Consider the following 56,603-nt stretch of genomic DNA (forward strand, 5'->3'; position numbering starts at 1 on the left):
GGGTGGGGGGGGGGGGGGGGGGGGGGGGGGGGGGGGGCGCGCGGGTGGGCGGTGGGTGCGTGGGCCCGGGGGGGGGGGGCGGGGGGGGGGGGGGCCCCCCCCCCCCACGGCGGGGACTGGGGTGAGGGATGAGATGAGGGCGGTGCGGAGGCGTCAGCCGACGGACGGGTTGACCTCCGCGGTGTCGAGCGCGGCGTCGCCGCTGCCCCACGCGCCGAGGATCTCGACGAGCTGGCCGCTGTCCATGAGCGACTGGAGCGCCGCCTGGATCGCCGCGGCGAGCTCGGTGTCGTCCTTCGCGACGACGACGCCCTGGGGTGCGCTGTCGAACACGTCGCCGAGCTGCTCGAGCTGGCCGCCGGTCTGCTCGACCGCGTAGCCGATGACCGGCGAGTCCGCGTAGAGGACCTGCGCCTTGCCGCCCGCGACGTTCGTCGTGGCGTCGGACTGCGACTCGTACTGGAGGATGTCGATCTTCTCCTCGCCGGCGTCGGTGCACGCCTGGCTCTGCACGGCGATGTCCTCGTCCTGGATGGTGCCCGTCTGGACGGCGACGGTGAGCCCGCACAGGCTCGCGGGGTCGACGTCGTCCGGGTTGCCCGACGCGACCGCGTAGGCGGAGCCCGCGTTGAGGAAGGAGATCATGTTGGCCTCCTGCATGCGCTCCTCGGTGATCGTGAACGAGGAGATCCCGGCGTCGTACTTGGTGCCGAGCGCAGGGATGATCGCCGGGAAGTCGGCCGACTGGACCTCGACCTCGAGGCCGAGCGTCGCGCCGACCGCCTTGATGACGTCGATGTCGAAGCCGATCGGGGTCGTGCCGTCCGCGTCGATGAACTCGGCGGGCGCGTACTCCGTGTTGGAGCCGACGACGAGCGTGCCGGCGGACGCGACGTCCTCCGGCAGCAGCGCGGCGGCCGCGTCGTCGACCTCGATCGTCGAGGGGTCGAACGACGGCGCGGACGACGTCTCGTCGGATCCTGCGGTGCCGCCGTCGGTCCCGGTCTGGGACGCGTCGGTGCACGCGGTGAGCAGGAGGGCGCTCGTCGCGGTGAGCGCGACGAGGCCGAGGGGAAGCTTGCGTAGGGTCGTACGCATGGTGTTCTCCGATCGGGTGGGGGCCGGGCAGGGGCAGCGTAGACACCGATCGTCTCCGTCGTGTTACGTCAGCACCCGGCCCGGAGGCCGAGGAACGTACGGGGAACAGAGGACCCGGCGGTGCGCAGCACCTGCGCACGAGTGTGAGGCCGCAGCGCCCCGCTCACCAAACCGGCGGGGACATCGACGCCGAACCGTGACGAACCACCTCGCCGAACACGACCTGAGGGCCGCTCGTCGCCGGCTGACGACCCTCAGGCCGTGCTCGGCGGCGGGCGGGGTCGTGCTCGGTCAGCCCGCGAGGAGGCGGCCGACGTAGCCGCCGAGGAAGCGGCCGTCGGGGTCGTACCGCTGCACGAGCTCGCCGAAGTCGTCGAAGCGCGGGTAGAGCGTCGCGACCGAGCCCGGGTCGTGGACGAGCGCGTGCGAGAGCTTGCCCCAGTGCGGGCGCGCGCCCAGCGGGAGCAGCGCGGCCTCGACCTCGGGCAGGACCCGCGCGACGTCGTCGGGCAGGGGCTTCCACGTGAGGTGGACACCGACGGCCGGGCCGTCGAACGGGCTGAGCCACAGCGGCGCGGCGTCGGCCGCGACGGTCCGGATCTCCCCCACCTGGAGCAGCGGGGTCACGCGCGGGCCGAGGTCGCGCATCGCCGCGAACGCCTCCTGCGCCCGCGCACGCGGCACGAGGTACTCCGACTGGAGCTCGGCGCCGTTGCTCGGCGTGAAGTCGAGCCGGAAGTGCGGCAGCCGCTCGTTCCACGGGCCGGGCTCGCCGAGCTGGGGCGTGCAGTGCACGGGGTCGATGCCGGGCAGGGGGTGCAGCATCGTCGCGGCGGGCGTCGCCCCGAAGAGCTCCGCGCGCGCGGTCCCGGTCTCCCCCGGCTCGAGGCGAGACTTGCGCCAGACCTGCTGCACGCCGTCGGGCCCCCAGTCGGTGAAGAGGCTCACCGAGTACGCCGACGCCGTGAGCTCGTCGTAGTGCGCGGTCACGGCGTCCCACGACAGCCCGACGTGCACGTCCTGGCGCACGTCGAACGTCGGGACGGTCTCGAGCTCCACGCGCGTGACGATTCCCAGCGCCCCGAGCGCGACCACCGCGCCGGGGAAGTCCGCGTCCCCGCGCCGCAGGAGGCGCCGCTCGCCGTCGCCCGTGACGAGCTCCAGCCCGACGACGGCGCTCGCCAGCGAGCCGACCTCGTCGCCCGAGCCGTGGGTCGCCGTCGCGACGGACCCCGCGACGGAGATGTGCGGGAGCGACGCGAGGTTCGCGAGCGCGCGGCCCGCGGCGTGCACGTGCCGCGTCACGTCGCCGTACCGCAGCCCCGCCGCGACGGATGCCACGCCCGTGGCGGGGTCGACCACGACGGGCGGGCGGCCGTCGTCGTACCGGTCGAGCACGACGTGCGTGCCGGACGTGTCCGCGACGTCCCCGAACGAGTGCCGCGACCCGAGCGCCTTGACGTGCGGCGACCGCCGCACGACGTCGACCAGCGCGTCGGGCGTCGCGGGGTGCACGACCTCCGCCGCGGAGTAGGTGAGATTGCCGGCCCAGTTGGCCGGTCGGGGTACGTCGGGCGTCGTCGTCACGCCCCCACCCTGCCACTCCGCTCGCCGCCGAACACCGCGGTGGGGTTGTCCCTACCCCCGTGCGGGGGCGGCCCGGGCTCCCTGGAACGGGACGAAGCGGTGAGATCGAGACATGACGACCAGCGCACGTCCTCTCCCTGCTGCCTCACGGTCCCGGCGCGTCTCACCCGCCTCGTCTCCCGAGGACCTCGCGCTGTCCCCGGACGGCTCCGAGCAGCCCCTGCGCGGCGGGCTCGCGGCGTTCTGGGCGCTCGCGTTCGGGCTGTCCTGGGCTCCGTGGGGCGGCGCCTGGCTGCTCGGCGGCGACCTCGCCGACCCCGTCGCGTTCGCGCTCTACGCGCTCGGCGGCTTCGGCCCGACGCTGGCCGCGCTCGTGCTGCGCGCGGGAGGCCGCCGGAGCCCGCGGGCCGCGCGCTGGGGCGCGGCCGGGCGGTGGCTCCCGGCCGCGATCGGGGTCGGCTCCGCGCCCGCGGTCGTGACGGCGCTGCTCGTCCCCGGCCTCGGCGGCGCACCGGCCGACCTGTCGGCCGGGGCGGCGGCCGTCGTCGCGGCAGGCGGTCCGGTCCTGTTCGCCCTCGTCTCGCTGTGGGCGGGGCCGCTGTCGGAGGAGTTCGGGTGGCGCGGCTACGCGCAGCCACGCCTGCGCCGTCGGCGCTCGCCGCTCGCGACGTCGGTCGTGCTCGGCGCGGTGTGGGCGGTCTGGCACCTGCCGCTGTTCGCGCTCACCGGGACGTGGCAGTCGTCGCTCGGCCTCGCGAGCGTCGAGGCGGCGCTGTTCCTGCTCGCGATGATCCCGCTCTCGAGCGCGTACTGGCTGGTCAGCGAGCGCCTGCGGGGTGGCGTGCCCGGAGCGGTGGCGCTGCACCTGGTCGGCAACGCCGCCCTGACGTTCCTCGCCGTCACGTCCCCGCTCGCGATGGCGGTCTACGTCGGGGTGATCGTGGTGACGTCGGTGCTGATCCACCTCGTCACGCGCCCCGGCGCACCCCGTCCCTGAGCCGGGCAACGTCAGGGCGTCACGAGGTCCACGGGGTGCTCGGCCAGGACCTCGCCCGTCTCCGCGTCGAGCACGACGACGGTCGACGGTGGCAGGGCGGACAGGTCCGGCGCCGTCCAGCCCTCGACGCCGGTGCACGTGCGGCGGTCGAACGACTCCAGGACGGTGCCGGTCGTCGTCTCGACGGTGACCGTGGCCGGGTGGTCGAGCACCTGACGAGGCCACCTCTCGACGTCGAGCCAGCCCCCGGAGCCGCTCGCCGGCGTGCTGTTCCACCAGCCCTCGAGCCCGCCGAGCGCTTCCGGCTCGCCGTCGTCTCCCCGGACCTGGATCGGCGTCCCCGCGGAGCCGGCGAAGCCGCCGCACGCCTGCACACCGTTCGTCTCGACGGGCGCTTGTCCCGGCGTCTCGGCGGCGAGCGCCGGGTCGTCCGCCGGTGCCTCCGCCGCCGGTGCACCGCCGACGGCGTCGCTCGGCTCGGTCCCTGCCGCGCGGCCGGTCAGCGCAGCGGCGATCCCGACCCCGAGGACGGCGACGACGAGCGCTCCCCCCACGAGCAGGGCCCGCGTGCGCGGACCGCGCCCTGGGCCGACGTCGTCCCCCGACCCCTCGGTGGGCATCCCGTCCCCGGGCGTGGCGTCGTGCATGGTCGTCCCCCTGTCCCCCGCGCGACCCGCCGCTCTGCGGGTGTGCCCGCACCCTACCGGCGCGGCGGGACGGTGTCAGCGGCGCACGCCCCGGGTGCGCAGCGCGTGCGCGACCGCCGCCGCGCGCGTCTCCACGCCGAGCTTGGCGTAGACGTGCGCCAGGTGGGTCTTCACGGTCGCCTCGCTGATGTGCAGCCGTCGGCCCAGCTCGCGGTTGGACAGCCCGTCGGCGAGGAGCGTGAGGAGCTCGGCCTCGCGCGGGGTGAGCGCGGTGCCGGGGTGCTGCATCGAGTGCATGAGCCGCGACGCCACGGGCGGCGACAGGACGCTGCGGCCCGCGGCGGCCGCGCGGACGGCGGCGAAGATCTCGTGCGGCTGCGCGTCCTTGAGCAGGTACCCGGTCGCGCCGGCGTCGATCACGCGCACGATGTCGGCGTCCGTGTCGTACGTGGTGAACACCAGCACCGGGACCTGCGGGTGCGCGCCGCGCAGGCGCCGGGTCGCGTCGATCCCGTCCATGCCGTCGCCCAGCTCGAGGTCCATCATGACGACGTCGGGCGCGGCGCCCTCGACCAGCGCGAGCCCCTCCTCGCCGGACCCGGCCTCGGCGACGACCCGCAGGTCGGGCTGCGACTCCAGGAGCGCGCGCAGCCCGGCGCGCACGACCGGCTGGTCGTCGACGAGCAGCACGGCGACGGGTGCGGGGTCGGTCATCGGGAGCCCTCCTCGGGGCCGGTCGCCAGGGAGTCCGTCATGGTTGCGTCGTCGTGGGTCGGGACCTGCGCCGCGACGACCGTCCCCTCGCCGGGCGCGCTCTCCACCGTGACCGTCCCGCCGAGCTGCGCGACCCGGCGGCGCATCGCGCGCAGGCCGTACCCGCCGGTGCTCGACGGCGCGGCGACGGCATCGGGGTCGAAGCCGACGCCGTCGTCGTACACGTCGAGCGCCACCGCGCCGGGCAGGTACGTGAGCGTCACGTCGAGGCGCTCGGCGGCGGCGTGCTGCGCGACGTTCGCCGCGGCGCTCTGCGTGACCCGCAGCAGCGCGTGCGCGACCTCGGGCGCGACGGCGCGCGCGTCGCCCCACGTCGTGAGCGACGCGCCGGGTACCTGGCCCTGCGCGGCGGCGAGCAGGGACGCGTGGAACCCGTCCGGGTCCACGCGCGCGGACGCGAGGTCGTGGACGAGGTTGCGCGTGTCCGCGAGGCTCGCGCGCACGGCGACCGCCGCGCGGCGCACGGCCGAGCGCGCGTCGTCGGGAGCGGTTTCCCACGTCTGGTCCGCCGCCTCCAGCAGCAGGACACCGCTCGCGAGGCCCTGCGTCACGGTGTCGTGGATCTCGCGCGCGAGTCGCTCGCGCTCGGCCACGATCCCCGCCTCGCGCTCCGACCGGGCGAGGCGGGCCTGCGCCTGCGCGATCTGCTCCTGGAGCTGGACGCGCGCCGCGGCGTCACGCTCCACACGGTCGGTGACGAGCGTGAGGAGCACCGCGACGCACGGCGGGCCGACGAGCGCAGCCCAGTCGGTCCCGTCCGAGAGCCGCAGCAGCGCGACCGACGTCACGACGGCGACCTCGCCGACGAGCACGTGCGACCACGGCGGGCGGAACGCGAGGCGGCACACGAAGAAGAGCGGGAGCGCGCACCACGCGAAGCTCGGGGCGAGGAGCGCCAGCACCGACCACGTCGCGAGGAGCACGAGGGTCGCCGCCCGCGCGGGGACCGATCGCGACGACGCGCGGCGCGACGTCACGAGGAGCGCCCCGTACGCGACGACCGTCACCGCGGCCAGCAGCACCACGAGCTGCCAGCGGTCGTCCGCGCCGTGCCGCACCACGTACCGCGTCGTGGACGTCGCGACGAGCGCGAGGAACGTCGCGTGCACCCCGACGTCGAGCGCGCGCCCGGCGGCGGGACGAGCCTCTCCGGGAGGCGCGGGCAGGTCGGCGGGCATCGACCCACGGTAGGTGCCCCGCGTGCGCCGCACATCAGCCGATCGGACGAGAGCCACCGCGACGAAGGGGGCACCGAGCCGGCCCCGATCCGCCGACGCGGCGGCGAGGGCTCGCCGCGAAGACTGGTCACGACCCCGGACGTCCGCGTCCTACCACCCCGAGAAAGGCACCGCCATGGCCGCCTCGCGCCTCCGCCCGCTGTCCCTCACCGCCGTCGCGCTCGCGACCGCCCTCACGCTCACCGCCTGCACGTCCGGTGCGTCCGGGAGCGACGACGCGGCAGCCGACCAGCCTGCGCAGCCCGCCGCCGTCGCGGTCGCCGACGTCACGACGGACGAGGTCGTGCAGGTCGGCCGGCTCAGCGTCGCGGCGGCGCAGGAGGCCGCGAGCGCGGCGCTGGCCGCGTGCCAGGCCGAGGACCTGGGCTTCGTCAGCGTCGCCGTCGTCGACCGCGCGGGCCAGGTCCAGGCGCTCGTGCGTGGCGACGGCGCCGCCGTGCACACGCTCGAGGCCGCCCAGGCCAAGGCGTACACGTCGGCGGCGTTCGGCGCCGCGACGAGCGAGCTCGCGCCGCGCGCGGTCGGCGACGGCGCGACGGTCGCCGACCTGCCCGGCACGCTGTTCCTCCCGGGCGCCGTCCCGGTGAAGATCGACGGCGCGACGATCGCGGGCATCGGCGTCGGCGGGGCTCCGGACGGCATGGCCGACGAGGCGTGCGCCGCGGCGGGCCTCGAGGCGCTCACCGGCCCCGCCGAGGGCTGACGCGCCCGGGGCGGCGGCTCGGGGCGACGCGACTCAGGTGCGCGCGGTCCGCCCCCAGTGCGTGGAGACGGCGGCGACCTGCTCGTCGAACGCCGCCGCCTCCGCGGCCGTGGGCGCGCGGCGCCACTGCGGCTCGACGACGACGTCGCGCGCCCCGACGACCCAGCGCCACCGCCCGACCACCACGCCGTCGACCGCGAGCCCGTGGATGAACGACCCGAGCCGGTCGCCCAGGTCGACGCCCTCCGCGACGACGAGCGCGCGGGTCTCGCCGTAGGACATGAAGAGCTCGTCGTAGCTCTGGAGCAGGTCGACGACCGGCCGGTCCGGGTCGCCGTCGGGCGCGAGTGCGCCGACGAACGGCCCCGGGTCGAGCACGCGGGTGTCGGCGTCGGCGAGCCGCCACAGGGTCGCGCCCTCCAGCGCGCCCGCGCCGGGCACGGCCACGACCTCCTCCCCGAGCAGGCCGAGCGCGTGCCGCACGTCGGTGAGCGTGAAGCCAGACCATTGCGCGACGTCCTTGACCGTCGCGTACGCGCGGCTCGCGAGGTAACGGCGCAGGAGCTCGACGAGCGCGGCGTCGCGGTCGAACCGCTCGCCGAGCGGCCCGTAGCCCGTGGGGACGCGGTCGTCGAACGCGGCGTACGTCTGCTGCTTGCCGTCGAGCGGGCCGCTGACCAGGAGCCGGTCGAGCTCGGCCTGCATGAGCACGTAGCCGAGGGCGATGCCCTCGAGCGGGCGGCCGTGGGCGGCGAGCAGGCCCGCGAGCTCACGACGGGTCCGGGGCCGCTCCTGCACGGCCGCGACGACGAGGTCGGTCTCGGCGACGTGCCCCGCCGTCCCGACCTGCCGGTACATCGTCCCGTTGGCCTGGTGCACCCGCGGCGCGCTGAGCTCGACGAGCCAGCGGGCGTCGTCGGACCGGACGAGGTGCCACGTGGGGCGCAGCACGTGCGTCCGCACCACCTCCCCGCGGTCGCAGGCCGCGACAGCCCCGGCCGCGCCTGGCCGTGCGTCGGGTCGCAAGCGCCGCGTGAGGCCCCACAGCGCGGGGTGGAACTCCTGGCCCTGCACCGCGACGAGGTGCCCGACGGCGGTCGGCACGTCGGGCAGGTCGGGCGACCGCAGCCGGTGGGCGGCGAGGCGCGCGGCGAGCACGTGGCCCTCGTCCACGAGCTCCCCGCTCACCGCGGCACCCACTGCCCGGCCGCGACGGTCACGACGCCACCAGGTCCTCGGCGACGACGTCGGTCCCGGTCACCGTGACGCGCACCCCGCCGTCGACGACGGACACGGCGTCGAGCGCGACGCCGTCGGGCAGGTCGAGCGGGACCCGCAGGTCGGACAGCGCGCGGGAGATCCCCGACGGGAGGTCGTCGACCGAGACGGTCCCGAGGCCCGTGCGGACCGCGACGACGTCGACGGCGAGCTCTGCCGGCCCGGAGACGCGCGGGGTCACGTCGACCGTGATCGTCGCGCCCAGCAGGTCGAAGGCCAGGGACAGCACGTCGCCGGAGGCGGTGATGCCGACGTCCAGACCGCTCTGCTCGGCCACGATCTGCTGGAGCGACTCGGCCGCGATGACTCCCGACGCGGTCCCCGACGCGATCCGGTACGGCTCCGACGTGCTCACGCCGTCGGCCTCGACCTGGAGGTCGGAGATCGCGTAGCCGCCGAAGGACGCGGAGTCCGCCGAGCCGGTGACGTGCGTCAGCTCGCCGCGCGCGAGCTGCGTGAGGAACGGGAACCCCGTGATGTCGAGCTCCGCCCCGGTGACGTCGTCGGCCTGCTGCTCGAAGGCCGTCACCGCGCCGCGCTCCGCAGCGCCGACCGCGACCCGGTCCGCCACGACGGCGACCGCCACGAGCACCACGAGCGTCACGAGCAGGCCCACCAGTCGCTTCATGCGCCCACCCTAGGTCCGCCGAGCACGACCCTGCTGTCGTTCTGAGGCTCGTGGCGACGGCAAGGTCGTGCTCGACGCGGGGTGCCGACGCTCTCGACCCGGACGTAGATTGCCCGACATGACCTCATCCCGGCACCCCTACCGCATCGGCGTCCAGCTCCAGCCGCAGCACGCCGACTACGCCCAGGTCCGCGACGCCGTGCTGCGCGCGGAGGACCTCGGCGTCGACGTCATCTTCAACTGGGACCACTTCTTCCCCCTGACCGGCGACCCCGACGGCAAGCACTTCGAGTGCTGGACGATGCTCGGCGCGTGGGCCGAGCAGACGGAGCGCGTCGAGATCGGCGCGCTCGTCACCTGCAACAGCTACCGCAACCCCGACCTCCTGGCCGACATGGCGCGGACGGTCGACCACATCAGCGGCGGGCGCCTGATCCTCGGGATCGGGGCGGGCTGGTTCGAGAAGGACTACGACCGGTTCGGCTACGAGTTCGGCACCGCGGGCGCGCGCATCGCCGACCTCGCCGAGGCGCTGCCGCGCATCAAGGCACGCTGGGCGGCGTCGAACCCCACGCCCACGCGCGACGTCCCCGTGCTCGTCGGTGGCGGCGGCGAGCGCAAGACCCTGCGCGTCGTGGCCGAGCACGCGGACGTGTGGCACTCGTTCGGCGACGCGGAGACGCTCGCCCGCAAGAGCGCGATCCTCGACGAGCACGGCGAGGCCGTCGGCCGCGACACCGCCGCGCTCGTCGAGCGCTCGGTCGGCGTGTCGCGGCCGCCGGCGGAGTCCGCGGACGCGCTCGTCTCCGCGGGAGCGACGCTGTTCACGGTCGGCACGAGCGGGCCGGACTACGACCTGTCGCTCGTGCGGGAGTGGGTCGCCTGGCGCGACGCCCAGGGCTGATCGACGCGCCGAGCACGAGGTCGCCGTCGTTCCGACGCCCGGACGACGGCCACCTCGTGCTCGACGGCGCGGTGCCGTCAGAGCAGCGCCCGCGCCAGGTTCGACAGCGCCGCGTGGACCTCGGACCGCAGGCCGTCGTCGGCCAGCACCACGGCTGCGCCCACCCCGATCACGACGAGCAGGACCCCCGCGCGCCACCACCAGGGCGACCGCACGCTCAGTACGCCAGCGTCCGCCACGGCGACGACTCGGTGTCGAGCAGTCGGCGCACCGCGCGCTTGAAGTCGGGCAGGTCCTGGTCGATCGGGGTGCGGTTGCCCGCCGACCAGAACGCGCGCCCGGCGAGGAACCCGTCGCCGAACTGCTCCCACGACGCGTACGCGGGGCGCGACATCACGACGGCCTCCTCGATCGCCGCCCATGCCCGCTCCGGCGTGACGAACCCGGCGTCGACCGCGAGGCGGCTGACGTGCACGACCCGCGCCGCGTCCCACGCCGCGATCGACGGCGGCAGCGGGTCCGCGAGCTCGCCGTGCCCGCCCACCTGCGCCGACGCGCTCCACCCCTGGTAGAACGCGACCGCGCGCTCGGGGTCGAGCCCGCGCGCCGTCGCCTCCTGCCGCACCTGCGCGGCGTGCTGCTCGGCCGCGCCCTTCGCGTCCCGGCGGCTCAGCCGGCCCGAGTACAGCTCCTCGACCTTGGGCATCGCGATCGCGTAGTAGCCGCGGTGCCCCTGGGTCAGCAGGAGCTCGTACGTGCGCTCGACGTCGTCCGTGCCCCGCACGTCCCACCCCGCCGCGAGCGGCTTCGCGGCCGTGCGCGCGTCCGCCTCCACGGTCAGCGCGTTGATCGGCAGCACGCCCTCGACCGCGTAGACCGCGCCGAGCGCGAGCCCGCGCTGCTGCGTCGGCGTGAGCGCCGGGGCGTCCTCCTTCGCGTACAGGTCCGCGGTCCCCGAGAACATGTCCTTGAGCTTGTCGAACAGGCCCACCGTCGCTCCTCCGTCTCCCCGCGCCACGGGCGCGGTCCGTCGCGCCGCGGTCGTCGCGGCCTTCGAGGAGACTGACGGCAGGACCACCGCCACCGCACGCGTCCCGAACGATCCCGAACGACGCGGACGCCAGGGGTGGGCCGGCGGCTCAGTCGACCGCGGCCGAGGACGGGCTCGCAGCGGCGGGAGAGGACGGCGTGGGGACCCCGTCGTCCGCCCAGGTCCGGGCGCGGCGGCGGTAGAGCACGAACGCGACCGCGGTCGCGGTGACGATCATGACGACGGCGGGCAGGCTCCCCTCGGTCCCGAACGTCCCGCCGGTGAGCCAGTCGGGCGACCCGTCCGCCGGTCGCAGGTACACCAGGGACTCGTCCTTCGGGGCGAGCCCGCTCACCGGGATGCCCCACACGTTGCCCAGCGCCCAGTTCCAGCCGGCGTGGATGCCGCCGATGAGCCACAGCGATCCCTGCTGGAGCGCGACGAACGAGGCGAAGACCGCGTACAGCAGGATCGTCGCGAACGCGAGGGGCAACGACAGCACGCCGTGCAGGACGGTGAAGATGAAGGCCGGGAGCCCGATCGCGACCCATCCGGGGAGCTGCAGCCCGGAGTTCTGCAGGAGGAAGCCCCGCGTGAGGACCTCCTCCTGACCACCTTGGAACACGAACAGCAGCACGAGCGCCAGGACCAGCGGGAGCGCCGCCCAGCCCCCTCCGGAGCTCGACGCCGCCGGAGCGTCCACGCGCTCGTAGGCGCCGGTCGCCCAGAGGAACAGGATCGGGAGCGAGATCATCGCCAGCCCCACGAGGATCCCCGCGAGCAGGAGCAGCACCCCGCGGCCCGGACGACGGAACCCGACGGTGCGGACGTGGCGTCGCTCGTACCAGCCGACCCAGGCGAAGACCACGAGGATCGACACGGCGCACGCGATCGCCTCCTGGACCTGGGCCGCGGGCGAGCCCGCGGAGACCTTCCACGCCTGACCCAGCGCACCCAGGACGCCGAACTGCACGACGAAGACCGCTCCGACGAACACCACGAGGTAGGCGACCCACCAGCGCGTGACGCGCCTCCCCGCCGCTGCGTCCCGGACCAGCGGAGCGTTCCGCACCGACATCTGCCACCTGCTCTCGTCGAGGGGGTCGTCGTCGTCCGCCACGTTAGGGCCCGCGCCAGCACTCGACATCTCGAGACCAGCGCCGGTCCCCACGGACGCCCGGGTCTGAGCCGCAGAGCGCACCGGCCAGGTTCGCCGCGCGCGATGGCCGCGCTGTCGTTAGCGTCGGCGCATCGGACCACACCGGTGTGACTCGATCGGGTCACCCCTCCGGCGGGAGACCCGGGTCCACCACACCGACGGAACGAGGTCAGATGCCCTTCCCAGCGACGTCCCCGGCCACGGACCGTGTCCCTCCCGCGGCGGCGGGCCGCGGGTGAGCGCCGACGCGCCGGGCGCGGGACCGGTTCGTCCTGAGGGATGGGTCCCCGTCGAGCGTCGCCTCCTCGGCCTGGACCGCTCGACGATCGCCCCGGCTCTCGCCGTCCTCGCCCTCCTGCTGGTGGCGGTCGTCGTCCTGCCGACTCTGAACGAGCGCATCGCGCGCGACAACCCGGCTCGGCCGGGCGACGTCATCCGGCTCGGCGACGCCGTCTCGTTCTCCCCCACGCCTGGCTGGAACATCCTGTCCGGTCAGCGCGAGGACGAGCCCGGACCCGCCGACCGGTTCGCGACCTCCGCGACCGTGTCCGGCGACGGCGTGGTGCTCAACATCCAGACGGACACCTACGACGGCACCCCGGAGGAGCTGCTCGACCAGCTCCGGAAGACCGGCACGGGCCTGCGCGGCGAGGCGGGTTACCGGATCGCCGGCGACCCCGTCACCGTCACGACCGACGACGGCCTGAGCGGCGTCGCCGCACGGTTCACCGGCACGTCCGGGAGCGGGCTGGTCGCCACGTTCGTCGTCGACGACCAGGGCATCGAGGTGGTCGCCCTGGGGCCGGACACGACGGACCCGGCCACCACGGCGGACGTGGCGGCCATGATCCAGTCGATCACCCCCGTCGAGGAAGGGGCCACGTCATGAGCGACGTCGACCGCGCGGACGCGCTCGCCCTGCGGCGGCAGTCGCTCGAGACCAGCGGGTGGGGAAACCGGGTCCGCTGGTGGCAGCCCCGCAACGCGTGCTGGTGGCTCTTCGTGCTCGTCCTCGCCTACGGGCTGTACCGGATGCTCGACATCCTCGACACCACCGTGCGAGCGTTCGGCTCGACGCTGGGGCTGTCCGCGCTGATCTTCGGCGCCTACGGGCTGCTCTTCTGGTGGTTCACGACCGTCATCGACCGGTACTCGCCCCAGCCCGTGTCGCTGCGTGTCGCGGCCTTCGCCTGGGGCGGCATCGCCGCCACGTGGGTCATCGCGGTCAGCGCGAACGACGCGCTGCGCGGCCTCTACCTCAAGCTCCTGGGGCAGCAGGCCGCCGACGTCTGGTGGGCTCCGTTGTCCGCACCGTTCACCGAGGAGCTGGGCAAGGGGGCCGGCGTGCTCCTGCTGCTGTTCATCGCCCCCACCGTGGTCCGCACGGCGTACGACGGGTTCGTCCTGGGCGCCTTCGCGGGGCTCGGGTTCCAGATCTTCGAGGACGTGCTCTACGCCCTCAACTCCGCCCAGACCCAGTTCGGGTCCGACCCGATCGGCAACAGCCTCGGCACCGTCGGGCTGCGCGTCGCGAGCGGCTTCACCTCGCACATCCTGTACTCGGCCGTCTTCGGAGCCGGGCTCGTCTACCTCGTCGGGACCCGCGCCCAGCGGCGGCGGGTCGGGCTCGGCCTCGGGCTCTGCGCGGCCGCCATGGCCCTGCACTTCCTGTGGGACGCCGTCGGAGCGCTGAGCGGCGGCAACGGCCCCCTCTCGCTGGTCCTCATCGTCGTGATCGCCGCCGTCGCGATCGCGACCGTGGTCGGCGTCTTCCACCTCACGGTCCGCGACGAGCGACGCACCATGCGCACCGTCATGTCGCCCGAGGTCCTCGACGGCACCCTGACTGCCGAGGAGCTCGACGCCCTCTCCGGCGGGTGGAGGCAGCGTCGCCGGTACCGCAAGGGCGCGGCGGGACGGCGCGACCGCAGGCACCGCAAGCACCGCCTCGCCGCCGCGCACGACCTCGCCGACGAGATCGCCGCCGCCGACGCCCGCGAGACCGAGCGCGTCGCGTTCGCACGAGCCGAGCTCGCGAGGCTCGGCAGGCGACCGCTCGTCGACGCACGACCCGGACCCGACCGAACGACCCCCGAGCACCCGACCGGAGAGAGGTAGCACATGCGCGTCCAACCCCGAGCCTGGATCGGTATCGCGATCCTGGTCGGCTATCTCGTGATCATCGCGGTCGTCGCCGCGCTCTCCGGCGTCCCGTACGAGGACGTCGGGACCAGCGCCGAGAGCATCTTCCGCGTCACCGTGCCCTCGTTCGTCATCGGGGCCCTCTACCTCGTCGTGGTCACCACCGCGCTGGGGTGGTGGCGCCTCGCGCTCTTCGAGCGCGCGCGCAGCGCCCGCCGCTGGCCGATCATCGCCCCCGTCCTCATGCTCGTCGTGGCCGTCGTCAGCCTCGTCCAGACCACGTGGGAGGACTTCGACGCCACGTTCCTCCTCGCCCTCCTCCTGCTGGGGATCGGGGTCGGGTTCTGCGAGGAGCTGGTCGCGCGCGGCACGCTCCTGGTCGGGCTGCGCTCGCGCTACCGCGAGGTCTGGGTCTGGTTGTGGAGCTCCGTGCTGTTCGGGGCCATGCACCTGCTCAACATCCTCTCCGGCTCCCCCCTCGACAAGGCCCTCCCCCAGGTCCTCGTCGCCTTCGGCTCCGGGACGGTCTTCTACATCCTGCGTCGCACGACCGGCTCCCTCGTGTGGGCCATGGCCCTGCACGGCCTGTGGGACATCTCCGTCTTCACCGTCGGGCACAACGACGCCACCGTGCCCTTCGCCGGGCTCGCCACCCCCGTCGTGGTGATCGTCGGCCTCGCCGTGGTCGCGTGGGTCATCAAGGACGCGGACGAGCGCGTCCCGGTCAGCAGCCGCGCTGTCGCGTAGCGACGTCGCCGCGCACCGGTGGGTAGCCGTCGCTAGCCTGGCGCGATGCCCCTCGACCCGCCGCCGTCCCCTGTGGGCGCCGGGTCGGTGGACGAGCTTGCGGCGCGACTGCGCGCGCTCCGGACCTGGGCCGGCGACCCCTCGTACACCGAGATCGCGCGGCGCGTCGGTGCGCTCCGCACGGCTCGGGGCGTGCCCGCAGCGGAGGCACGCCCGGGACGCGTGACCGTCTACGACGTGTTCCGCGCAGGCCGCTCGCGGCTCGACGTCGACCTGCTCGCCGACGTCGCGTCCGTCCTCGGTGACCACCGGCCCGCGGCCTGGCGCGCCGCGTACCGGACGGCGACCGTCGCCGCCGCCGTCCCCGCGGTGGCGCTGCCGCCATCGGTCCGGCTGGGACCGTTCGCGCACGAGGGCCAGCTCGTGGGCCGTGACGACGACGCCGCGCGCCTCGCCGCAGCGCTCGGGGCCGGGCATCCCGACGGGCTCCTCGGCCTCCCCGACGGTCCGCGCGTCGCGACCGTCACCGGCCTCGCCGGGGTGGGGACGACGAGCGTCGCGCTCGCCGTCGCGCACGAGGTCCCGGCGGACGTCGTCGCGCTCGTCGACCTGCGCGGGGTGTCTGCCGTCATGGCGCCGTCGGCCGCCGTCGTGCTCGACGCGCTGCTCCAGTCGCTCGGCGCGCCGCCGCCGGACGCGCGGGCGCGCGACGTCCCCGCGCTCGCCGCGGCCCTCGCGGTCGCGCTCGCCGGGCGTCGCACGACGGTCGTCCTCGACGACGTGACCGACGCCGCCGAGGTCGCGGACGTCGTCGCGCACCTGCCGGCCGCGGCACGCGTCGTGGCCACGGCGCACCACGTGCTCGACCTCCCCGGCGCGGCCGGGACGACGCTGGTCCCGCTCCCCGAGGCCGACGCGCTCGCGCTCCTCGGGTCGCTCGTCGGCGCGGACCGCGCGGCCGCCGAGCCGAGCGCGGCCACCCGGCTGGTCCGCGCGTGCGGCGGACTCCCCGCCGCGCTCGTGCGCGTCGCCGACGACGTCCGTGCACGGCCCGGCTGGTCGCTCGCCGACCACGCCCGCCGGGTGGAGGACCTGCCCGGACCGGTCCTCCACCCCGCGCTCGCCGCGGCGCACCGCGACCTTCCCGCCGACCATGCCCGGGCCCTGCGGCTCCTCGCCCTCGTCCCGGTGCCGCTCGACGCCGCGTGGGTCGCCGTGCTCCTCGGCGTCTCGACGAGCGAGAGCCGGGACGCGCTCGCCGCACTGGGGCGCGCGCACCTCGTCACCAGCGGGCCGCGCGGCGAGGTCGTCGTGCCCGACGCCGTCCGCAGCCTCGCCGCCGACCTCGCCCGCTCCGACGACCCGTTCTCCGCGCGGACCACGGCCGTCGGGCGCCTCGCCGGCCGGCTGCTCGACGACGCCCGACCCGCCGTGCACGCAACGGCGCCCCACCACGACGCGGCCGGACGCTCGACCGAGCTGGGCGGCCCGGGCGAGCAGGGCATTGTCGAGCAGGGTCCGACCGGGCAGGCCGCGGCCACACCGGGCGCCGCTGCGGCGAGGAGCACCACCGACGTCGCGCTCGCGTGGCTCGACGCCCACCGGGACCTGCTCGTCGCGACGTCGGCGCTCGCCGCGGAGCACGAGCTCGCCGACCCGGTGACCGACCTCTCCGCCCTGCTCGCGCCGTACCTCGACTCGGCGGGGCGCTGGGACGACGCGGTTGCGGTGCACACGGCGGCGGTCGAGCACGGGCGGGCGTCCGGGCGGTCCCAGGCCGGGCGCGACCTCGGGCGCGCGCTCGAACGGCTCGGCCGGTACGACGAGGCGCTCGCCCAGCTCGTCCGCTCGCTGGAGCGCGGCGACGACCCACGCCCCGGCCAGACGCTCAACCGCGTGGGCAACGTGTACAAGCGGCTCGGGCGCTTCGACGAGGCCGAGACCGCGTACCGCGACGCGGCGGCCGGTGCGCGGACCGCGGGCGACCCCGTGAGCGAGGGCCGCGCCGTCGGGAACCTCGCGGACGTGCACCGCATCCTCGGGCGCCACGACGACGCGCGCGCCGGCTACGACCGGGCGCTCGCGCTGTCCCGCCGCGTGGGCGACGCGCTCAACGTCGCCATCGTGTCGAGCAACGCCGCGATCCTCTCCGAGGCGGAGGGCAGCCTCGACCGCGCGCTCGCGCAGCACCGCGACGTCCTCGCGAGCGCGACGTCGCTCGGCGACGCCGGGCTGGCCACCCGGGCACGGGTGCACGTGGGTCGGCTCCTCGTGCGCTCCGGCGAGACCGGGGCCGGCGTCGCCGAGCTGCGCGAGGCGGTGGGGGCCGCTGTCGCGCTCGGGGACCCCGACGCCGAGGCCGAGGCCCGCAGCGCGCTCGCGACCGCGCTGCTCGCCGCGGGCTCCGTCGCCGAGGCGGTGACCGTGGGCGAGGCCGCGGTCGAGCTGGCGCGCCGCGTCCGCGCACGCCTCGTCGAGGCGGAGGCGCTCAACGCGCTCGGGGAGGCCGTGCTCGCCGCGGGCGACGCCCCCCGCGCGGCGGACCTGCACGATGCGGCCCGCGCCCTCGCCGTCGAGCTCGACGACGCCGCCGAGGAAGCCCGTGCGCGGCGCGGTCTCGCGGCCGCCGGTGCCGGTGCCGGTGCGGGTGCCGGTGCCGGTGCCGGTGCCGGTGCCGGTGCCGGTGCCGGTGCCGGTGCCGGTGAGCGTGACTGCCCGCGCGACGGCGAGGAGCGCGTCCGAGCCTGAGGCCGCTCCCCGTCTCAGCATCCGATCGCGTACGGCGTCCGGGAACATGTGACGCCCCGCCCGGGGTTGCCCCTGTCATGGCCTCCACTCCCCCCGCGACCCCGGCGCCGATCGCGCCCGTCGTCGCACCGCAGGGCACCGGCTCCACGAGCCCCGCCGCTCCCGCCCGACCCGGGCGCATCAGCGCGGGCCTCGTCCTGCTGCTCTCCGCGCTCACCGCGATCGGTCCGCTGACGATCGACCTCTACCTCTCCGCCTTCCCGCGCATCGTCGACGAGCTCGGCACGACCGAGTCGCGCGTCCAGCTCACGCTCACCGCGACGCTCGCCGGGCTCGCGATCGGCCAGCTCCTCATCGGGTCGGTCTCCGACGCGATCGGCCGCCGCGCTCCCCTGCTGGTCTCCCTCGCGGTGTACGTCGCGGCGTCCGCCGGGATCGTCTTCGCCGGGTCGGTCGCCGCGCTCACCGGCCTGCGGTTCGTCCAGGGGCTCTCCGCGGCCGCCGGCATGGTGCTCTCCATGGCGATCGTGCGCGACTCGTTCGAGGGGTACCAGATCGGCAAGGTCATCGCGCGCCTCATGCTCGTCGTGGGCGTCGCTCCGATCCTCGCGCCGACCATCGGCGCCCAGTTCCTGCGGCTCGGCTCGTGGCGCGGCATGTTCGTCGCGCTCGCCGTGGTCGGCGCGGTGCTGTTCGTGCTCGTCCTGCTCCGCCTGCGCGAGACGCTGCCGGCCGAGCGCCGTCGTTCCGGCGGGACCGTCGCCGCCCTGCGCTCCTACGGCTCGCTCCTGGGCGACTGGTCGTTCATCGGTCTCGCGCTCATCGCCGGCTTCTACATGGCCGCGATGTTCACGTACATCTCCGCGTCGACGTTCGTGTTCCAGGACTTCTTCGGCATGTCCGCGCAGCAGTACGCGATCGTGTTCGGCGTCGGCGCCGTGTCCGTGACGGCCGGCAGCCAGATCAACGGCGCGCTCGTGGGCCGCGTGGCGCCCGAGCGCATCCTCCAGGGCGCGGTCGCAGCCGGGTTCGTGCTGTCGGGCGGGCTGCTCGTCGCGGCGCTCGCCGGCGGCGGCCTCGCGTGGCTCGTGCCGCTCATCGTCCTCACGCTCGGCACCGCGGGCTTCGTCATGCCGTCCGTCCCGGCCATCGCGCTCGAGCGCAACGCGCACCGCGCCGGGAGTGCCGCGGCGCTCATCGGGGCGTTCCAGTTCGGCGTCGGCGCGGTCGTCGCGCCGGTGACCGGCCTGCTCGGCGGGTCGCCGCCCGTGACGATGGCCGCGGTGATGTTCGGCGTGGTCGTCGTCGCCGGAGCGGTCCTGCTCGGCCTGCGGCACACGTTCGGCGCGCCCGTCCCTGACGACGCCGCCGACGCGCTCACCATGCACGACGCGACCGAGGTCGAGATCGCGACCGCCGTGTCCGGCGGGACGGTCGACGGGTCCCGTACCCCGGGCGCCGCCGACCAGCCCGGCCGCGAGGCCGGCGTCGACGTCCCCGACGACGCCGCGGCGCTCGCCGAGGCCACGGTGCTCGCCGACCGCGGCGCCTGACCCGGCCCGGCCTCCCGCCGAGCACGACGCCGCACGCCGTCGAGCACGACGTTGCTCTCGTCGTCCCGCGGACGTCGACAGGAACGTCGTGCTCGGCGCGGAGAATGGGCGGGTGAGGCCCGACGACCCCGACTACCCGCTCGCCGCACGCACCGCGCCGACGCTCGCGGCGCTCGACGCGCACCTCGTGGAGTGCCGCGCGTGCCCCCGGCTGGTCGCGTGGCGCGAGCACGTCGCCGCGGTCAAGCGCGCGTCGTTCCGCGAGGACGACTACTGGGCCCGCCCCGTGCCCGGTTTCGGCGACGAGCGCGCGGGGATCCTCGTCGTCGGGCTCGCGCCCGCCGCGCACGGGGCCAACCGCACGGGCCGCATGTTCACGGGCGACCGCAGCGGCGACTTCCTGTTCGCGTCCATGCATCGCACGGGCCTGGCCAGCCAGGCGACGTCCGTGTCCGCCGACGACGGGCTGCGCCTCACCGGGATCCGCGTCACCGCCCCGGTGCGGTGCGCCCCGCCCGACAACAAGCCCACCCCCGAGGAGCGCCACCGGTGCGGCCCCTACCTCGCGCGCGAGGTCGAGCTGCTCCGGGAGAGCGTGCGCGTCGCCGTCGTGCTCGGTGGCTTCGGGTGGCAGGCGCTCCTGTCCACGCTCGCGGAGCAGGGCTGGGACGTGCCACGCCCCCGCCCGCGGTTCGCGCACGGCGCGGAGGTGATGCTGCGCCGTCGGGCACCCGCGGGGGCCGACGCCGAGACAGGACGCCCCGCGAGCGAGGTGCCCGACGGCGGGCAGCCGCCCCCCGCGCAGACCCTCACCCTCCTGGGGTGCTTCCACGTGAGCCAGCAGAACACCTTTACCGGGCGGCTCACGCCCCAGATGCTCGACGACGTGCTGCTCCGCGCGCGCGACCTCGCCGGCCTGGGCACTCTGGACTGAGCCGCCCGGGCGCCGAGAGATGCGCTCCGGGACGAGGGAGGCACCCGGAGGTGCAGCGCTCGGCCGCGGGTGCAGCGTTCGGCTGACGTGCGCCCGCGAGGTGTCTACCGCGCCGCGGTCGCCGGGGACTGACGCCGCGGAGCGTCCGCCCAGCGGCGGCGCTCCGCCACGCGGGGCAGTGCGCGGCCCACGAGCCGGAGCTGCTCGCGGCGCGCGATGACCTCCATGCGCCGGAGCTCGCGCTCGAGCGGGGACGATGCTGCTGACATTGCTGCTCTCCTTCGACGGCACCGGGCGGCGGAACACCCCCGCCGCGCTCGCGACGGACCCGGTCGATGACGCGCGACGACCGCGGTCGGTCGTCGCCCTGCCCCCGTAGGAGGGACGGACGCGGTCCGGGTTCGTGACATCCGTCGCCAAGCCGTGCCGGAGCGGTCGGCTACGCCGTCGGGAGCGCGGACTCCTCGTACTGCTCGACGAACTCGCCCGTCGGCGGGATCGGCGTGATGACGTCGATCAGGACGCCGTTCGGGTCGGCGGTGATGAAGTGGCGCTGGCCGAACGCCTCGTCGCGCAGCGAGCGCAGGATCGGCAGGCCCGCCGCGACGAATCGGTCGTGGACGGCGTCGACGTCCTCGACCTCGAGGTTGAGCAGGAGCCCGCTCGCCCGCCCCCGCCCGCTCTCGGGGATCGTCTCGTGGTCGCCGTCCAGCACGGCGAGATTCACGGCCTCGTCGTGCGCGGACTGCAGGTGCACGTACCAGTCGCTCGTGAAGAGCGGCCGGAGGTCGAGGTGCTCGACGTAGAACGCCGCGGTCGCCGCGACGTCGCCGGTCATGATCACCGGGTACCAGCTCGTGATGCGCACGGTTCTTCTCCTCCGGGTCGTCCATAAACAAACAGACTGTCTGCATCTAAGAATGACCTACAGTCTGTCGGTATGCAAGAGACCCGTCGCACCAACGCCGAGCGCACCCGCGCCACCCGGACCGCGCTCGTCGCCGCGGCGCGCGAGCTGTTCGTCGACCCCGGGTACGCGGAGGCGTCGACGCCCCAGATCGCCGCAGCCGCGCACGTCACCCGCGGCGCGCTCTACCACCACTACGCGGACAAGCGGGACCTGTTCCGGGCGGTCGTCGAGGCCGAGGCGGAGGCCGTCGCGCGCGAGATCGAGGCGCGGACCAGCCCGGTCGGCAGCGTCCACGAGGCCGAAGCTGCGAGCGTCACCCGGACGGCACCCCGTGCGAGCGACGCTCCCGCTCCCCGCTCGCGCCACGCGCCCGACGCGCCCGACGCGCCCGACGCGCCCGACGCGCCCGACGCCCGCGGCATGCTCGTCGAGGGCGCGCGGGCCTACCTCGACGCGATGTCGGTCCCGGGTCGGACGCGCCTGCTGCTCGTCGACGCCCCGGCCGTGCTCGGCGCCGCCGAGGCCGACGCCCTCGACGCGCGCCATGCCCGTCGCACGCTGCGCGCGGGCCTCGCCGCCGCGATCGACACCGCTCCCGACGACACCGTGGCCGACGACCCGACCGACGACGCCGCGTCCGACGACGAGGCCCGTACCGGCCAGGCTCGTGGCGGAGGCTCGCGCCTCGCGGGGTCTGCCCGGCCGACGACGCCGCGCGTGGGGGACGACGTCGCGCAGGACGACCGCCTCGACGCGCTGACGCTCCTGCTCTCCGCGGCCTTCGACCGCGCGGCGCTCGCGCTCGACGGCGGCGCGCCGCCACACCCCGTGCGCGCGGCGGTCACCGAGCTCGTGGACCGGGTGTGCGCGCCGCGAACCACTCGATGACGCCCGCACGCGTGCGCTCGTGCCGCTCGACGGCGAGCCCCGCGTCGAGCACCCAGCGCAGCGGGCGGCGACGGAAGTGCTCCCCGGCGAGCGGGACGCTCACGACGTCGGCCGCCGCCTGGAGCGCGCGGAGCGGCCACGACGACGACTCGACGTGGTCGGCGAGGACGAGCAGGCCGCCGGGCCGCAGCACGCGGACCATCTCCGCGAGCGCGGCGCGGTGGTCAGGGATCGCGCACAGCGAGAAGGTGCAGACCACCGTGTCGTAGGCGTCGTCGGGAAGGTCGAGCCGCTGCGCGTCGCCGAGCCGGAGATCGACGTCGACCCCCCGCTCCGCCGCCCGCCGTCGTGCGACCGCGAGCATCCCCTGGCTCCACTCGACGCCCGTCAGACGGCCGTCCAGCACCCGCGCCGGGTAGTGGGCCAGGTTGAGGCCCGTGCCGATCGCGACCTCCAACGTCTCGCCCGTCGCGAGCCCGCACGCGCGGGGGCGGACGTCCGGGAAGAAGCGGCGCTCCGCCGCGGCCATGCCGCGGTCGTAGGCGCGCGCCTCCCGGTCCCAGCGCCGCCGCAGCCGAGCGTCGCGCGGGCTCGCCGCGCCGCCCAGCACAGTCCGTCCCGCCATCCGTACCACCCCTCGCCGCCGGTGGACGGCCGCTGCACCGGTCGCCTCGACCGGTCGTCGGCGCGTCCGGCCGGCGTTCTCCGCTCGGCACCGCCGGCCGGCGTCTCCCGACCGGCGCCCCTGGTGCACCGCCGTCCTCACGCTCGCACGGTCAGCGTGCTCCCGCCTCCGGGCACGCGCCGCACCTCGATGCGTTCCGCGATGGACTGCTTGAGCGCCTCCACGTGCGACACGACACCCACGACGCGCCCGCCCGCCCGGAGCCGACCGAGAGCCGCGAGCACGGCGTCGAGCGTCTCGGGGTCCAGGCTGCCGAAGCCCTCGTCGACGAACAGCATCCCCAGCTCGACCCCGCCCGCCTCCGCGGTGACGACGTCCGCGAGGCCCAGGGCCAGGCACAGGGACACGTAGAACGTCTCGCCGCCGGACAGCGTCCGCGGGTCGCGCTCGCGCTCGGTGACGTGGTCGAGGACCTTCATCGCGAGCCCACGCTTGTGCGCGCGCACGTCCTCGCGCGTCGCGCTGCGCACGAGCTCGTACCGGCCGGACGACATCTCGGCGAGGCGCTCGTTCGCCGCGGCGACGACGTCCTCGAACCGCTGGACGAGGACGAACGTCGCGAGCGTGAGCGCGTGCGCGTTGTCGCCGGAGCCGGACGCCAGCGCGGCCATGCGCGCGACCGGCCCGGCCGCGTCGCGGGCCCGGTCCCAGTCGTCCGCCGCCGCCCCGATCCCCTCCGCGGCCACCCGCGCGGCCTGTGCCTGGCGGGCCACGAGCTCGTGCCGACGGCCCGCCGCCCGGGCCGTCGCCTCGGCCTCCGCGACCGCGGCCCGCGCCGCGGGGACGTCGGGGCGCACGTCCTCGGGCAGGTCCGCGAGGGCGGGGTCGGCGAGCCCGGCGGTGGTGGCGGCACGCGCCGCCTCGTGCTCGGCGACGCGCCGCGCGAGCGCCCGACGGTCCGGCTCGTCGAGGACGGCGGCGAGCGCGTCGCGGGCGTCCACGAACCCCGACCGGTGAACGAGCGCGCCGAGCTCGGCCGCGCGCTCGGCGACGGCCCTCCCCGCGGTGGCGACCGCGGCGCCCGCGTCGGCGAGCGCGTCGATCGTGCGGAGCCGGTCGTCGAGCGCCGCGGCGAGGACGGCGACCGGGTTCCGAGTCCCGCCCTCGTCGGCGAGGGCGTCGGGCAGGTCCGCCAGCTCCACCAGCGGTCCGGCCGCGGCGACCTCCGCACGGATCTCGGCCCGGTCGGCGTCGAGCGTCGCCGCGAGCTCCTCCAGCCGGGCCGTCGTGCCGGCGATCGTCTCCGCGAGCGCGGCGGCCCGCTCCTGGAGGGCGAGCGTGGCGGCGTCGAGGGCGTCGAGCTCCTGCTCGGCGTCCGCCCGCTCGTGCGCCGCCACGCGGGCGCCCTCGACCAGCGCGTCGACCTCGGCGACCCGCTCCGCCGCCTCGTGCGGCGTCAGGCCCTCGGCGTCCCGACGGCGCGCAGCCAGCCGCTCCGCGAGGACCTCGACCCGCGCGGAGGCGTCGTGGAGCACCCGCTCCGCCTCGGCCCGGCCGTGCTCGACCTCCTCGACATCCTGCGCCGTGGGGTGGTCGTCCGCGAGCGACGCCGGCGCCGGGTGGTCCGTGCCGCCGCACACCGGGCACGGGGACCCCTCGGCGAGGCCGGCGGCGAGCTCGCCTGCGAGGCCGGCGATGCGGGCCGCCCGGACCCGCGCCTCCTGCTCGACCGCGGCGCGCGCGGCCGTCGCTGCCTCCGTGCGCGCGGCACGGGCCGCCCCCTCCTCCGCGGCGAGCGTCGCCGCCTGCCGCGCCGCCCCCTCGACCGCACGCGCCCGCAGCGCCCGCTCCTGGCGGGCCCCGAGCGTCCCGGCCGTCTCCGCGAGCGACGCCAGCCGCAGGCGCAGCTCCTCACGGCGCGCCGGGCGCACGGCGAGCTCGTCGAGAGTGCGCGCTCGCTCCTCGTCCGCCTGCGTGACGTTCTTGCGGCCGTCGGCGACCGCACGGTCGCGGGCCGGGAGCGAGGCACCGACGGGGAGCAGGCGGGTCACGCGCACCCCGGCCGTCGCGACGTCGGCGCGCAGCGCCTCGAGCGTGGTCGGGTCGGCGTCGGCGAGGGGCGCGGGCGCGCCTGTCCGGGCGAGCGCGAGCCGCTCCCGCGCAGCGGCGAGGAGCTGCTCCGCGCGGACGAGGCCCTGCGCCGCGGGGGCGACGACCGCCGCACGGGTCGCGGCGTCGACGCGAAGGCGGTCGTCGGCGACCCCGGGCTCCTCCTCCGCGAGGCGGGCCTCCTCGGCACGCAGCCGTGCCCGGCGGTCCACGGCGTCGGCGACCGCCCGCTCGGCGTCGAGCCGGTCGCGCGCTGCGACGAGGGTCGCGTTGACCGCGACCTCGCGCTCGGCCAGCGCCTCCGCCTCGGCGTCCAGCCCCGCGACGCGCGCGAGGGCGAGTGCGTGCACGCCCACGACCGGGGCGCCCTCGCTCGCCGCACCGGTCGCGGCGGGTTCCATCCCCGCGATCCGTCCGTCGTCGAGGGACGTCGGGGACGACGGCGCGGTGTCCGCGGCGTCGAAGCCTGTCGGCCTCGCCGCCTCCGTCGCACCCCGAGCGAGGTAGGCCGCCGCCGGAGCGACGTCCGCCGCACCCCGAGCGGCGTCCGCCACCGCCCGTGCGACGTCGGCCTCGTCGGCCCGCCGCAGGCGCGCGTCGTCCTGCGCGGCCACGCGCAGCCGCCGGGCGTCGTCGGGCACGAGCCCCGCCGCCCCGGTGAACCGCTCGACCGCGCCGCGCACGCCCTGGCGCGCGCCGTCCGACCGTGCCCGCGCCGCGCGCGCGAGCTCGGCGAGCCGCACCGCCGCCCGGTGGTAGAGCTCGGTGCCGAAGACCTTCTGGAGCAGCACGGCCCGGTCCTCGGGCTTCGCGCGCAAGAACGTCGCGAACTCGCCCTGCGGCAGCACGACGGTCTGCACGAGCTGGCGACGGTCGAGCCCGACGATCCGGCGGATCTCGTCGCCGGCCTCGTCGAGACGCGCCGAGAGCAGCTCGCCGGGCGGGCCGTCGACCCCCGCGACGGCCTCGGCGGACGGCACGCCTGCCAGGCGCCAGAGCCGCACCGACGCCTGCTGGGTCGTCGTGCCGGTGCCGCGCTTCTTGGGCCGGCGGTACTCGGGCGTCCGGCGTACGCGGTACACGCCCGACGGGACCTCCAGCACGAGGTCAACGAACGACTCGACCTCCGGTGCCGCGAACGCCGAGCGGAGGCGGTCGTCGCTCGCCGCGTCGGAGGCGACCTTGCCGTACAGCGCGAAGACGATCGCGTCGATGACCGTCGACTTGCCCGCGCCCGTGGGCCCGTCGAGCAGGAAGATCCCCGACGCGCCGAGGGACGCGAGGTCGACACGATGCAGGCCCGCGAACGGTCCGATCGCCTGGAAGGTCAGCGAGTGCAGGTGCATCAGGCGCTCCGCTCCTCCGCCAGCGCGAGCTCGAACGCCTCGCGCAGCACGGCGACCTCCGCGTCGCTCGGCGCGTGGCCCGCCACGTGCTCGACGAAGTCCCGCGCGACGTCGAGCGGGTCGCGCCCCGGCCCGACGGCGGTCACGACCTCCCGCTCGGCGACGCGCGGCGGTCGGTGGGTCACCTGGAGCGCGTGCGGGAAGCGGGCCCGGACGCGCGCGTAGAGCTCCGCGGGTCGCACGGCGTCCGTCACGACCACCCGCAGCCAGTCGTCGGTGTGCTGCTCGCCGGCCGCCCCGAGCAGGTCGTCGAGCGTCCCCGTGACCTCCGCGAGGCGGCGCGGCACCGGTGCGGGGACGAGCTCGACCGCCGCGTCCGGGTCTCCGCCGGCGCCCAGGAGGTCCAGGTCGACGAGCGCCGTCGACTTGCGCTGGTGCAGCTCCGAGAAGGAGAACGCGAGCGGCGACCCCGAGTAGCGCGCGACGGTCACCGTCCCGCTGGCGTGACCTGCGGTTTCACGTGAAACGTCAGGCACGGTGACGCGCTGCGGCCCGTGCAGGTGCCCGAGCGCGACGTAGTCGATCCCCCACCCCCCGAACGTTGCCGCGGGAACGGCGTCGACCCCACCCACGCGGATGTCCCGCTCCGACTCCGACGCGAGCCCGCCGACCACGAACGCGTGACCGACGACGACGGCCCGTGCGACCGGATCCTGCGCGCGGCGGCACGCGAGGTCGGCCCCGACACGCCGCATCGCGGCTCCCATGACCGCCTCGTGCGACCGCACGAGCGGTGTCCGCGCACCCCCGGTGCGCGCGGCCGCGCCCGGTTCCGCGCCGAGCAGCCCGGCGTCGTCGGCCAGCACGTGGCGCGCCGTGTCCGGGTCGAGGTACGGCAGGGCGTAGACGAGCAGCGGTGCGTCACCCGCACCGCTCCCGCAGCGCGGCGCGAGGACGACAGGCGTCCCGACGTCGGACAGCCGCGCGCGCAGGTGCACGCCCGGACGCATCACGCGGTCCCCGAACCCGAGCCGGACCGCGGAGTCGTGGTTGCCCGGCGTGACGACGACGTGCGCGTGCTCCGCGAGCCGCGTCACCGTGTCGGACAGGAGCGAGACGGCGTCGACCGGCGGGATGGCGCGGTCGTACACGTCTCCCGCGACGACGACGGCATCGACGCCCTCCGTGCGGGTCAGCTCGACGAGGTGGTCGAGGTGCGCGGCCTGGTGCTCCAGCAGGTCGACCCCGTGCAGCGTGCGCCCGAGGTGCCAGTCGGACGTGTGCAGGATGCGCATGACCGCACCGTACCGACCGCGTCCCACAGGCCGAAGGACCGACGGCGGTGCGGTCCGACCTGCGGCGGGGCGCCGGGGCACGGGTCAGCTCCCCGGTAGTGTCGAGCCGCACGGCGCCCGCGCGGGCGCCCGACCGACGGAGGACCCATGGACCGACGCACCCTCGACCTCGCGGTCCCGATGGTGTACGGGGCGCTCCTGGCGTGCTCCGCGCTGTGGTTCAAGGACGCGCTCGTGCCCATCGCCGTCGTGGGCGCCATGTTCACCGGGCTCTACTGGGCGGCGCTGCGCCAGAAGCTCCCGGCGCAGAACCCTCCCCGCGGTTCCGGCACCCAGGACGCGCCGCCTCCCCGCCACGACGACCCGCCGTACGGGTCGGTCTGAGTCAGACCGCCCCGACGACCTCGATGGGGCCGGTCGTCGCGCCGCTCCGCTCGACCGGGATCCGGCCGCCCATGCCGATCATCTCGAGCAGCTCGACGATGCTCGTCGACGGATCGCGGAGCACCACGTCGCGGCCGTCCTCCTCACCGAGCATGTAGAGCTGGATGATGAACGCGATGCCCGACGAGTCGATGAAGGTCACGTCGGCGACGTCGACCACCACGCGCCCGCGCGTGTCCAGCACGTAGGACATCGCCTCGCTCGCACGGTCGCGCAGCGCCGCGTCGATCTCTCCCCACATCGTCACGACCACGCCGCCGTCCGCCGGGGCGTAGACGATCCCGCTCGTCCGGTCGATCGCGCTGCCTGTGTCCACGGTTCCCGCTCACCGTCTCTCTCGAGTCGTCCTGCGTGCTGTCGGCCGCCCCTCCGGACAACGTCCGGTGGTGACGGCCTGTTCCCCGCGCGCCCCCGCGAGGCTCCGTACGGTCGCACGCGCCGCCGTCGGGCGACGGGTCGCGCCGGGCGACCGTGACCGGAGCAGAACGAGTCTGCACCCGACGCGCGGCCCGCACCAGCCCTCGAGGGGGTGGTCCTCGACCTTTCCCGAACCCACACAACTGGCGCGCCACGAGCGGTCGTGCGCGCTACAGCGGCTCCGTGACGTCCGCGACCTGCGCGCCCAGGGCGCCGACGAGCGCCCGCCCGTCCACCGTCGCGGCGACGCCGTGCGCGCCGCCGCCGATCGACACGAGGCGCGCCGCGGCGTCGGGCTCCGCGCCCTCGTCCCCCGCGACGTCGACGTCGTCGCTCGCCCCCGGTCCCGCCACGACCCGGACGTCCGCCACGACCGGCCAGGCGTGCGTCGAGCCGAACGGCGTGATCGTGCCCCGCTCGTAGCCCGTGACGTCGCGCGCGACCTCCTTGTCCGGCATCGACAGGCGCGAGACGCCGAGGAGCGAGCGCAGCTTGGGCCAGGAGATCTGGCGGTCACCCGGGACGAGCACGAACAGGTAGTCGTCCTCGGCACGCCGCACGACGATCGTCTTGAGGACGCGCGCCGGGTCCACGCCCCGGGCTGCGGCGGCCTCCTCGAGCGACCCCACCCGCCCGTGCCGCGTGACGGTGTAGTCGATGCCCGACGCCTCCAGCGCCGCCAGGGCGCGCTCGCTGCTCATGGGAACCGACCCTAGCCGCCACGTCCGACGCACGACCCACGGGCGGCGGCCGGTGCGTCAGACGTCGTCGAACTCCGTGACGACCGTGCGCCAGTACTCGGCGCCGTCGCGCGTGCGGTGCACGAGGCCGGCGTCGACCATCGCGCGGCGCAGCGACACCGGGTCCGCCGCGCAGGCGGCGAGCCGCTTGGTCAGCGTGAGCTCGGTGACGGGCTCCTCCAGGGGCAGCACCTGCGCCGCGAGGAACCGCACGACGAGCTCGCGGTCGCGCAGGCGCTTGGGCGGGCGCAGCAGGCGTCCGTCGACGAGGAACCGCTCGGGGCCCGTGGGCCGGGGCGTGGGCGCCGACGCGAGGAGTGCGGCGAACCGCTCGGGCGCGGCGCGCAGGAACCCGGCGTCGTCGCGCACGACCACCCCGGCGGCGAGGAGCGGCGCGAGCCGCCGCCGCTCGTCGGTCGAGAGCACGGCCTCCGCCGGTCCCTCCGTCACGACGCGCGCGAGCACCTCCAGCCGCCCCGCGTCCGCGAGCGACGCGACCACCTGCTTCCACGCGTTGTCCGGTGCCGCGGCACCGGTCTGCTCGACGTCCACCCACTGACCCTAGACACCCTGCGCCGGACAGGCCCAGCGAGGTGTCAGCGCCCCACGGGTCCGGGGACGCGTGGGGCGCTGACCGGGCAGGGGCTCACGCGAGGTGCACGACGTCGCCCGTCCAGCGCTGTCGCAGCCACCGGTCGTGCGACGCGACGACGACGGCACCCGGCCACTCGTCGACGGCCTCCATGAGCTCCCCGGCGAGCGTCAGCGACACGTGGTTCGTCGGCTCGTCGAGGAGCAGCACGTCCGGGGCCTGCGTCACGAGCATCGCGAGCACGACGCGGCGCCGCTGGCCGACCGACAGCTCGGCGAGCGGGCGCCCGAGGTCGCGCGGCGCGAGGAGCCCGTGCGCGTCCACGGCGGCCTCGCGCGCACCCGCCCGGTCGGCGGGGTCCCAGCCCTGCGCGAGGGCGAGGAGCTCGCGCGGGGTGCGGTCGTCGTCGTGCAGGTGGACGTCCTGCTCCAGCAGCCCGACGCGCACCCCGCGCGCCCGTCCGACCGTGCCCGCGTCGGGGGCGAGGTCACCCGCGAGGACGTGCAGGAGCGTCGACTTCCCCGCGCCATTGGCGCCCGTGACGAGCAGCCGTGTGCCGCGCGCGACCTCGATCGAGGGCACGCCCGACGCCGTCATGTCGAGCCGGTCGGTGCGCTCGCCGGGTGCGCCCGTACCCGCCGGTCGGTGCACGACGACGCCCCGCGCCCAGGCGACGACGTCGCCCCCGCCGGGGGTGACCGCGCCGCCGCTCGGCGGGGCGAAGCGCAGCGGCGGCGGAGGCTTGCGCACCTGGTCGCGGTCGAGGGTGTCGAGGCGCAGCTGCGCGTTGCGCACGCGCCGCGACACCTGGCTCTGGACGCGCTCCCCCTTGAAGTCGTAGAGGATCTTCGCCTGGTTGCCGCGCTCGCGGTTCTTCGAGACGTCGCGCGCGGTGACCGCGACGGACCGGCGCAGCTCGGCGAGCTCCGCCTGCTCGGCCTCGAACCGCTGCTCCCAGCGCGCGCGCTCGACGCGCTTGGCGTCCAGGTAGTCGCTGTACGTGCCGCCGTACAGGGTGGCCGCGCCACCGGGGCGCGACGCACCGTCCACGGCGCCCCGCAACGGCTCGGCCACCGGGTCGAGGTCGAGGATCTCGGTGCACACCTCGTCGAGGAAGACGCGGTCGTGGCTCGCGAGGACGACGGCGCCCGGGAGCGCGCGGAGCGCCGCCGCGAGGAACTCGGCCGCGTCGTCGTCGAGGTGGTTCGTCGGCTCGTCGAGCAGCAGCGCGCCGGGCTGACGCACCAGCAGCGCGGCGAGCCCGAGCCGCGTCCGCTGCCCGCCCGAGAGCGAGCCGACCGCGCGGCCGGCGACGCCGTCGACGTCGAGACCCAGGCCGGCGAGCGTGCGCGCGGCGCGCGCGTCGGCGTCCCACACGTCCGCGAGCTCGGCCCGGTCGAGGGCGCGCGTGTACGCCGCGTCGGCACCCGCGACGGGACCCGCGCCGTCGGGTCCCGCGAGGGCGAGCGCCGCCTCCTCGAGCTCGCGCTCGATCGCCCGGACGCGCGCCAGCGCGTCGTCGACGACCGCACGCACGGTCGTCGACGGCGGGTAGGGAAACTCCTGGTGCAGGAACCCGAGGTCGTCGGGCCGGGTCACGGCCCCGTCGTCAGGTGCGAGCGTGCCCGCGAGCACGCGCAGCAGGGTGGACTTGCCGACGCCGTTCTCGCCGACGAGTCCCGTGCGGTGGCCGGGGTCGACGACGAGGTCGACGCCCCGCAGCACGGGGCGGCCCGCGAAGGACACGCGGACGTCGGACGCACGGAGGACAGGGGTGGAACGGGCCATGGGCGATCACCTACCAAGGTGCCCGGGTGGCACGCGCACGCGCCAGGAACGGCGCGGGGGCCACGACGACGGGCTCGACGGGACGGAGCGGTCGGGGCAGGTGAGGATCACATCGCTGACGAGGCTACGCGGCCGCCCGCCGCGGCGCACGCGAATATCCGGGGGCCCGAGGCACGAGCAGCCGCCGCGAGCGCGACCGCCCTCTGAGCACAGGGCCCGGCGACGTCGCGCGTCAGGGTGCGGTCGTCTCCGTCGCGCCCGCCGTGGGCTCCTCGGTCGGTGCGGACGTCGGCGCGGCGGTCGGTTCCTCGGTCGGCTCGGGGTCGGGGGTCGGCTCCGGGTCGACCGGCGGCTCGGGGTCCACCGGGGGCTCGGGGTCGGCGGGCCCGGTCGACACGACGATCGTCACCGTGCTCCCCGACGCGAGCTGGGTGCCGGAGCCCGGGTTCACCGCGATCACGGTGCCCGCCGCGGCGGCGTCCTCCTGCGTCGTCACGCTGACCTTGAACCCGGCCTTCGCGAGCGCGGCCTCGGCCTGGGCCCGCGTCATGCCGACGAGGCCGGCCGGCACGGCGACCTTCGCGGGCTGCTCGGGCTCCTCCGGCTTCGGGGTGGTGGGCGTGGTCGGCTTGGTGGGCGTGGTCGGCTTCGTGGGCTCGGTCGGCGTGGGCTTGGGCGCCGGGGCCGGCGCACCCGGGGTCGACGGCTTCTGCGGGGTCGTCGGGGTGGTGCCCTCGGACGGCGTGTACCGCGTCGGCATCTTGCCCGCGGCGAAGAACTCGAAGTGCCACGGCTCGGGCTTGGACCCGTTCGGCCGCGCCCAGGCGGGGTTGTCCCAGCCGTAGTCCGGGCCGTGCATCCGCATCCACACGTACTCGCGCGACGTCCCCGACGGGACGTTGCCGCCCACGTCGATGGCCAGGCCCCAGCCGTGCTGGGACGTCCCCGGCACCGCGGCGAGGTAGGGCTTGATGGCCTTGAGCCGCACCTGGTCGTCGTAGGGGCGGTACGCGTCGGTGATCTTGAGCGCGTACCCGAACTCCTTCTCGAACTCCGCGGCGAGCGCCTCGAGCTGCTCCGCCGCGTCGCAGCGCAGCGTCTTGCCCGGCGCGAAGTCGAGCGCGCACAGCGCCTCGGGCGGGATCCGCCCGTTCTGGTACTGCGCGGTCGAGCCCGCGTACTTCTCGACCACCTCGGCGAGCCGCTCCGCGAGGGTCGTGCCCTTGAGCGCCGTGGCTCCGGCCGCCGGGACGACGCCGACCGGGGAGTAGTCCGTGCCGAGCAGGTCCGCGAGGTGGGTCGCCGAGACGACGACGTCCTCGAGCGTCACGTCGCCGTGGGCGTGGTCGTCGTCCTCCGCGTGCGCTCCGTCACCGCTGTCAGCCGACGGGTCGTCCAGGTCGCCCTGGGTGCCGCCGAGCTCCCCCGGGGCGACGCCGTCGGGGGCGGGCACGGCGTCCTCGGGGAGCGTGCGGTCTCCCGGGGCGCCCCCGGTGCCGCCGGGCACCGTCGGTCCCGTCGGCGCGTCGCTCGAGGGCGACGGGCTCGGCGACCCGCTCGGGCTCGGCGACCCGCTCGGGCTCGGGGACGCGGTGGGGTCGGGGCTGCTCGTCGGGCTCGGGCTCGGGGCGGTGCGGACCGCGGAGGTGCGCACCGCGTCCGTGTCACCTGCCGCGTCCACGGACGCGGGCTGCTGCGCGGGGCCTCCGGGGGTGGTCGTCCCGTCCCCGTCCGTACCGAGGTCGCCCCGGTCGTCGGAACGCGCGCCCGGGTCGATCGGCTGCGGGAGGTCGGGCACCTCGGTGTCGTCGAGCGACTCGTCGAGGTCGAGCCCGCCGTCGGGGACCACCTGGACGGGCACCCGGCGCGCGGCGTCCTGCTGGGCGAGGTAGGTGGCGAGGAGCATGCCGAGCTCGGCGCGCGCCTGCTCCACGGGAGCCGTGACCTCGCCGTCGGCGAGCGCGTTCGCGGTCGCGAGGACCTCGATCGCACCGTCGAGCTGCTGGTCCTCGTCGAGCCCGGCACCGAGCGTGCTCGAGAGCGCCGAGACCTGCGTCGCCGTCGCGGCCTCGGCGGCGAAGAAGGACGCGCCGGGGCGGGGCTCGACGCTCCCCGCGAGGGCCGCGGCCAGCGTGATCGCGAGCGCCGAGGAGATGAGGACGTGGGAGACGGCGCGAGCGCGTCGCGCGAAGGCCGGCGACAGGGCGGCGGGCGCGGCAGGCTCAGGCATCTGGGGCGCGTCGTCCGCCGCGCCCTCGTGCTCCGCCGTGGTGCTCACCGCTCACTCCCGTGCTTCGTGCCCTGCCACGGACCTGCGGTCCCGCACGCCGGTTCGGCGCGACGTCGCGCCCGGCGTCACGGCTGCGCACGCCCACCAGTCGGTGTGCTGCACGCCACAGTGCCCTCGTCCGCCTACCGTACACCGCCTCCACGAGGCTCTCACCCCCGTCTCATGTTCGCGGGGGAGAATGCCGCCATGAGTTCACCGACGCGTCACCGCAGGTCAACGTCACGCTCGTTCGCGCTCGGCGCGGCCGTCGTCGCGACCCTCGCTCTCGCCGGGTGCGCGGAGGACGGCTCGGTGAGCGTGCCGGAGTTCACCCTCACCGGGGACCAGGTCCAGCAGTTCCTCGACGACGCCCGGTCGCAGGCCGAGACGATCGGCGACGACGTCCGGGCGCTCACCGACGACCTCGGGTCGCTGTCCGGCGACGCCCGCACGCGCGCCGAGGACGCCGTCACGGCCGCGCAGGAGGCGGCGGACGAGGCCCGCGCCGCGGCGGACGAGGCGGCCGCGGCCACGGAGGACACCCGCGCCGAGGCCGAGCAGCGGCTCGCCGACGCGGAGACCGCCCTCGAGGACGCGTCCACCGAGCTCGACGCGGTCGCGGACTCCCTCTCCGGCGCCGACGCCGCCGTCCGCGACGCGATCGAGAGCCTGCGCACGCGCGTCGACGAGCTGCGCGCCGACCTCGACGAGTCCACGGTCTCCTGAGCGACCTGGACGCCAGGTCCGACGAGCGCTGGAACGCCCTGCTCACCGGGGACCTAGGTCCCCGGGGGCGGCGACCTTTGCCTGACGTCCACCCTTCCTTCACAGGGGTTTGCTTGGTCTCAGGAGCCCGACCGCACCGGCCGGGTCGATGAGAGGGGACAGTGATGAAGGGGACGATCGAGCGGAACGCCAACGCGCCGCTCCCTACGGTCGAAGGCAACGAGCCGGAGACCCTCAGCCTCGCGGAGCGCGCTCCGCGACACACGCAGGTCGTCCTCGGCGTCCTGCGGATCGTGGTCGGCTTCTACTTCCTCTGGGCCTTCCTCGACAAGACGTTCGGGCTCGGGTTCTCGACCCCCGCCGAGCGGTCGTGGATCAACGGGAACAGCCCGACCACCGGGTTCCTGTCGAACCTCGAGGGCACGTTCTCGGGCTTCTTCAGCGGCCTCGCCGGCAACGCGTTCATCGACGTGCTGTTCATGGTCGGCCTGCTCGGCATCGGGCTCGCCCTCATCCTGGGCATCGGCATGCGGGTCGCCTCGGTGAGCGGCACGCTCCTGCTCCTGCTCATGTACCTGGCCGAGCTCCCGCTCGTGACCAACCCGATCATCGACGACCACATCACGATGGCCCTGACGATCATCGCGCTCACGCTCCTCGGGGCGGGCAGCGTGCTCGGCCTCGGCAAGACGTGGAAGAAGATCCCGTTCGTCCAGCGCAACGCCTGGCTGGTCTGACGGTTCCGACAGCCCGCCGTGTGCGGCGGGCCTACGGGGCGACCGATACCGCGCGACGATTCTGAGGCCGTCGCTGCAGGGAGTCGCTCCCGGGGGAAGAGGGACGTGCGGGCGGTGGGGAGACCACCCGCACGTCCCGCCCCTCCGCGCCCGGCAGGGCGACCGACGCTCGACGGAGCGGGTCGCCCGCCGGGCGCCTTTCTGTCTGCACCCGCGTGGCGGTGTCCTCGTGCTCAGCCGAAGCGCGCGAGCAGCTCCGCCGCCTGGGGGTCGCCCTGGGCGGCGGCCTCGCTCCAGAGCGTCATCGCCTCGGCGACCCGGCCGGCCCGCAGCCGCAGGACGCCGAGGCTCGTGCGCGCGGTCGGCTCGCCCACGAGCGCTGCCTGCTCCAGCAGGTCCTCCGCGTCGAGACCGCGACCTGCGCGCACGTAGAGGTCGGCCAGCGCCGCCGCGACGCGCGCCTCGCCCGCCTCCGCCCAGCCCTCGAGGAGGGCCACGGCGTCGTCCCCCGCGAGCGCGCCGCTGCGCGCCAGCTCGACGGCGGCCTCCCAGCTCTCGCCCGACGTGGCGACGAGGAGGTCGGCGGCGGCGTCCTGCTCCCCCAGGTCGGCGAGCACCTGCGCGAGCCGGACGGAGGCGCCCTCGACGTCCTGCGCCTGCTCGTACCACCGGCGGGCGGCGTGCAGGTCGCCCCGCTCGGTCGCGACCTGCGCGGCCATGAACGCCCCGAGGACGTCCCCCGCGAGCCCCGCGAGCTCGAAGCAGCGGAAGGCCTCCGCGGCGTCGCCCGCCTCGTGGTGCGCGACGCCCAGCCGGTACACCGCGCCCGGGACGCCGTGCTCGACGGCCGACTCGTAGAACGGCACGGCGGCCGCGGGACTACCGAGGGCGCGCAGGTCGTCGGCGATGGCGACGAGCTCGGCAGGGTCGTCGGGGTGCAGGTGCCCGACGGCGGCCCGCAGGTCGGCGAGCGCGGTCGCCGTGGCGGGGCCCGCGCTCTGGTCGGTGGTCGGCATGCGGCACCGTGTCCCTTCGGCCCCCTGCGTCGACGGCCTCGGTCGGCTCGCGCCGCACCGGCCGCGGCGGGCGACCGGCAGGACGGCGACGGACGTCCCGAGATGTGGACGCACGATAGCGCGGGGTGTCGCCCACGTCACTCCCCCGGGCCTCCGGGTGCCGCCCCGGGCCCCGCGTCTGGGAGACTGCGTCAGGTGAGCGGAACGACCGACCTGCCGACCGACGTCGGGCAACGCGTGCTGGACGCCGTCGTGGCGGTGACGAGCGACCTCGACCTCCCGCAGGTGCTGCGGCGCATCGTCGAGGCGGCGATGGAGCTGACCGGCGCCCGGTACGGCGCGCTGGGCGTGCGCGACGCCTCGGGGCGCGAGCGCCTCGCGCAGTTCATCCCGCTGGGCCTCTCCGACGACGAGGTCGCCGCGATCGACCACTGGCCGCACGGCGAGGGCCTGCTCGGCGAGCTCATCGACCACCCCGAGCCCATCCGCGTCCCGGAGATCGCCGACGACGTCCGCTCGGCGGGCTTCCCCGAGGGCCACCCGCCCATGCACACGTTCCTCGGCGTCCCGGTCCGGGTGCGGGAGACGGTGTTCGGCAACCTCTACCTCACGGACAAGCGGGTGCGCGGGGCGGGCAGCGAGGACTCCACGACGGAGTTCACGGCGGAGGACGAGGCGGCCGTGATCGCGCTCGCCGCGGCCGCGGGGGTCGCGATCGAGAACGCGCGGCTCTACGGCCGCGCCAAGCAGGTGGGCGTGCTCGAGGACCGCGACCGCATCGCGCGCGACCTGCACGACGTCGTGATCCAGCGCCTGTTCGCGTCCGCGATGACGCTCATGAGCGTGCAGCCGCTCGTCGCCGACCCGAACGCGCGGACCCGCATCGAGGAGACCGTCTCCGACCTCGACGAGACGATCCGGCAGATCCGCTCGACGATCTTCGCCCTGCACACGGCGACCGACCCGGACGCGCCGTCGATCGAGGACCGCTTCCGCGCCCAGGCGGAGGCCGCGACGACGGTCCTGGGCTTCGCGCCGGAGGTGAGCGTCGAGGTCGCGGCCGAGGGGTCGGGCGCGGGCGTGTCCGACGGCGGCCCGAGCCTGCCCGCCGAGGTCGCCGACCAGCTCGTCGTCGTGCTCGGCGAGTCCCTGACCAACGTGGCGCGGCACGCGCAGGCGAGCCACGTCGTCGTGCACCTGTCCGTCACCGCGCACGAGGCGCGCCTGGTCGTCACGGACGACGGGGTGGGCATCCAGCCCGGCGGGCGCCGCTCGGGGCTGCGGAACATGCAGGCGCGCGCGGCGGCGCTGGGCGGGTCGAGCACCGCGACCGCGCTGCCCGACGGCGGCACGCGGCTCGAGTGGTGGGTGCCGCTCGTCTGACGCGGCCCGCGGGCCGTCTTCAGCGCAGTAGCCGCCTCAGCGCAGTATCCGCCGCCCCGTGACGATGCGCGGGACGACCTTGATGACGCGGTCGCGCACGCCCGGCACGAACGTCACGAGCGGGAGGGCGAGCAGCCGTGCCCGCTCCACCGGCTCGGTGACCTCGAACGTGCGGCCCACGAGCACGACGGACCAGCCGGAGCGCGCCTCGGCGTCGAACTGGTCCACCTCGAACGCGACGACCGCGCGGCTCGCGGCGACGGCGAGCTTGGAGCCCTCGGCGGTGCGGAACACGACGTCCGGCCCGTCGAGGACGAAGTTCACCGGCTGGATCGCCGGCAGCGCGTGGTCGGTGTAGACGATCCTGCCCACTGGGACGGTCGCGAGGAGCGCGTAGCTCTCCTCCGGCGTGAGCTCCGAGAGCCCTGCCGAGGCGCGCGGGCGCTCGGCCGTCATGGCCCCCGCACCCGCCACCGGTGCCCCTGTCCCGGTCCGCTCGACTGTGTCCATCTCCACATCGTCGCGCCGCGGTGTCAGATCGGCGAGAGCCGAAGGTCCCAACGCCGCGCGGTCGCCCGGACCCTCGCCGTCGGCCCCCGGTCCGTCGGGTGACGAGCCCTCGGGCCCGCCGGGACGCGCCCCGGCGCCGCCCTCAGGGACGGAAGGGCTGGCCACCGTGCTGCCGGTCCCCCGCCGGCGCGCCCGCGCCCGGGGTGCCGCCCTGGCGCGTCGCCTCCTCCTGGCGCATCTCGGTCGCGAGCACCGCGACCTGGGTGCGCCGCTGGAGGCCGAGCGTCGCGAGGACGTGCGAGACGTAGTTCTTGACCGTCTTCTCCGCGAGGTAGAGGCGCTTGCCGATCTCGCGGTTCGTCAGCCCCTCGCCGATGAGCGCGACGATCTGGCGCTCCTGCTGGGACAGGCCCTCGAGCCGGTCCGGGATCTCGTCCGCGGCGTGGCGCAGGCGCTCGAGCACGCGCGCGGTGCTCGCCGGGTCGAGCAGCGAGCCGCCCGCCGCGACGGTGCGGACCGCGCCGACGAGGTCGGAGCCGTGGATCTGCTTGAGCACGTACCCCGACGCTCCGGCGAGCACGGCCTGGAACAGCGCCTCGTCGTCGGCGAACGACGTGAGCATGAGGCAGCCGACCTCGGGCAGCTCGGAGCGCACCTCGCGGCACACCTCGACGCCGGAGCCGTCGGGCAGGCGCACGTCGAGGATCGCGACGTCGGGTCGGGTCGCCTTGATGCGCGCGAGCGCGGAGGCGGCGGTGCCGGCCTCGCCGACGACGGTGATGTCACCGGCCGCCTCGAGCAGCGCGGCCACGCCGCGCCGGACCACCTCGTGGTCGTCGAGCAGGAACACACGGATCGGGTGGGGAGAGCCCATGCCCTCAACGTAGCCCGTCGGAGGGGGATTCTCGCGCGCGCGGCGGTGTCACGCCGCAGGTGCGGGACCTTCGTCCCGCCACCTCGAGCCGTGGGTCCTCGCAGGCCGGGGCCGTCGCACGGTGCGTCTGCCCCGGGTCGAGGAGTATCCAGGAGGTGTGCAGGCGGCCGGGGAGCCCGACCGCGAAGGGGACGACAGGACCGAGGTGGGAACGGTGAGCGGATCGACGCAGCAGGTCGTGCTGGTCGGCGTGGACGGCAGCACCACGAGCGGCAAGGCCCTGGACTGGGCCGTGCGCGAGGCAGCCCGCCGCGACGCGCAGCTCCGGGTGCTCCACGTGGCGTACGTCCCGGTGGTCGCGACGCCGTTCGTCGGCGGCGCCTACTACCCGAGCGTCGAGGAGCTCGGCGAGATCGCCGGGCCCATCCTGTCGGCCGCCGCGGAACGCGCTGCGCACGTCGACCCCACGGTCCCCGTGCGCACCACGCTGCGGTCCGGCCCGCCCGCGGAGGCGCTGCTCGACGAGGCGAAGGGCGCCGACCTCGTCGTGGTCGGCTCGCGCGGCCTGGGCTCGGTCGGCTCCATGTTCTTCGGCTCCGTCGGGACGCGGCTCGCCGCGCGCTCGCCCGTCCCGGTCGTCGTCGTGCCACCCGTCGTGGACCGGAGCGAGCGGACGACGGACGTCGTGGTCGGCGTCGACGGTTCCGTGCACGGCGACGCGGCGCTGCGGTTCGCGCTCGACGAGGCGGCCCGCACCCGGTCGCGCGTCGTCGCGGTGTGCGCGTGGCGGCTACCCGTGGGACCGCTGTGGGAGGAGAACCCGTCGTTCTACACGTCGGCCGAGCGCGACGCGCGGGCCGAGGCGTCGCGCACCGTCGAGGCTGCGCTCGCGCGCGTGCGGACCGCCGAGCACGACGACGTCCTCGTCGAGACGTTCGTCGTGGACCGCGAGCCGTCCGTCGCCATCCGGGAGGCCGCGGCGGGTGCCGCGCTGACCGTCGTCGGCTCACGCGGACGGGGCGACCTGCGCGGCATGGTCCTGGGCTCCGTGAGCCAGCAGGTGCTGCACCACGCGACGCACCCGGTCGCCGTCGTGCACGCCGAGAAGGCGTAGCCCGCCACGGGCGGTCGCCCCGCACGGCAAGTCCGGGTGGTGGTGCGCCCGCTGCCGGACGGGCACACCACCACCGAGAAGTGGGGCAGCATCGGCCGCCACCCCACGTGGCGCCCCGGTGGCGCCGGGTGAGACGGTGTCGGACCCCCGTCTCACCCGGCGCTCGGGTCACGTCAGCCGCACGACCGCGCGGCGTACCCGGCCGTGACCGTGTCCGTCCCGCCGTCGGCGTCCGTCACGGTGACGGTCACCTCGCCGGCCTCGATCTCCGTGGCACGGGTGCTGAACGACTGGTAGGCGTTCTTGCCCGGGGCCACGTCCGCGAAGGTCTTGCTGCCGAACGGCGTCTCGATCGCGACGTCGAGCGTGGAGTCGTCCACGTTGAGCGCACGGACCGCGACGTAGGTCTTGCCGGCCAGGCAGCGCGGCTCGACCGTCACGTCGACCTCCGGGGTGTCTGCACCGGCGGGGATGCCGGTGAGGTACTCGAAGCCCTCGGCGGAGAACTCGTCGTTCGCCGGCGAGCCGTCGTACTCCATGACGAAGTACGCCACGTCCGCGTCGAGACCGGCCCGCAGGATCTCCTGCAAGGGCATGTCGCCCTCCCCGAGCTTGGTGAACGTCGGACGTCTACCCGCGTTGAGGTTCGTGGCGTCCTTGATGTGCAGGAGCTCGATGCGGTCAGCGTGCTCCTCGATCAGCGCGGGCACGTCCACGCCGGCGTTCGCCGCCCAGGCCGTGTCCAGCTCGAAGGCGACGAGCTCGGGGTCGGTCTCCGCCACGAGAATCTCCCACGCGGAGGTCAGCTCACCGTTGTACTCGTACTTGGTGTTGAACTCCTGGTCGTGGTTGTGACCGAACAGCTTCCCGGTGCCGTTCGCGACCGAACGCGCACCGAGACGGTCCATGGCCTCGGCCGTGGCCAGCACGTTCTCCAGGCCCCCGCCGATGCCCGGGGACGGGAAGCCGCCCGAGCCCACGTACTCCTGGCCCATCGTCTTGACGTACGCGAGCGTCGCGTCGAAGGTGCCCTCGTTCACGTTGTAGTGCGACGACGGGACACGGAGACCAGCAGCGTCGAACTGGGCCCGAGCCTGCTCGGCCGTGAGGCCGGAGTAGTTCGAACCGAAGGGCTCGACGTTCTGGAAGCCGATCTCGCCCAGGCGGTCGTAGACGCCCTCCCAGCCGATCTGGCGGCTCCACGAGCTGAGCGAGAACAGCTGCATCGAGACCTTGTCCACGGGGATGGTGACCGGCTCGGTCGGCTCCTCCGAGCCGCCCGCGGCCTCACCGGTGAGGTACTCGAACCCGGTCGTGGCGAAGGACTCGCCGTCGGCGGCCATGTCGTACTCCATGACGTAGTACGCGACACCCGCCTCCTGACCGGCGGCCAGGATCTCCTGCAGCGGCATGTCGCCGTCGCCGAGGTTGGTGAACGTCGGGCGCCCACCGGCGTTGAGGTTGACGGCGTCCTTGATGTGCATGAGCTCGATCCGGTCGCCGTACTGCTCGACGAGCGCCGGGACGTCGACGCCCGCGTGGGCGGCCCACGCCGTGTCCAGCTCGAAGGTCACGAACTCGGGGTCCGTCTCCGCCACGAGGATCTCCCACGCCGAGGTGAGCTCACCGTCGTACTCGTACTTGGTGGTGAACTCCTGGTCGTGGTTGTGGCCGAACACCTTGCCGACGCCGGCCTCCACGGAGCGCTGACCGAGGCGGTTCATCGTCTCGGCCGTGGCGAGCGTGTTCTCCAGGCTGCCGATCCCCGGGCTGGGGAAGCCGCCGGAGCCCACGTACTTCTGCCCCACCGTGGCCACGTAGTCGAGCGTGTCGTCGAAGGTCGCCTCGCCCACGTTGTAGTGCGAGGACGGCACGCTCAGGCCCGCGGAGTCCGCCTGCGCGCGGAACTGCTCCGCCGTCAGGCCGGAGTAGTTGCCGCCGAAGGGCTCGATGTTCTGGAACCCGATCTCGCCGAGGCGGTCGAGCACGGCCGGCTGGCCGTCTGCGGTGACCCAGGGGATCAGCGAGAACATCTGGAGCGAGACCTGGTCCGCCGGGATGATGACGGACTTCCCGAAGAACAGGTTGTCGACGTCGACGCCGCCCGTGCTCGTCACGACGACCTTGCCCGAGCCCTCCGGCACGCTGGTGAGCGTCCGGGTGACGTCGGTCCAGCCCTCGCTGGCGAAGCGGAGCTCGGCGAGCGACTCGTCGGTCGTGCCGTCGGCGCCCTCCCAGCCCAGCGTGACGGTGCCCTCGCCGCGACCGAGGACGGTCACGCGGTTGATGGCCTCGCCCGACGGGGCGTGCTCGAAGGCCACGGGCTCGTAGGCGAACGAGTCGCCCGCGTCGAGGGACGTGACGTAGCCACCGGCGTCGGCGGTCTCGTCGACGACGACCTCGATGCCCTCGGCCGCGTCGTACCACTCGGCCTGCTGCTCCTCGGGCTTGAAGATGCGCGTCAGCTCACCGGTCGTGGCCGGGACGTCGCCCTGCGCCTGGTCGGTGTAGGTCACGACGAGGGTGCCGAAGATCTTCTCGCCCTCACCGTGCTCCACGGCGTCCGCGTTGGTCTGGATCGTGATGCCGCACCCGTCTGCCGTCGCAGCCGCCGTCCCGGTGACCTCCGGGTGGGCGTGGGTGTTGTGGCCGAGACCGAACGTGAACTTCACGTCGGTGCACGTGACCTCGTCGCCGTCCTCGGCGTCGTGCACGGAGACGCCCAGCTCGAGCTTGTCGCCCCAGTTGAAGATCGCCCCGTCCGCGACGTCGACGCTGATCTCGGGCGCCGTGTTGCCGACGGTGATCTGCTTCGTCGAGAGCGTGAACAGACCCTCGGGGTCGGTGACCCGCAGGATGACGTCGTACTGCCCGAGCTCGGTGAACTCGTGCGTGACCCTCACGCCGGTGGCGTCGGTCTGGCCGTCACCGTCGAAGTCCCACTCGTAGGTGAGCTCGGCGCCCTCGGGGTCGCTCGACCGCGAGGCGTCGAACGTGACCTCGAGCGGAGCCTCGCTGCTGGAGACCGCGCTGGCGGTGAAGGACGCCTGCGGGTGCTGGTTGCCCTCGCTGTAGGACACGCGGTACAGGCCCGCGTCCGGGTTCTGGCGGAAGAAGCCGTCACCGTACTCGAGGACGTACAGGTTGCCGTCCGGACCGAACTCGAAGTCCATGACGTTGTCCCAGATGGGCTGTGCGGCGCTCGTGAGGTGCGCGTTCGGCAGGAAGTCCTCCACGGCCGTCACCTCACCGGCGCTGGTCAGCTCGTCGAGCGTGAACGCGGCGACGTAGTCCTGGGAGAACTCCGCCATGAACGGCTTGCCGTCCCAGTACGCAGGGAACTTGCCCGGTGCGTCCGGGTAGTCGGCCGAGCGGAAGATCGGCCCGCCCATGGGGGCCTGGCCGCCGCCGCCCCACGCGGTCAGCGGGTCGAGCACCTCGGGCTGGTCGCCCGGGTTGTCGCCGTAGTAGACCTGCGGCGCGGTGGCCGGCGGCAGGACGTCCAGGCCGGTGTTCCACGTCGAGTTGTTCTCGGCGCCGGCCTCGCAGTCGAAGAAGTCGCCCGGCGTCGACGTCGCGTAGTCCCACTCGTTGTAGTTGGCGTTGGGCCCGTGGCAGTAGGGCCAGCCGCCGTTCATCGGCTCGGTCGTGAGCTGCCACTCGACGTAGCCCATGGGGCCACGGTCGGGGTTCGCGGTGGCCGCGTCGGGGCCGTAGTCGCCCCACACGAGCGCGCCGGACTCGACGTCGTAGTCGATGCGGAACGGGTTGCGCAGGCCCATGACGTAGGTCTCGTCGCGGACCAGGTCGCGGACGTCGTCGTACTGCGGGTCGTCGAAGAGGTTGCCCTCCGGGATGGAGTACGTGCTCCCCGGACCGACCTCGGTGCCGGCGGCGAGGTCCTCGATCGGGTTGATCCGCAGGATCTTGCCGCGCAGGTCGTTCGTGCTGCCCGCGCCACGACGGTCGTCGAAGCCCGGGTTCATGCCCGGGGCGTTGTTGTTCGGCGCGTACCCCGCCGCACCCGGCGCGCTCGCCGGCGTGTTGTCACCGGTCGAGAGGAACAGGTTCCCCTCGTCGTCCCACGCGATGTCCGCGCCGACGTGGCAGCACTGCCCGCGCTGCGCGTCGACCTTGAGGATCTCGCGCTCGGTGGACAGGTCGATGGCGTCGGTGGCCGGGTCCCACGTGAAGCGGGAGAGCTGGTTGTAGCCGAGCCACTGGTCCCAGTAGCTCTCGTCCTCGCCCGCGGGCAGGGAGTTCGGCGCGCTGCCGCTCGGCGTCGTCTCCGGGTAGTCGACCCCCGAGGGCGACGTGCCCTCCATCACGCGGGGCGCGTAGACCAGGTAGACGAAGTGGTTCTCCTCGAAGTCCGGGTCCAGGGAGATCCCCTGGAGGCCGTCCTCCGAGTTCTTGTAGACGTCGAGCTGCGCGATCTGGCTCGTCAGACCCGTCGTCGGGTCCGTGAGCCGCACGACGCCGTCGCGGGCCGTGTGCAGGACGCGCGAGTCGGGCAGGACGGCGAGGTCGATCGGCTCGCCGGTGTCCTTGCTGAGCAGCACCTTCTCGTAGTTGTCCCAGTCGAGCGCGGCCGCGTCGGCAGCGGCGGTGTCGCCGCCCTCCTCGTGCCCGGGGTGGGCGTACGCCCCTCCGACCGTCAGCGGTACCAGCATCGCGGCTGAGACCGCCGCGGCGGCGTAGCGGGACCACCTTCGGTGGCCTGGGGAAAATCTGTGCACAACGTCCTCCTTGACGCACTGAGGGAACCAAGCAGCCTGGTCGTGAGGGCGAGGCACAGGGTCTCTGGCCGCACTCCTCCGTGGCTCGCGCCGGTCGACGCATGCGAGCGCTCGACGCTGAGGCTGCACGTGCGACCGAACGAGGATGCCCGTGTCAGCCGACGAAACCCGACCGTACCTTCGGGATCTACTTTTGTCGACGCCTAGTCGAAAGATGCGTGTCGTGGATCTTTGTTATGCACACTTGCTATACACAAGTGGAGGATCGGGCGCTGGGCCAGTCGTTCGGGGACGGGTGCGCGGCGCGCCTCACGCGACCGGCGACGCCGAGCCGTTCGAGCTAGCCCCAGGGGTCGGTGATCTCGCGCAGGCGCGCGAGCTGACGCCGCAGGGACGCCATGCCGCGCACCCCGAGGTGCGCGGTCCACTCCGCCTCGACCCGCGCGAGCTCCGCCGCGGCGACGCGGGACGCCGCCTCGCCCCGGGGCGTGACGCGCACGAGCCGCGCCCGACGGTCGGCAGGGTCGGGGACGCGCTCGACGTACCCGGCGGCCTCGAGCTGGTCGACGAGGAACCCCGCGGTCTGCTTGGTGATCTCGGCCGCCTCGGCGAGCTCCGTGAGGCGCGTGCCGTGCGGTCCGACCCGCTGGAACACGCGGAGCTGCGCGGGCGTCGCGTCGTCGAACCCCGCCTCTCGGACCGCGGTGTAGACCCGCAGCTCGAGCGCGCGGTACGGGATGAACAGGAGCAGCCCGGTGTTGAGCTCGCCCTGCTCGCTCACGTACGCCTCCGTGGGGTGCCGAGGGGTTGACCATCGTCAGCCCGACTGACTAAAGTAGTCAGATCATCGTATCAGTTCTGGAGGCGCTCCGATGAGTGCACCCGACTACTGGATGACGGAGGAGGACGTGTGGGCGGCCGTCGCGACCGCTCGGACCTCCTTCGTGGACCTCGTCGCCGGTCTCGACCCCGCCGACTGGGAGCGCCCCAGCCTGTGCACGGGATGGCGCGTCCACGACGTCGCCGCGCACCTCACCCTCGCCCCCACCTCCTCGCGCGCGGCTCTGGCCCGCGGGCTCGCGCGAGCGCTCGTCCGCGGCCGTGCGAGCTTCGACGGGATGATGGACCTCCTCACGCGCGAGGCCGGGGCACGCCCGCGCGAGGAGGTGCTCGCCGCCCTGCGCGCAGGCGTCGGGTCGCGTCACCTCGCACCGGGGACGACGCCGCGCGTCGCCCTCGTCGACGCGCTCGTCCACGCCCAGGACGTCGCCGTCGCGCTCGGGATCGACCTCCCCGCCCCGCCGCTCGCGGCGCGCGAGGCCGCCGAGCGCGTGTGGGCGGTGTCCTTCCCCTTCCACGCCCGGCGGCGACTCGCCGGGTTTCGCCTCGTCGCCGCCGACGTGCCCTGGCGGCGCGGCGAGGGCCAGCAGGTGACCGGCACCATGACCGCCCTGCTCCTGCTGCTCACCGGGCGACCCGCGGCCCTCGCCCACCTGGACGGTGACGGCGCCCGCCGCCTCGCCCGCTCGTTCGCGCCGCACGACCGGGAGGAGCTCCCATGAGCACGCTCGCCCAGGTCCTCGCCGTCGCCGCCGGCGTGCTGCACGTCGGCGTCGGGGTCGTCGAGGCCTTCTTCTTCCACCGGCCCTGGGCCCAGCAGTTCCTGCTGCGCAAGCGCTTCTCGCCGCCCGAGGTCGCGCTGTGGGCGTTCAACGTCGCGTTCTACAACATGTTCCTCGGCGCCGGGACGGTGCTCGGTGTCGTGCTCGCCGCGAACGGCCTCGTGGACGAGGGTCGGACCCTCGTCCTGTACACGGCGGGGTTCATGACCCTCGGCGGGGTCGTGCTGTGGGTCTCCGACCACCGCCTGTGGACCGGGACCCTCGGCCAGTCCGGGTTCGGGCTCGCGACGCTGGTCGCGACCCTCGCGTCCTGACGCGCACCGCTCGGCCGGTACCGCGCGTTGCTACGGTCGGGACGTGAGCAGCGCCGCGCAGCCCCTGTCCCACGACCCGTCCTGGCCCCGTGCGGGCGGCTGGACCCCGCTCGACGGGGAGGACGTCGACGTCGCGATCCTCGGCGTCCCGGCCTGGCGCACGTCGCTCTCCCCCACCGGCGCGCACGCGACCCCCGCCGCCGTGCGCGACGCGCTGCGCCGGTTCAGCCCCGCCCTCGTCCCCGGCCGCCCCCTGCCCGACGCCGGTCCCTCCGCCCGCGTGCGACCCGCCGCCCTGACGGGGCCGGACGGGACGAGGACCAGCGGGACCGGCCGGCGCGCGACGTCGGGCCGGGCTGCGCACCTCGACCTTGCAGGCCTCGCGTTCGCGGACCTCGGCGACGTCGACGAGCCCGACGGCGCGGAGGGCGAGGCGCGGACGCGCGCGGCGGTCCGCGCCGCCCTGGAGCGCGCGCGCCTGCTCGTCGCGCTCGGCGGCGACAACTCCGTGACCGTCGCGACGGCGCTCGGCGCGTGGGGCGACGACCTCGCCACCGCGGGACTCGTCACCCTCGACGCCCACCACGACCTGCGCGACGGCGTGTCGAACGGGTCGCCCGTGCGCCGCCTGGTCGAGGCCGGCCTCGACCCGCGGCGGGTCGTGCAGGTCGGCATCGCGGACTTCGCCAACTCGGCCGAGTACGCGCGACGCGCGGTCGAGCTGGGGATCACGGTCGTGCACGTCGACGAGCTGCGCCGCCGCGGCCCGGAGGACGTCATGCGGGCGGCGCTCGCGATCGCCGGCGCCGCGGGCGGGCCGGTGCACCTCGACGTCGACGTCGACGTGTGCGACCGGTCCGTCGCCCCGGGCTGCCCCGCGAGCGTCCCGGGCGGCATCGCGGCGTGGGAACTGCGCGCCCTCGTCCGGGCCGCGGCGCTCGACGAGCGCCTCCGCTCCGCCGACGTCGTCGAGGTCGACGCCACCGCCGACGCCCCCGACGGCCGCACCGTCCGCCTCGCCGCCCTCTGCGTCCTCGAGCTCGCCGCCGGCGTCGCCCTCCGCGAGGTAGAACCTCCCGTCGCGACGTAGAACGCGGCGAGCCCTATCTCGTGACGGGAGGCTCTACCTCGGCGGCAGGCGGACGCCGTCCTTCCAGACCGCCCCGACGAGCGGGACGCCCGGGCGGTAGGCGAGGTGGACGCGGCTCGGGGCGTCGAGCAGCACGACGTCGGCCCGCGCGCCGGGGGCGAGGTGTCCGACGTCGTCCCGCCGCAGCGCGAGGGCGCCGCCCGCGGTCGCGGACCAGAGGGCCTCGGCGACCGTCATGCGCATCTCGCGGACCGCGAGCGCGACGCACAGCGGCATCGACGACGTGTAGCTCGACCCGGGGTTGCAGTCGCTCGCGAGCGCGACGACGGCGCCCGCGTCCAGGAGGCGCCGCGCGTCGGGGTAGGGCTGGCGCGTGGAGAACTCGACCCCGGGGAGCAGGGTCGCCACGGTCCCGGCGACCGCCCCCGCGCCCGACGTCGCAACGGCCCCGGGCGCTGTGCCCGGGGTGGCCCCCGACCACGAGCCCGCGAGCGCCGCGACGTCGGCGTCGGTGAGGTAGGTGCAGTGGTCGACGGCAGCGGCGCCGAGTCCGACGGCGAGGCGCACGCCCTCTCCCGGGCCGAGCTGGCTCGCGTGGACGCGCACGCCGAGTCCCGCGGCGGCCCCGGCCTCGAGGACGCGGCGCGACTGCTCGGGCGTGAACGCGCCGGTCTCGCAGAACACGTCGACCCACCGCGCGTGGGGCGCGCACGCGGCGAGCATGTCGCCGCACACGAGGTCGACGTATGCCTCGGCGCGTCCGGCGAACTCCGCCGGCACGACGTGCGCCCCGAGGAACGTCACCTCCGGTGTGACCTCGCGCGCGAGCCGGACCGCGCGCTCCTCGTCCGCGACCGTGAGCCCGTAGCCGCTCTTCACCTCGACCGTGGTCGTGCCCTGCCGCGCCGCCTCGTCGAGGTGTCGCGCCAGGCCGTCCCGGAGCACGTCGTCGGGCGCCGCGCGCGTCGCCGCGACGGTAGACCGGATGCCGCCCGCCGCGTACGGGCGGCCGGCCATGCGCGCCTCGAACTCGGCGGCGCGGTCGCCCGCGAACACGAGGTGGGTGTGGGAGTCGACGAACCCCGGGATGACGGCGCGCCCGCCCACGTCGACCGTGGCGTCCGGCGCGCGACCGTCCAGGGCGCGTCCGACGGCGTCGCGTGCCTCGCGGGCGGGCCCCGCCCAGGCGACCCGGCCGCCGTCGAGCAGCACGACGGCGTCCGTCACCAGACCGGTCGGGTCCCCTTCACGCGTACCGGGACCGCCGGGCACGTTGGTCGTCAGCTCGCCGATCCCGGTGAGGAGCGTCGACCCGCCCCCCGAACCCGGGATCGCTCCCCACCCGGACGCTGCCGAGCCCGGGTTCTCTCCCCAGGATCGGCCGCCCGTGGGGAACGACCCCGGGTTCGGCACCGGGGGGTGGCCCATCAGGACTCCCGCGTCGGGACGCGGAGGCCGCCGCGCTCGGCCGCGGCGACGGCGTCGTCGTAGCCGGCGTCCACGTGGCGCAGCACGCCGAGGCCCGGGTCGTTGGAGAGCACGCGCGCGAGCTTCGCCGCCGCGAGCGGCGTGCCGTCCGCGACGGACACCTGGCCGGCGTGGATCGAGCGGCCCATGCCGACGCCGCCGCCGTGGTGGATCGAGACCCACGTCGCGCCCGACGACGCGGCGGTCAGCGCGTTGAGCAGCGGCCAGTCGGCGATCGCGTCGGAGCCGTCGGCCATCGCCTCGGTCTCGCGGTACGGGGACGCGACGGACCCGGCGTCGAGGTGGTCGCGGCCGATGACGACCGGCGCGCTGACGGCGCCCGACGCCACGAGGTCGTTGAACGCGAGGCCCGCGCGGTCGCGCTCGCCGTGCCCGAGCCAGCAGATGCGCGCGGGCAGGCCCTGGAACGCGACCCGCTCCTGGGCCGCGCGGATCCAGCGGTGGAGGTGGTCGTCGTCGAACAGGTCGAGGACGGCGGCGTCGGTCGCGGCGATGTCGCGCGGGTCGCCGGACAGCGCGGCCCACCGGAACGGCCCCTTGCCCTGCGCGAACAGCGGGCGGATGTACGCGGGCACGAACCCGGGGAAGTCGAACGCGCGGTCGTACCCGCCGCGGCGCGCCTCGTCGCGGATCGAGTTGCCGTAGTCGAACACCTCGGCGCCCGCGTCGAGGAACCCGACCATCCCCTCGACGTGCCGCGCCATGGACTCGCGCGCGCGGTCGGTGAACTCGTCGGGCTTCGCCGCCGCGTAGTCGGCCCAGTCCGCGACCTCCACCCCGACCGGGAGGTACGACAGCGGGTCGTGCGCGGACGTCTGGTCCGTCACGACGTCGATCTCCACGCCTCGGCGCAGCAGCTCCGGCACGACCGCGGCGCTGTTCCCCTCGACCCCCACCGACAGCGCCCGGCGCTCGCGCCGCGCGTCCTCGACGAGCCGCACCGCGGCGTCGAGGTCGTCGGCGACGACGTCGAGATACCGCTCGCGGACGCGGCGGTCGAGACGCGACCGGTCGACGTCGACCACGAGGCACGCACCGCCGTTGAGCGTCACCGCGAGCGGCTGCGCGCCGCCCATGCCGCCGCACCCGCCCGTGAGGGTGAGCGTCCCGGCGAGCGTGCCTCCGAACCGCTTCGCGGCGACCGCCGCGAGCGTCTCGTACGTGCCCTGGAGGATGCCCTGCGCGCCGATGTAGATCCACGATCCCGCCGTCATCTGCCCGTACATCGTCAGACCCATGGCCTCGAGCCGCCGGAACTCCGGCCACGTCGCCCAGTCCCCGACGAGGTTGCTGTTCGCGAGGAGCACGCGCGGCGCCCACTCGTGCGTCCGCAGCACGCCGACGGGCTTGCCCGACTGCACGAGGAGCGTCTCGTCGTCGGCGAGCGTCGTGAGCGTGCGGACGATCGCGTGGTAGCTCGGCCAGTCGCGCGCGGCCCGGCCCGTGCCGCCGTAGACGACGAGGTCGTCGGGCCGCTCCGCGACCTCCGGGTCGAGGTTGTTCATGAGCATCCGCAGCGGCGCCTCGGTCTGCCACGACCGCGCGGTGAGGGTCGTGCCGCGCGGGGCGCGGACGGGGACGGGGGTGCCGAGTCGATGGGCCGGCTCGTGGGCCATGTCTCTCGCTCCTTCTTCGGTGGGGCTCAGGCCAGGTGCCCGACGGCGGCGCTCGCCGCCCGGACGACGTCGCCGCCCGCGACGAGGCGGGTGACCGCCTCGATGTCGGGCGAGAGGTACCGGTCCGGGCCCGGGCCGTCGACGACGGTGCGCACGAGGTCGCGCACAGCCCCGGTCCCTCGCGCCGGCGCCAGCTCCGAGCGCGTCGAGTCGTCAGCCGCGGAGGGGCCCAGGGATCCGTGGGGGGCTGTCAGGTCGGGAGCGCAGCGCAGGTCGAGGGCGCGCGTGGCCGTGAGGAGCTCGATGGCCAGGACGCGGCCGAGGCCGTCGACGGCGCGGCGGAGCTTGCGCGCCCCGGCCCACCCCATGGACACGTGGTCCTCCTGCATGGCCGACGACGGGATCGAGTCGACGCTCGACGGCACCGCGAGGCGCTTGAGCTCCGAGACGATCCCCGCGGCGGTGTACTGCGCGATCATCAGGCCGGAGTCGACGCCGGGGTCGTCGGCGAGGAACGGCGGCAGGCCCTCGTTGCGGGCCTTGTCGAGGAACCGGTCGGTGCGGCGCTCGCTCATGCTCGCGACGTCGGCCGCGGCGATCGCGAGGAAGTCGAGCACGTACGCGACCGGGGCGCCGTGGAAGTTGCCGTTCGACTCGACCCGCCCGTCCAGGGTGACGACCGGGTTGTCGATCGCCGACGCGAGCTCGCGGCGCGCGACGGCGGCCGCGTGGTCGAGCGTGTCGCGCGCCGCGCCGTGGACCTGGGGCGCGCACCGCAGCGAGTACGCGTCCTGCACGCGCGTGCACTCCGGGCGCCCCTCGGCGTCGAGCGTGCGGTGGCTCGCCACGACGGGCGAGCCGTCGAGCAGGGCGCGCAGGTTCGCCGCCGACGCCGCCTGTCCGGGGTGCGGCCGCATCGCGACCAGGTCCGCCGCGAACGGCGCGTCCGAGCCGAGCAGCGCCTCGACGCTCGCGGCCGCCGCGACGTCGGCGGCCGTGAGCAGGGACCGCAGGTCGTGCAGCGCGAGCGCGAGCATGCCGAGCATGCCGTCCGTGCCGTTGATGAGCGCGAGGCCCTCCTTCTCGCGCAGCGCGAGCGGCGCGATCCCGGCCGCGGCGAGCGCGTCGGCGGCGGGCACGAGGGCGCCCGTCGCGTCCCGGACCTCGCCCTCGCCCAGCGCCGCGAGCGCCACGTGCGCGAGCGGCGCGAGGTCGCCCGAGCAGCCGAGCGACCCGAACTCGCGGACCACGGGCGTGACTCCGGCGTCGAGCATCGCGGCGTACGTCTGCGCGACGACGGGGCGCGCCCCGGTCCGTCCGGTCGCCAGGGTCGCGAGCCGCAGGAGCTGGAGAGCGCGCACGACCTCGCGCTCGACCTCCGGTCCGGAGCCAGCGGCGTGCGAGCGCACGAGGCTGAGCTGGAGCTGCGCGCGCCGCTCGACCGGGATGTGCCGCCGCGCGAGCGCACCGAACCCGGTCGAGACGCCGTAGTGCGGGCGGTCGTCATCCGCGAGCCCTTCCACGACGGCGCGGCTCGCCGCCATCGCCTCGACCGCCGCGTCGGCGAGCCGGACGCGCGCGCCGTGGCGCGCGACATCGACCACGTCGTCGATCGTCAGCGGGCCGTCGCCCACGACGACCACGCGCGCGCCGCGGGCCGGGTCGGGGGCGAGGACCGCCGTCGGGGCGGGGTCCGCTGGTGTCGGTGCGCCGGGGGTGGGGGCGCCCGGACCCGGACGGCCGGGGACGGCCGGGGAGTGCGTCGTCGCTGCCATGCCCCCAGGACACACCGCGCCCCGGCGCACCGGGAGCCCGGTGGCGGCGTTTCAGTCTGGGATCCCAGACACTCCTGGATCCTCCGCACCCCCGCCGGCCCGGCGAGCCCCGCTGCTGCCGACCGACGTTCCCGGCGGGCCGAGCAGGCCCTCGTGGCGCGTCCGTCGACCAGGACGCGCCACGATCACCTGGTCGGCACCGGGTGGGGTGGGGGGGCCGGCGGAGGGTCAGGCGCCCACGTAGGCCGCGAGGTGCTCGCCCGTGAGCGTGGACCTGGCCGCCACGAGGTCGGCCGGCGTGCCCTCGAAGACGATCGTGCCGCCGTCGTGCCCGGCGCCCGGGCCGAGGTCGATGATCCAGTCCGCGTGCGCCATGACGGCCTGGTGGTGCTCGATGACGATGACGGACTTGCCGGAGTCCACGATCCGGTCGAGCAGGCCGAGGAGGTTCTGCACGTCGGCGAGGTGCAGGCCCGTCGTCGGCTCGTCGAGGACGATGACGCCGCCCTTGTCGCCCAGGTGGGTCGCGAGCTTGAGGCGCTGGCGCTCGCCGCCGGACAGCGTGGTGAGCGGCTGGCCGAGGCTCACGTACCCGAGGCCGACGTCGTCGAGCCGCTCGAGGATCGCCTTCGCCGCGGGCACCTTGGCCTCGCCGGACGAGAAGAACTCGCGCGCCTTGGCGACCGGGAGGTCGAGCACGTCGGCGATGTTCAGCCCACCCAGCGTGTAGTCGAGCACCGCGGCCTGGAACCGCCGGCCCCCGCAGTCCTCGCACGGGGTCGAGACCGTCTCCATGAAGCCGAGCTCGGTGTAGATGACGCCCGCGCCCTTGCACTCGGGGCACGCGCCCTCGGAGTTCGCGCTGAACAGGGCCGGCTTGACGCCGTTGGCCTTGGCGAACGCCTTGCGGATGGGCTCCAGCAGGCCCGTGTACGTCGCGGGGTTGCTGCGGCGCGAGCCGCGCACCGCGCCCTGGTCGATCGTCACGACGTCCTCGCGCCGCGACACCGACCCCTCGACGAGCGAGCTCTTGCCCGATCCCGCCACCCCGGTCAGGACGACGAGCACGCCGAGCGGGATGTCGACGTCCACGTCCCGGAGGTTGTGCGCGTCCGCGCCGCGGACCTCCAGCGCGCCCGACGGCGAGCGCACCTCCTCCTTGAGCGTCGCGCGGTCGTCGAGGTGGCGGCCGGTCACGGTGTCGCTCGCGCGCAGCCCGTCGACCGTGCCCTCGAACGTCACCTGGCCACCGGCCGTGCCCGCACCCGGGCCGAGGTCGACGACGTGGTCCGCGACCACGATCGTCTCCGGCTTGTGCTCGACGACGAGGACGGTGTTGCCCTTGTCGCGCAGCTGGAGCAGGAGGCCGTTCATGCGGTCGATGTCGTGCGGGTGCAGGCCGATGGTCGGCTCGTCGAACACGTACGTGACGTCGGTGAGCGACGACCCGAGGTGGCGCAGCATCTTGATGCGCTGCGACTCGCCGCCCGACAGCGTGCCCGACGGCCGGTCGAGGCTGAGGTAGCCCAGCCCGAGCTCGACGAACGACGCGAGGTTGTCGCCGAGCGCGTTCACGACGGGCGCCATGTTCGGGTCGTCCAGGTCCCGGATCCAGGCGGCGAGGTCGGTGATCTGCATCGCGCACAGGTCGGCGATGTTCACGCCGCGGATCTTCGACGAGCGCGCCGACTCCGACAGGCGCGTGCCGCCGCAGTCGGGGCACGCGGCGAACGTCGCCGCGCGCTCGACGAACGCGCGGACGTGCGGCTGCAGCGCGTCGACGTCCTTGGAGAACATCGCCTTCTGGATCTTGGGGATCAGGCCCTCGTACGTGAGGTTGATGCCCGCCGCCTTGATCTTGGTGGGCTCCTTGTAGAGGAAGTCCTGGAGCTGCTTCTCGGTGAACTCGCGGACCGGCTTGTCGCCCGGGAAGAACCCGGACTCGACGAACCCGCGCACCATCCAGCCGTCGGCCGTGTACCCCGGCACCTTGATCGCGCCGTCGAGCAGCGACTTCGAGTCGTCGAAGATCTCCGTGAGGTCCAGGTCGGAGACCGAGCCGCGCCCCTCGCACCGCGGGCACATGCCGCCGTGGTAGATCGCGTTGCGGACGATCGTCTTCTCGCCCGTCGCCGACGTCATGATGCCGCTCGCCTTGCGCGCGGGGATGTTGAAGGAGAACGCCGTGGGCGGCCCCACCTGCGGCTCGCCGAACCGGCTGAACAGCACCCGCAGGATCGCGTTCGCGTCGGTCACGGTGCCCACCGTGGACCGCGGGTTGGCACCCAGGCGCTCCTGGTCCACGACGATCGCCGTCGTGAGCCCTTCGAGGACGTCGACGTCGGGGCGGTCCAGCGTCGGCATGAAGCCCTGGAGGAACGCCGGATAGGTCTCGTTGATGAGGCGCTGGGACTCCGCGGCGACCGTGTCGAACACGAGCGAGCTCTTGCCCGACCCGGAGACCCCCGTGAACACCGTGAGGCGTCGCTTGGGGATCTCGACGCTCACGTCCTGGAGGTTGTTCGACCGTGCCCCCTGGACCCGGATGACGTCGTGCCCGTCGGGGTCCTGGGGCACCGAGGTCTGCGTACTCGTCGTCGTTGCCGTGCTCATCGTGTCTCCTCGTCGTCGAGCCTCGTCGCGCCTCCGCCGGCGAGCCGGTCGACCGGCCGGTCGACGGCGCCGACCGGTCGACCTCGGCAGTCCGGTGAAAGTCTGCCCGAGAGCCGGTCGTTCCGGCGCGTGGTTTCTGCTGCGCCGCGCGGCAGACCCGGTGACAGGACCGGCCGCGCGGGCGGAACTCACCGCGGGGTGAGCCGCACGAGCGGGTACTGCCGCTCGGCCTTGCTCTGGTACCTCGCGATGCGCGGCTGTGCCGTCGCGACGCGCTGCCACGCGCGCTCCCGGTCCGCGCCGTCGAGCTCGTGCGGCACCGCGGCGACGGGCGCCCGCCCGGGCAGCTCGATCGCGACGTCGTCGGGGTGGGCCGCGAGGTTGGCGTGCCAGTCCGGGTTGCGGCTGCCGCCACCCGAGGCGACGACGAGGACGGCGTCGCCCTCGTCCGGCAGCCACATGAGCGGCGTCTCGCGCGGCGCGCCGCTGCGGCGGCCGACCGTGTGCAGCACGAGGACGTCCATCCCCATGAACGTGGCCTTGCCGCCACGGACCTTGCGCACGAGGCGCGCGTTCGAGCGGCGCTGCATCCAGCGCGAGAACCGTCCGGGTGTGCCCGGGGCGCGTCCCGCGCCGTTCGTCGTGCGTCCTTCGGTGCTCATCGTCCTGCTCCTCCTGCGTCGGTCCAGCCGTGCCCTGCGTGGCCGCGTCGGTCGCGACCCGCCTGTCGACGCCGACGTCCCCCGCCGTGGTGACCGGGGACGACGGCGCTCCTCACCGCTCGTCCAGCACCTCGCCGTCGAGCGCCTCGTGGTCGGTGGTGAGGCCGAGCGTCGCCCCGACGAGCGGGACGTCGCGAGCCGCCTGCGCCGCCGAATGCATCGCGGCGGCCGAGTCCCACCGCCAGATGTCGAGGTACGTCCCGTCCTCCAGCCGGACGAGCGTCGCCGCGGTGAACGCGGGGTTCGCCGCGCGCAGCCCCTGGATCAGCGCGCTGCGCTGCTCGAGCATCTGGGCCAGCCGGCCCGTCTCCACCGTGTACCGGTGCGTCCTGACGACGGCCATGGTCGTCTCCTCCCGCTCCTGCCCGGCGCCTCTCGCCGTGCCCTTCCAGGCTCGGGCCGGAGGGTCACGCGAACAACGGCCGATCCCGCAACGCTGGTTGCGCGCGGGGTTAACGAACGCGACGATCGTCGGGTGGAGCTGCGCGACATCGAGATCTTCCTGACGCTCGCCGAGGAGCTGCACTTCGGGCGCACGGCCGAGCGCCTGCACGTGTCCGCGCCCCGGGTGAGCCAGGCGATCGCCAAGCAGGAGCGCCGGATCGGCGCGCCCCTGTTCGAGCGCACCAGCCGGCGCGTCACGCTCACGCCCCTCGGGGAACAGCTCCGCGCCG

At 75.1% G+C, this 56,603-nt stretch carries 50 protein-coding genes (1 of these 50 running past the window's edge); 19 read left to right on the plus strand and 31 right to left on the minus strand.

The window, feature by feature from the left end:
* Positions 1–153: 153 nt before the first annotated feature.
* Both ACFVN3_RS01360 and ACFVN3_RS01365 read right to left on the minus strand, forming a co-directional pair.
* Positions 154–1,098, minus strand: a complete 945-nt coding sequence (locus tag ACFVN3_RS01360; protein ID WP_378229784.1) for an ABC transporter substrate-binding protein — start codon at positions 1,096–1,098, stop codon at positions 154–156.
* A 291-nt stretch (positions 1,099–1,389) separates the two neighbouring features.
* Positions 1,390–2,685: an FAD-binding protein gene (locus ACFVN3_RS01365; RefSeq protein WP_378229786.1), complete on the minus strand. Its 1,296-nt coding sequence runs from the start codon at positions 2,683–2,685 to the stop codon at positions 1,390–1,392.
* A 112-nt stretch (positions 2,686–2,797) separates the two neighbouring features.
* On the opposite strand from ACFVN3_RS01365, the gene ACFVN3_RS01370 reads away from it, so the two are divergent.
* Complete coding sequence (locus ACFVN3_RS01370; RefSeq protein WP_378229788.1) at positions 2,798–3,682, plus strand: CPBP family intramembrane glutamic endopeptidase; 885 nt, start codon at positions 2,798–2,800, stop codon at positions 3,680–3,682.
* Between the two features lie 11 nt (positions 3,683–3,693).
* Here the strand turns inward: ACFVN3_RS01370 and ACFVN3_RS01375 are convergent, their stop codons facing one another.
* The 3 genes from ACFVN3_RS01375 to ACFVN3_RS01385 all read right to left on the minus strand — a co-directional run bounded on the left by ACFVN3_RS01375 (position 3,694) and on the right by ACFVN3_RS01385 (position 6,281).
* Positions 3,694–4,329, minus strand: coding sequence for a hypothetical protein (locus ACFVN3_RS01375; protein WP_378229790.1), 636 nt, complete (start codon positions 4,327–4,329; stop codon positions 3,694–3,696).
* Positions 4,330–4,404: 75 nt separating this feature from the next.
* Complete coding sequence (locus tag ACFVN3_RS01380; protein ID WP_378229792.1) at positions 4,405–5,043, minus strand: response regulator; 639 nt, start codon at positions 5,041–5,043, stop codon at positions 4,405–4,407.
* Entirely contained in the window at positions 5,040–6,281 is a 1,242-nt protein-coding gene (locus tag ACFVN3_RS01385) for a sensor histidine kinase (RefSeq protein WP_378229794.1), read from the minus strand. Before ACFVN3_RS01385 ends, ACFVN3_RS01380 begins: the two co-directional genes overlap by 4 nt.
* Positions 6,282–6,456: 175 nt before the next feature.
* Between ACFVN3_RS01385 and ACFVN3_RS01390 the strand changes: the two genes are divergently transcribed.
* Positions 6,457–7,044: a heme-binding protein gene (locus ACFVN3_RS01390; RefSeq protein WP_378229797.1), complete on the plus strand. Its 588-nt coding sequence runs from the start codon at positions 6,457–6,459 to the stop codon at positions 7,042–7,044.
* Positions 7,045–7,077: 33 nt separating this feature from the next.
* Here ACFVN3_RS01390 and ACFVN3_RS01395 read toward each other — a convergent pair whose 3' ends face one another.
* Together ACFVN3_RS01395 and ACFVN3_RS01400 are read right to left on the minus strand one after the other, a co-directional pair.
* Positions 7,078–8,232, minus strand: coding sequence for a DNA glycosylase AlkZ-like family protein (locus tag ACFVN3_RS01395; protein ID WP_378229799.1), 1,155 nt, complete (start codon positions 8,230–8,232; stop codon positions 7,078–7,080).
* Between the two features lie 28 nt (positions 8,233–8,260).
* Positions 8,261–8,950, minus strand: coding sequence for a DUF2993 domain-containing protein (locus ACFVN3_RS01400; protein WP_378229801.1), 690 nt, complete (start codon positions 8,948–8,950; stop codon positions 8,261–8,263).
* Between the two features lie 118 nt (positions 8,951–9,068).
* Here ACFVN3_RS01400 and ACFVN3_RS01405 point away from each other — a divergent pair, with 118 nt between their 5' ends.
* Positions 9,069–9,854 carry an LLM class F420-dependent oxidoreductase gene (locus ACFVN3_RS01405; protein WP_378229803.1) on the plus strand — a complete coding sequence of 262 codons (786 nt, stop codon included), beginning with the start codon at positions 9,069–9,071 and terminating at the stop codon, positions 9,852–9,854.
* Positions 9,855–9,931: 77 nt separating this feature from the next.
* Here ACFVN3_RS01405 and ACFVN3_RS01410 read toward each other — a convergent pair whose 3' ends face one another.
* From ACFVN3_RS01410 to ACFVN3_RS01420, 3 genes are all read right to left on the minus strand, one after another.
* The gene (locus ACFVN3_RS01410; RefSeq protein WP_378229805.1) at positions 9,932–10,069 is read right to left on the minus strand and encodes a hypothetical protein; all 138 of its coding nucleotides are present in this window, start codon (positions 10,067–10,069) and stop codon (positions 9,932–9,934) included.
* Positions 10,070–10,071: 2 nt separating this feature from the next.
* Positions 10,072–10,845, minus strand: coding sequence for a DUF1266 domain-containing protein (locus ACFVN3_RS01415; RefSeq protein WP_378229807.1), 774 nt, complete (start codon positions 10,843–10,845; stop codon positions 10,072–10,074).
* Between the two features lie 148 nt (positions 10,846–10,993).
* Positions 10,994–11,962, minus strand: coding sequence for a CPBP family intramembrane glutamic endopeptidase (locus ACFVN3_RS01420; RefSeq protein ID WP_378229809.1), 969 nt, complete (start codon positions 11,960–11,962; stop codon positions 10,994–10,996).
* Positions 11,963–12,278: 316 nt separating this feature from the next.
* Between ACFVN3_RS01420 and ACFVN3_RS01425 the strand changes: the two genes are divergently transcribed.
* The 6 genes from ACFVN3_RS01425 to ACFVN3_RS01450 all read left to right on the plus strand — a co-directional run bounded on the left by ACFVN3_RS01425 (position 12,279) and on the right by ACFVN3_RS01450 (position 20,167).
* Positions 12,279–12,932, plus strand: coding sequence for a hypothetical protein (locus ACFVN3_RS01425; protein WP_378229811.1), 654 nt, complete (start codon positions 12,279–12,281; stop codon positions 12,930–12,932).
* On the plus strand, positions 12,929–14,161 hold the full coding sequence (locus ACFVN3_RS01430; RefSeq protein WP_378229813.1) for a PrsW family intramembrane metalloprotease: 1,233 nt from the start codon (positions 12,929–12,931) through the stop codon (positions 14,159–14,161). Before ACFVN3_RS01425 ends, ACFVN3_RS01430 begins: the two co-directional genes overlap by 4 nt.
* A 3-nt stretch (positions 14,162–14,164) precedes the next feature.
* Positions 14,165–14,932 carry a CPBP family intramembrane glutamic endopeptidase gene (locus ACFVN3_RS01435; RefSeq protein ID WP_378229815.1) on the plus strand — a complete coding sequence of 256 codons (768 nt, stop codon included), beginning with the start codon at positions 14,165–14,167 and terminating at the stop codon, positions 14,930–14,932.
* A gap of 45 nt (positions 14,933–14,977) precedes the next feature.
* Positions 14,978–17,680 (plus strand): tetratricopeptide repeat protein, encoded by a 2,703-nt coding sequence (locus ACFVN3_RS01440; protein WP_378229817.1) that lies wholly within the window; start codon positions 14,978–14,980, stop codon positions 17,678–17,680.
* A gap of 77 nt (positions 17,681–17,757) precedes the next feature.
* Entirely contained in the window at positions 17,758–19,233 is a 1,476-nt protein-coding gene (locus tag ACFVN3_RS01445) for a multidrug effflux MFS transporter (RefSeq protein ID WP_378229819.1), read from the plus strand.
* Between the two features lie 112 nt (positions 19,234–19,345).
* Positions 19,346–20,167 carry a uracil-DNA glycosylase gene (locus ACFVN3_RS01450; RefSeq protein ID WP_378229821.1) on the plus strand — a complete coding sequence of 274 codons (822 nt, stop codon included), beginning with the start codon at positions 19,346–19,348 and terminating at the stop codon, positions 20,165–20,167.
* A 104-nt stretch (positions 20,168–20,271) separates the two neighbouring features.
* Here ACFVN3_RS01450 and ACFVN3_RS01455 read toward each other — a convergent pair whose 3' ends face one another.
* Positions 20,272–20,436 carry a hypothetical protein gene (locus tag ACFVN3_RS01455; protein WP_378229823.1) on the minus strand — a complete coding sequence of 55 codons (165 nt, stop codon included), beginning with the start codon at positions 20,434–20,436 and terminating at the stop codon, positions 20,272–20,274.
* 170 nt (positions 20,437–20,606) lie between these two features.
* Positions 20,607–21,035: a VOC family protein gene (locus ACFVN3_RS01460; RefSeq protein ID WP_378229825.1), complete on the minus strand. Its 429-nt coding sequence runs from the start codon at positions 21,033–21,035 to the stop codon at positions 20,607–20,609.
* Between the two features lie 72 nt (positions 21,036–21,107).
* On the opposite strand from ACFVN3_RS01460, the gene ACFVN3_RS01465 reads away from it, so the two are divergent.
* Complete coding sequence (locus ACFVN3_RS01465; protein WP_378229827.1) at positions 21,108–21,965, plus strand: helix-turn-helix domain-containing protein; 858 nt, start codon at positions 21,108–21,110, stop codon at positions 21,963–21,965.
* Here the strand turns inward: ACFVN3_RS01465 and ACFVN3_RS01470 are convergent.
* From ACFVN3_RS01470 to ACFVN3_RS01480, 3 genes are all read right to left on the minus strand, one after another.
* The gene (locus tag ACFVN3_RS01470; RefSeq protein ID WP_378229829.1) at positions 21,919–22,590 is read right to left on the minus strand and encodes a class I SAM-dependent methyltransferase; all 672 of its coding nucleotides are present in this window, start codon (positions 22,588–22,590) and stop codon (positions 21,919–21,921) included. The two genes, ACFVN3_RS01465 and ACFVN3_RS01470, sit on opposite strands and share 47 nt — an antisense overlap.
* Before the next feature lie 137 nt (positions 22,591–22,727).
* On the minus strand, positions 22,728–26,045 hold the full coding sequence (locus tag ACFVN3_RS01475; RefSeq protein WP_378229831.1) for an AAA family ATPase: 3,318 nt from the start codon (positions 26,043–26,045) through the stop codon (positions 22,728–22,730).
* Positions 26,045–27,340 carry an exonuclease SbcCD subunit D gene (locus ACFVN3_RS01480; protein ID WP_378229833.1) on the minus strand — a complete coding sequence of 432 codons (1,296 nt, stop codon included), beginning with the start codon at positions 27,338–27,340 and terminating at the stop codon, positions 26,045–26,047. Before ACFVN3_RS01480 ends, ACFVN3_RS01475 begins: the two co-directional genes overlap by 1 nt.
* A gap of 147 nt (positions 27,341–27,487) precedes the next feature.
* On the opposite strand from ACFVN3_RS01480, the gene ACFVN3_RS01485 reads away from it, so the two are divergent.
* Positions 27,488–27,724, plus strand: a complete 237-nt coding sequence (locus ACFVN3_RS01485) for a hypothetical protein (protein WP_378229835.1) — start codon at positions 27,488–27,490, stop codon at positions 27,722–27,724.
* 1 nt (position 27,725) lies between these two features.
* On the opposite strand, the gene ACFVN3_RS01490 is transcribed toward ACFVN3_RS01485, so the two are convergent.
* The 5 genes from ACFVN3_RS01490 to ACFVN3_RS01510 form a co-directional block, all read right to left on the minus strand.
* Entirely contained in the window at positions 27,726–28,100 is a 375-nt protein-coding gene (locus tag ACFVN3_RS01490) for an STAS domain-containing protein (protein ID WP_231581660.1), read from the minus strand.
* Between the two features lie 271 nt (positions 28,101–28,371).
* Entirely contained in the window at positions 28,372–28,902 is a 531-nt protein-coding gene (locus ACFVN3_RS01495) for an aminoacyl-tRNA deacylase (protein ID WP_378229837.1), read from the minus strand.
* Positions 28,903–28,959: 57 nt separating this feature from the next.
* Positions 28,960–29,493 carry a DUF2087 domain-containing protein gene (locus ACFVN3_RS01500; protein WP_378229839.1) on the minus strand — a complete coding sequence of 178 codons (534 nt, stop codon included), beginning with the start codon at positions 29,491–29,493 and terminating at the stop codon, positions 28,960–28,962.
* A gap of 94 nt (positions 29,494–29,587) precedes the next feature.
* Positions 29,588–31,321, minus strand: a complete 1,734-nt coding sequence (locus ACFVN3_RS01505) for an ABC-F family ATP-binding cassette domain-containing protein (RefSeq protein WP_378229841.1) — start codon at positions 31,319–31,321, stop codon at positions 29,588–29,590.
* A 232-nt stretch (positions 31,322–31,553) separates the two neighbouring features.
* Positions 31,554–33,599 carry a PASTA domain-containing protein gene (locus ACFVN3_RS01510; RefSeq protein ID WP_378229843.1) on the minus strand — a complete coding sequence of 682 codons (2,046 nt, stop codon included), beginning with the start codon at positions 33,597–33,599 and terminating at the stop codon, positions 31,554–31,556.
* 198 nt (positions 33,600–33,797) lie between these two features.
* On the opposite strand from ACFVN3_RS01510, the gene ACFVN3_RS01515 reads away from it, so the two are divergent.
* Together ACFVN3_RS01515 and ACFVN3_RS01520 are read left to right on the plus strand one after the other, a co-directional pair.
* A complete protein-coding gene (locus ACFVN3_RS01515; RefSeq protein ID WP_378229845.1) occupies positions 33,798–34,316 on the plus strand; it encodes a hypothetical protein in 519 nt (172 codons plus the stop codon).
* Between the two features lie 164 nt (positions 34,317–34,480).
* Positions 34,481–35,053: a hypothetical protein gene (locus ACFVN3_RS01520; protein ID WP_378229847.1), complete on the plus strand. Its 573-nt coding sequence runs from the start codon at positions 34,481–34,483 to the stop codon at positions 35,051–35,053.
* A 233-nt stretch (positions 35,054–35,286) separates the two neighbouring features.
* On the opposite strand, the gene ACFVN3_RS01525 is transcribed toward ACFVN3_RS01520, so the two are convergent.
* Entirely contained in the window at positions 35,287–36,069 is a 783-nt protein-coding gene (locus ACFVN3_RS01525; protein WP_378229849.1) for a tetratricopeptide repeat protein, read from the minus strand.
* Positions 36,070–36,264: 195 nt separating this feature from the next.
* Between ACFVN3_RS01525 and ACFVN3_RS01530 the strand changes: the two genes are divergently transcribed.
* Positions 36,265–37,452 (plus strand): GAF domain-containing sensor histidine kinase, encoded by a 1,188-nt coding sequence (locus tag ACFVN3_RS01530; protein ID WP_378229851.1) that lies wholly within the window; start codon positions 36,265–36,267, stop codon positions 37,450–37,452.
* 36 nt (positions 37,453–37,488) lie between these two features.
* Here the strand turns inward: ACFVN3_RS01530 and ACFVN3_RS01535 are convergent, their stop codons facing one another.
* Positions 37,489–37,962, minus strand: coding sequence for a pyridoxamine 5'-phosphate oxidase family protein (locus ACFVN3_RS01535; RefSeq protein WP_204538192.1), 474 nt, complete (start codon positions 37,960–37,962; stop codon positions 37,489–37,491).
* Positions 37,963–38,104: 142 nt separating this feature from the next.
* The gene (locus tag ACFVN3_RS01540; protein ID WP_082379792.1) at positions 38,105–38,836 is read right to left on the minus strand and encodes a response regulator transcription factor; all 732 of its coding nucleotides are present in this window, start codon (positions 38,834–38,836) and stop codon (positions 38,105–38,107) included.
* A 214-nt stretch (positions 38,837–39,050) separates the two neighbouring features.
* Between ACFVN3_RS01540 and ACFVN3_RS01545 the strand changes: the two genes are divergently transcribed.
* Positions 39,051–39,950, plus strand: a complete 900-nt coding sequence (locus tag ACFVN3_RS01545) for a universal stress protein (protein WP_378229854.1) — start codon at positions 39,051–39,053, stop codon at positions 39,948–39,950.
* A 173-nt stretch (positions 39,951–40,123) separates the two neighbouring features.
* Here ACFVN3_RS01545 and ACFVN3_RS01550 read toward each other — a convergent pair whose 3' ends face one another.
* The gene (locus tag ACFVN3_RS01550; protein WP_378229856.1) at positions 40,124–44,623 is read right to left on the minus strand and encodes a TIM barrel protein; all 4,500 of its coding nucleotides are present in this window, start codon (positions 44,621–44,623) and stop codon (positions 40,124–40,126) included.
* A gap of 406 nt (positions 44,624–45,029) precedes the next feature.
* The gene (locus ACFVN3_RS01555) at positions 45,030–45,470 is read right to left on the minus strand and encodes a MarR family winged helix-turn-helix transcriptional regulator (RefSeq protein WP_378229858.1); all 441 of its coding nucleotides are present in this window, start codon (positions 45,468–45,470) and stop codon (positions 45,030–45,032) included.
* A gap of 91 nt (positions 45,471–45,561) precedes the next feature.
* Here ACFVN3_RS01555 and ACFVN3_RS01560 point away from each other — a divergent pair, with 91 nt between their 5' ends.
* From ACFVN3_RS01560 to ACFVN3_RS01570, 3 genes are read left to right on the plus strand one after another with little or no spacing between them, the layout of a single operon-like run.
* Entirely contained in the window at positions 45,562–46,251 is a 690-nt protein-coding gene (locus tag ACFVN3_RS01560) for a maleylpyruvate isomerase family mycothiol-dependent enzyme (protein ID WP_378229860.1), read from the plus strand.
* Positions 46,248–46,625, plus strand: a complete 378-nt coding sequence (locus ACFVN3_RS01565; protein WP_378229862.1) for a DUF1304 family protein — start codon at positions 46,248–46,250, stop codon at positions 46,623–46,625. The genes ACFVN3_RS01560 and ACFVN3_RS01565 overlap by 4 nt, the downstream gene beginning before the upstream one ends.
* A gap of 43 nt (positions 46,626–46,668) precedes the next feature.
* Positions 46,669–47,715: an arginase family protein gene (locus ACFVN3_RS01570; RefSeq protein WP_378229864.1), complete on the plus strand. Its 1,047-nt coding sequence runs from the start codon at positions 46,669–46,671 to the stop codon at positions 47,713–47,715.
* 33 nt (positions 47,716–47,748) lie between these two features.
* On the opposite strand, the gene ACFVN3_RS01575 is transcribed toward ACFVN3_RS01570, so the two are convergent.
* The 6 genes from ACFVN3_RS01575 to ACFVN3_RS01600 all read right to left on the minus strand — a co-directional run bounded on the left by ACFVN3_RS01575 (position 47,749) and on the right by ACFVN3_RS01600 (position 56,272).
* Positions 47,749–49,146, minus strand: coding sequence for an amidohydrolase family protein (locus ACFVN3_RS01575; RefSeq protein ID WP_378230316.1), 1,398 nt, complete (start codon positions 49,144–49,146; stop codon positions 47,749–47,751).
* Positions 49,143–50,819, minus strand: coding sequence for a urocanate hydratase (gene hutU, locus ACFVN3_RS01580; protein WP_378229866.1), 1,677 nt, complete (start codon positions 50,817–50,819; stop codon positions 49,143–49,145). Before hutU ends, ACFVN3_RS01575 begins: the two co-directional genes overlap by 4 nt.
* Before the next feature lie 26 nt (positions 50,820–50,845).
* A complete protein-coding gene (gene hutH / locus ACFVN3_RS01585; RefSeq protein WP_378229868.1) occupies positions 50,846–52,594 on the minus strand; it encodes a histidine ammonia-lyase in 1,749 nt (582 codons plus the stop codon).
* Positions 52,595–52,822: 228 nt separating this feature from the next.
* A complete protein-coding gene (locus tag ACFVN3_RS01590; RefSeq protein WP_378229870.1) occupies positions 52,823–55,207 on the minus strand; it encodes an ATP-binding cassette domain-containing protein in 2,385 nt (794 codons plus the stop codon).
* A gap of 188 nt (positions 55,208–55,395) precedes the next feature.
* The gene (locus tag ACFVN3_RS01595) at positions 55,396–55,869 is read right to left on the minus strand and encodes a nitroreductase family deazaflavin-dependent oxidoreductase (RefSeq protein WP_378229872.1); all 474 of its coding nucleotides are present in this window, start codon (positions 55,867–55,869) and stop codon (positions 55,396–55,398) included.
* Between the two features lie 112 nt (positions 55,870–55,981).
* On the minus strand, positions 55,982–56,272 hold the full coding sequence (locus ACFVN3_RS01600; protein ID WP_378229874.1) for a hypothetical protein: 291 nt from the start codon (positions 56,270–56,272) through the stop codon (positions 55,982–55,984).
* A 132-nt stretch (positions 56,273–56,404) separates the two neighbouring features.
* Between ACFVN3_RS01600 and ACFVN3_RS01605 the strand changes: the two genes are divergently transcribed.
* Positions 56,405–56,603, plus strand: partial view of a LysR family transcriptional regulator gene (locus ACFVN3_RS01605; protein ID WP_378229876.1) — the beginning only. 722 nt of this gene lie beyond the right edge of the window; the window shows 199 of its 921 coding nt (coding positions 1–199); the start codon lies at positions 56,405–56,407; its stop codon lies off the right edge, out of view.

The sequence above is a fragment of the Cellulosimicrobium sp. NPDC057862 genome, from assembly GCF_042797035.1.
In the GTDB taxonomy this organism is placed as follows: domain Bacteria; phylum Actinomycetota; class Actinomycetes; order Actinomycetales; family Cellulomonadaceae; genus Cellulosimicrobium.

Coding starts and splice junctions, on each gene's coding strand:
- ACFVN3_RS01400 (WP_378229801.1), bottom strand. CDS start 8,950: ATGAAGCGACTGGTGGGCCTGCTCGTGACGCTCGTGGTGCTCGTGGCG.
- ACFVN3_RS01445 (WP_378229819.1), top strand. CDS start 17,758: ATGGCCTCCACTCCCCCCGCGACCCCGGCGCCGATCGCGCCCGTCGTC.
- ACFVN3_RS01560 (WP_378229860.1), top strand. CDS start 45,562: ATGAGTGCACCCGACTACTGGATGACGGAGGAGGACGTGTGGGCGGCC.
- ACFVN3_RS01540 (WP_082379792.1), bottom strand. CDS start 38,836: ATGGGCTCTCCCCACCCGATCCGTGTGTTCCTGCTCGACGACCACGAG.
- ACFVN3_RS01435 (WP_378229815.1), top strand. CDS start 14,165: ATGCGCGTCCAACCCCGAGCCTGGATCGGTATCGCGATCCTGGTCGGC.
- ACFVN3_RS01465 (WP_378229827.1), top strand. CDS start 21,108: ATGCAAGAGACCCGTCGCACCAACGCCGAGCGCACCCGCGCCACCCGG.
- ACFVN3_RS01595 (WP_378229872.1), bottom strand. CDS start 55,869: ATGAGCACCGAAGGACGCACGACGAACGGCGCGGGACGCGCCCCGGGC.
- ACFVN3_RS01485 (WP_378229835.1), top strand. CDS start 27,488: ATGGACCGACGCACCCTCGACCTCGCGGTCCCGATGGTGTACGGGGCG.
- ACFVN3_RS01380 (WP_378229792.1), bottom strand. CDS start 5,043: ATGACCGACCCCGCACCCGTCGCCGTGCTGCTCGTCGACGACCAGCCG.
- ACFVN3_RS01495 (WP_378229837.1), bottom strand. CDS start 28,902: ATGAGCAGCGAGCGCGCCCTGGCGGCGCTGGAGGCGTCGGGCATCGAC.
- ACFVN3_RS01430 (WP_378229813.1), top strand. CDS start 12,929: ATGAGCGACGTCGACCGCGCGGACGCGCTCGCCCTGCGGCGGCAGTCG.
- ACFVN3_RS01480 (WP_378229833.1), bottom strand. CDS start 27,340: ATGCGCATCCTGCACACGTCCGACTGGCACCTCGGGCGCACGCTGCAC.
- ACFVN3_RS01590 (WP_378229870.1), bottom strand. CDS start 55,207: ATGAGCACGGCAACGACGACGAGTACGCAGACCTCGGTGCCCCAGGAC.
- ACFVN3_RS01420 (WP_378229809.1), bottom strand. CDS start 11,962: ATGTCGGTGCGGAACGCTCCGCTGGTCCGGGACGCAGCGGCGGGGAGG.
- hutU (WP_378229866.1), bottom strand. CDS start 50,819: ATGGCCCACGAGCCGGCCCATCGACTCGGCACCCCCGTCCCCGTCCGC.
- ACFVN3_RS01565 (WP_378229862.1), top strand. CDS start 46,248: ATGAGCACGCTCGCCCAGGTCCTCGCCGTCGCCGCCGGCGTGCTGCAC.
- ACFVN3_RS01475 (WP_378229831.1), bottom strand. CDS start 26,045: ATGCACCTGCACTCGCTGACCTTCCAGGCGATCGGACCGTTCGCGGGC.
- ACFVN3_RS01520 (WP_378229847.1), top strand. CDS start 34,481: ATGAAGGGGACGATCGAGCGGAACGCCAACGCGCCGCTCCCTACGGTC.
- ACFVN3_RS01535 (WP_204538192.1), bottom strand. CDS start 37,962: ATGGACACAGTCGAGCGGACCGGGACAGGGGCACCGGTGGCGGGTGCG.
- ACFVN3_RS01525 (WP_378229849.1), bottom strand. CDS start 36,069: ATGCCGACCACCGACCAGAGCGCGGGCCCCGCCACGGCGACCGCGCTC.
- ACFVN3_RS01550 (WP_378229856.1), bottom strand. CDS start 44,623: ATGCTGGTACCGCTGACGGTCGGAGGGGCGTACGCCCACCCCGGGCAC.
- ACFVN3_RS01385 (WP_378229794.1), bottom strand. CDS start 6,281: ATGCCCGCCGACCTGCCCGCGCCTCCCGGAGAGGCTCGTCCCGCCGCC.
- ACFVN3_RS01515 (WP_378229845.1), top strand. CDS start 33,798: ATGAGTTCACCGACGCGTCACCGCAGGTCAACGTCACGCTCGTTCGCG.
- ACFVN3_RS01390 (WP_378229797.1), top strand. CDS start 6,457: ATGGCCGCCTCGCGCCTCCGCCCGCTGTCCCTCACCGCCGTCGCGCTC.
- ACFVN3_RS01600 (WP_378229874.1), bottom strand. CDS start 56,272: ATGGCCGTCGTCAGGACGCACCGGTACACGGTGGAGACGGGCCGGCTG.
- ACFVN3_RS01470 (WP_378229829.1), bottom strand. CDS start 22,590: ATGGCGGGACGGACTGTGCTGGGCGGCGCGGCGAGCCCGCGCGACGCT.
- ACFVN3_RS01370 (WP_378229788.1), top strand. CDS start 2,798: ATGACGACCAGCGCACGTCCTCTCCCTGCTGCCTCACGGTCCCGGCGC.
- ACFVN3_RS01505 (WP_378229841.1), bottom strand. CDS start 31,321: ATGGCCCGTTCCACCCCTGTCCTCCGTGCGTCCGACGTCCGCGTGTCC.
- hutH (WP_378229868.1), bottom strand. CDS start 52,594: ATGGCAGCGACGACGCACTCCCCGGCCGTCCCCGGCCGTCCGGGTCCG.
- ACFVN3_RS01440 (WP_378229817.1), top strand. CDS start 14,978: ATGCCCCTCGACCCGCCGCCGTCCCCTGTGGGCGCCGGGTCGGTGGAC.
- ACFVN3_RS01375 (WP_378229790.1), bottom strand. CDS start 4,329: ATGCACGACGCCACGCCCGGGGACGGGATGCCCACCGAGGGGTCGGGG.
- ACFVN3_RS01455 (WP_378229823.1), bottom strand. CDS start 20,436: ATGTCAGCAGCATCGTCCCCGCTCGAGCGCGAGCTCCGGCGCATGGAG.
- ACFVN3_RS01405 (WP_378229803.1), top strand. CDS start 9,069: ATGACCTCATCCCGGCACCCCTACCGCATCGGCGTCCAGCTCCAGCCG.
- ACFVN3_RS01360 (WP_378229784.1), bottom strand. CDS start 1,098: ATGCGTACGACCCTACGCAAGCTTCCCCTCGGCCTCGTCGCGCTCACC.